This window comes from Rheinheimera salexigens, assembly GCF_001752395.1.
GTDB classification, from domain to species: Bacteria; Pseudomonadota; Gammaproteobacteria; order Enterobacterales; family Alteromonadaceae; genus Alishewanella; species Alishewanella salexigens.
In genome coordinates this window covers 1,198,707-1,256,377 of sequence record NZ_MKEK01000001.1, presented here as the reverse complement: position 1 = coordinate 1,256,377, position 57,671 = coordinate 1,198,707, and the positions used below count along the sequence as shown (strand labels likewise).

At 42.2% G+C, this 57,671-nt stretch carries 54 protein-coding genes and 4 tRNA genes (2 of these 58 cut by a window edge); 22 read left to right on the top strand and 36 right to left on the bottom strand.

Annotated elements, in window-relative coordinates; genetic code table 11:
- Positions 1–339 carry the end of a ribose-phosphate pyrophosphokinase gene (locus BI198_RS05810; RefSeq protein ID WP_070048708.1) on the top strand. It extends 597 nt beyond the left edge of the window, so only the last 339 of its 936 coding nucleotides appear in the window; the start codon falls outside the window, past its left edge; it ends in the stop codon at positions 337–339.
- Between the two features lie 175 nt (positions 340–514).
- On the opposite strand, the gene BI198_RS05805 is transcribed toward BI198_RS05810, so the two are convergent.
- A complete protein-coding gene (locus BI198_RS05805; protein WP_070048707.1) occupies positions 515–706 on the bottom strand; it encodes a CsbD family protein in 192 nt (63 codons plus the stop codon).
- A gap of 354 nt (positions 707–1,060) precedes the next feature.
- Here BI198_RS05805 and BI198_RS05800 point away from each other — a divergent pair, with 354 nt between their 5' ends.
- The 7 genes from BI198_RS05800 (at position 1,061) to BI198_RS05770 (ending at position 4,131) form a co-directional block, all read left to right on the top strand.
- Complete coding sequence (locus BI198_RS05800; RefSeq protein ID WP_070048706.1) at positions 1,061–1,690, top strand: 50S ribosomal protein L25/general stress protein Ctc; 630 nt, start codon at positions 1,061–1,063, stop codon at positions 1,688–1,690.
- The gene (pth, locus tag BI198_RS05795) at positions 1,690–2,292 is read left to right on the top strand and encodes an aminoacyl-tRNA hydrolase (RefSeq protein WP_070048705.1); all 603 of its coding nucleotides are present in this window, start codon (positions 1,690–1,692) and stop codon (positions 2,290–2,292) included. The genes BI198_RS05800 and pth overlap by 1 nt, the downstream gene beginning before the upstream one ends.
- Before the next feature lie 42 nt (positions 2,293–2,334).
- Complete coding sequence (ychF, locus tag BI198_RS05790) at positions 2,335–3,426, top strand: redox-regulated ATPase YchF (RefSeq protein WP_070048704.1); 1,092 nt, start codon at positions 2,335–2,337, stop codon at positions 3,424–3,426.
- 290 nt (positions 3,427–3,716) lie between these two features.
- A tRNA-Met gene (locus BI198_RS05785) sits at positions 3,717–3,793 on the top strand.
- A gap of 18 nt (positions 3,794–3,811) precedes the next feature.
- Positions 3,812–3,896 (top strand) — tRNA-Leu (locus BI198_RS05780).
- Between the two features lie 28 nt (positions 3,897–3,924).
- Positions 3,925–3,999 (top strand) — tRNA-Gln (locus tag BI198_RS05775).
- Between the two features lie 57 nt (positions 4,000–4,056).
- Positions 4,057–4,131, top strand: a tRNA-Gln gene (locus BI198_RS05770).
- A gap of 54 nt (positions 4,132–4,185) precedes the next feature.
- Here BI198_RS05770 and BI198_RS05765 read toward each other — a convergent pair.
- Complete coding sequence (locus BI198_RS05765) at positions 4,186–5,361, bottom strand: FAD-dependent oxidoreductase (RefSeq protein ID WP_070048703.1); 1,176 nt, start codon at positions 5,359–5,361, stop codon at positions 4,186–4,188.
- Positions 5,362–5,531: 170 nt separating this feature from the next.
- Between BI198_RS05765 and aguB the strand changes: the two genes are divergently transcribed.
- Together aguB and aguA are read left to right on the top strand one after the other, a co-directional pair.
- Positions 5,532–6,428 (top strand): N-carbamoylputrescine amidase, encoded by an 897-nt coding sequence (gene aguB, locus BI198_RS05760; RefSeq protein ID WP_070048702.1) that lies wholly within the window; start codon positions 5,532–5,534, stop codon positions 6,426–6,428.
- Positions 6,429–7,544: an agmatine deiminase gene (aguA, locus tag BI198_RS05755; protein WP_074467409.1), complete on the top strand. Its 1,116-nt coding sequence runs from the start codon at positions 6,429–6,431 to the stop codon at positions 7,542–7,544.
- A 106-nt stretch (positions 7,545–7,650) separates the two neighbouring features.
- Here aguA and BI198_RS05750 read toward each other — a convergent pair whose 3' ends face one another.
- Entirely contained in the window at positions 7,651–8,211 is a 561-nt protein-coding gene (locus BI198_RS05750) for an SEL1-like repeat protein (RefSeq protein WP_070048701.1), read from the bottom strand.
- Positions 8,212–8,399: 188 nt separating this feature from the next.
- On the opposite strand from BI198_RS05750, the gene ppiC reads away from it, so the two are divergent.
- Entirely contained in the window at positions 8,400–8,675 is a 276-nt protein-coding gene (gene ppiC / locus BI198_RS05745) for a peptidylprolyl isomerase PpiC (protein WP_394331523.1), read from the top strand.
- A gap of 308 nt (positions 8,676–8,983) precedes the next feature.
- On the opposite strand, the gene eno is transcribed toward ppiC, so the two are convergent.
- The 5 genes from eno to rlmD form a co-directional block, all read right to left on the bottom strand.
- On the bottom strand, positions 8,984–10,276 hold the full coding sequence (gene eno / locus BI198_RS05740) for a phosphopyruvate hydratase (RefSeq protein WP_070048699.1): 1,293 nt from the start codon (positions 10,274–10,276) through the stop codon (positions 8,984–8,986).
- A gap of 56 nt (positions 10,277–10,332) precedes the next feature.
- On the bottom strand, positions 10,333–11,970 hold the full coding sequence (locus BI198_RS05735) for a CTP synthase (RefSeq protein WP_070048698.1): 1,638 nt from the start codon (positions 11,968–11,970) through the stop codon (positions 10,333–10,335).
- Between the two features lie 172 nt (positions 11,971–12,142).
- Positions 12,143–12,922, bottom strand: coding sequence for a nucleoside triphosphate pyrophosphohydrolase (gene mazG / locus BI198_RS05730; protein ID WP_141728850.1), 780 nt, complete (start codon positions 12,920–12,922; stop codon positions 12,143–12,145).
- Between the two features lie 30 nt (positions 12,923–12,952).
- Complete coding sequence (gene relA, locus BI198_RS05725; protein ID WP_070048696.1) at positions 12,953–15,151, bottom strand: GTP diphosphokinase; 2,199 nt, start codon at positions 15,149–15,151, stop codon at positions 12,953–12,955.
- Positions 15,152–15,238: 87 nt separating this feature from the next.
- A complete protein-coding gene (gene rlmD, locus BI198_RS05720; RefSeq protein WP_070048695.1) occupies positions 15,239–16,570 on the bottom strand; it encodes a 23S rRNA (uracil(1939)-C(5))-methyltransferase RlmD in 1,332 nt (443 codons plus the stop codon).
- Between the two features lie 83 nt (positions 16,571–16,653).
- Between rlmD and barA the strand changes: the two genes are divergently transcribed.
- Positions 16,654–19,413: a two-component sensor histidine kinase BarA gene (barA, locus tag BI198_RS05715; protein WP_070048694.1), complete on the top strand. Its 2,760-nt coding sequence runs from the start codon at positions 16,654–16,656 to the stop codon at positions 19,411–19,413.
- Positions 19,414–19,535: 122 nt separating this feature from the next.
- Here barA and acpS read toward each other — a convergent pair whose 3' ends face one another.
- The 11 genes from acpS to rpoE form a co-directional block, all read right to left on the bottom strand.
- The gene (gene acpS, locus BI198_RS05710) at positions 19,536–19,928 is read right to left on the bottom strand and encodes a holo-ACP synthase (RefSeq protein ID WP_070048693.1); all 393 of its coding nucleotides are present in this window, start codon (positions 19,926–19,928) and stop codon (positions 19,536–19,538) included.
- Positions 19,929–20,663, bottom strand: a complete 735-nt coding sequence (pdxJ, locus tag BI198_RS05705; protein WP_070048692.1) for a pyridoxine 5'-phosphate synthase — start codon at positions 20,661–20,663, stop codon at positions 19,929–19,931. It lies immediately after the preceding gene.
- Positions 20,664–20,793: 130 nt separating this feature from the next.
- Positions 20,794–21,471, bottom strand: a complete 678-nt coding sequence (gene recO, locus BI198_RS05700; RefSeq protein ID WP_070048691.1) for a DNA repair protein RecO — start codon at positions 21,469–21,471, stop codon at positions 20,794–20,796.
- Positions 21,472–21,501: 30 nt separating this feature from the next.
- Positions 21,502–22,422, bottom strand: a complete 921-nt coding sequence (era, locus tag BI198_RS05695; protein WP_070048690.1) for a GTPase Era — start codon at positions 22,420–22,422, stop codon at positions 21,502–21,504.
- Complete coding sequence (gene rnc, locus BI198_RS05690) at positions 22,412–23,086, bottom strand: ribonuclease III (protein ID WP_070050685.1); 675 nt, start codon at positions 23,084–23,086, stop codon at positions 22,412–22,414. Before rnc ends, era begins: the two co-directional genes overlap by 11 nt.
- A 21-nt stretch (positions 23,087–23,107) precedes the next feature.
- On the bottom strand, positions 23,108–24,031 hold the full coding sequence (gene lepB / locus BI198_RS05685) for a signal peptidase I (RefSeq protein ID WP_070048689.1): 924 nt from the start codon (positions 24,029–24,031) through the stop codon (positions 23,108–23,110).
- 13 nt (positions 24,032–24,044) lie between these two features.
- Positions 24,045–25,844, bottom strand: a complete 1,800-nt coding sequence (lepA, locus tag BI198_RS05680; protein ID WP_070048688.1) for a translation elongation factor 4 — start codon at positions 25,842–25,844, stop codon at positions 24,045–24,047.
- A 243-nt stretch (positions 25,845–26,087) separates the two neighbouring features.
- A complete protein-coding gene (locus BI198_RS05675; RefSeq protein ID WP_070048687.1) occupies positions 26,088–26,543 on the bottom strand; it encodes a SoxR reducing system RseC family protein in 456 nt (151 codons plus the stop codon).
- Entirely contained in the window at positions 26,543–27,472 is a 930-nt protein-coding gene (locus tag BI198_RS05670; RefSeq protein ID WP_235605254.1) for a MucB/RseB C-terminal domain-containing protein, read from the bottom strand. Before BI198_RS05670 ends, BI198_RS05675 begins: the two co-directional genes overlap by 1 nt.
- On the bottom strand, positions 27,472–28,089 hold the full coding sequence (locus tag BI198_RS05665) for a sigma-E factor negative regulatory protein (protein WP_070048685.1): 618 nt from the start codon (positions 28,087–28,089) through the stop codon (positions 27,472–27,474). The genes BI198_RS05670 and BI198_RS05665 overlap by 1 nt, the downstream gene beginning before the upstream one ends.
- Before the next feature lie 63 nt (positions 28,090–28,152).
- Positions 28,153–28,728, bottom strand: a complete 576-nt coding sequence (rpoE, locus tag BI198_RS05660; protein ID WP_070048684.1) for an RNA polymerase sigma factor RpoE — start codon at positions 28,726–28,728, stop codon at positions 28,153–28,155.
- A 148-nt stretch (positions 28,729–28,876) separates the two neighbouring features.
- On the opposite strand from rpoE, the gene nadB reads away from it, so the two are divergent.
- A complete protein-coding gene (gene nadB, locus BI198_RS05655; RefSeq protein WP_070048683.1) occupies positions 28,877–30,478 on the top strand; it encodes an L-aspartate oxidase in 1,602 nt (533 codons plus the stop codon).
- Between the two features lie 42 nt (positions 30,479–30,520).
- Here the strand turns inward: nadB and BI198_RS05650 are convergent, their stop codons facing one another.
- The gene (locus BI198_RS05650; RefSeq protein WP_158007087.1) at positions 30,521–30,961 is read right to left on the bottom strand and encodes a protein YgfX; all 441 of its coding nucleotides are present in this window, start codon (positions 30,959–30,961) and stop codon (positions 30,521–30,523) included.
- Entirely contained in the window at positions 30,948–31,199 is a 252-nt protein-coding gene (locus tag BI198_RS05645; protein ID WP_070048681.1) for an FAD assembly factor SdhE, read from the bottom strand. Before BI198_RS05645 ends, BI198_RS05650 begins: the two co-directional genes overlap by 14 nt.
- A 149-nt stretch (positions 31,200–31,348) precedes the next feature.
- Here BI198_RS05645 and ygfZ point away from each other — a divergent pair, with 149 nt between their 5' ends.
- The 5 genes from ygfZ (at position 31,349) to BI198_RS15905 (ending at position 35,505) form a co-directional block, all read left to right on the top strand.
- Entirely contained in the window at positions 31,349–32,386 is a 1,038-nt protein-coding gene (gene ygfZ / locus BI198_RS05640) for a CAF17-like 4Fe-4S cluster assembly/insertion protein YgfZ (RefSeq protein ID WP_070048680.1), read from the top strand.
- A gap of 13 nt (positions 32,387–32,399) precedes the next feature.
- Positions 32,400–32,885 (top strand): FKBP-type peptidyl-prolyl cis-trans isomerase, encoded by a 486-nt coding sequence (locus BI198_RS05635; protein WP_070048679.1) that lies wholly within the window; start codon positions 32,400–32,402, stop codon positions 32,883–32,885.
- A gap of 145 nt (positions 32,886–33,030) precedes the next feature.
- Positions 33,031–34,044 (top strand): DUF2804 domain-containing protein, encoded by a 1,014-nt coding sequence (locus BI198_RS05630; protein WP_070048678.1) that lies wholly within the window; start codon positions 33,031–33,033, stop codon positions 34,042–34,044.
- A gap of 100 nt (positions 34,045–34,144) precedes the next feature.
- The gene (locus BI198_RS05625; protein ID WP_070048677.1) at positions 34,145–35,095 is read left to right on the top strand and encodes a M23 family metallopeptidase; all 951 of its coding nucleotides are present in this window, start codon (positions 34,145–34,147) and stop codon (positions 35,093–35,095) included.
- Positions 34,999–35,505, top strand: a complete 507-nt coding sequence (locus BI198_RS15905; RefSeq protein ID WP_083256563.1) for a bactofilin family protein — start codon at positions 34,999–35,001, stop codon at positions 35,503–35,505. Before BI198_RS05625 ends, BI198_RS15905 begins: the two co-directional genes overlap by 97 nt.
- 64 nt (positions 35,506–35,569) lie before the next feature.
- Here BI198_RS15905 and BI198_RS05615 read toward each other — a convergent pair whose 3' ends face one another.
- Both BI198_RS05615 and BI198_RS05610 read right to left on the bottom strand, forming a co-directional pair.
- The gene (locus tag BI198_RS05615; protein ID WP_070048676.1) at positions 35,570–36,559 is read right to left on the bottom strand and encodes a response regulator; all 990 of its coding nucleotides are present in this window, start codon (positions 36,557–36,559) and stop codon (positions 35,570–35,572) included.
- On the bottom strand, positions 36,543–39,887 hold the full coding sequence (locus BI198_RS05610) for an MHYT domain-containing protein (protein ID WP_158007086.1): 3,345 nt from the start codon (positions 39,885–39,887) through the stop codon (positions 36,543–36,545). The genes BI198_RS05615 and BI198_RS05610 overlap by 17 nt, the downstream gene beginning before the upstream one ends.
- 267 nt (positions 39,888–40,154) lie before the next feature.
- Between BI198_RS05610 and dbpA the strand changes: the two genes are divergently transcribed.
- A complete protein-coding gene (dbpA, locus tag BI198_RS05605) occupies positions 40,155–41,534 on the top strand; it encodes an ATP-dependent RNA helicase DbpA (protein WP_070050684.1) in 1,380 nt (459 codons plus the stop codon).
- 19 nt (positions 41,535–41,553) lie between these two features.
- Here the strand turns inward: dbpA and arfB are convergent, their stop codons facing one another.
- Positions 41,554–41,973 carry an alternative ribosome rescue aminoacyl-tRNA hydrolase ArfB gene (gene arfB / locus BI198_RS05600; protein ID WP_070048674.1) on the bottom strand — a complete coding sequence of 140 codons (420 nt, stop codon included), beginning with the start codon at positions 41,971–41,973 and terminating at the stop codon, positions 41,554–41,556.
- Between the two features lie 157 nt (positions 41,974–42,130).
- On the opposite strand from arfB, the gene BI198_RS05595 reads away from it, so the two are divergent.
- The gene (locus BI198_RS05595; RefSeq protein ID WP_083256562.1) at positions 42,131–44,083 is read left to right on the top strand and encodes a propionyl-CoA synthetase; all 1,953 of its coding nucleotides are present in this window, start codon (positions 42,131–42,133) and stop codon (positions 44,081–44,083) included.
- A 38-nt stretch (positions 44,084–44,121) separates the two neighbouring features.
- Here BI198_RS05595 and BI198_RS05590 read toward each other — a convergent pair whose 3' ends face one another.
- Together BI198_RS05590 and BI198_RS05585 are read right to left on the bottom strand one after the other, a co-directional pair.
- Entirely contained in the window at positions 44,122–45,906 is a 1,785-nt protein-coding gene (locus tag BI198_RS05590; RefSeq protein ID WP_070048673.1) for a cation:proton antiporter domain-containing protein, read from the bottom strand.
- 1 nt (position 45,907) lies between these two features.
- The gene (locus BI198_RS05585; protein WP_141728849.1) at positions 45,908–46,489 is read right to left on the bottom strand and encodes an NAD(P)H-dependent oxidoreductase; all 582 of its coding nucleotides are present in this window, start codon (positions 46,487–46,489) and stop codon (positions 45,908–45,910) included.
- 176 nt (positions 46,490–46,665) lie between these two features.
- Between BI198_RS05585 and BI198_RS05580 the strand changes: the two genes are divergently transcribed.
- Entirely contained in the window at positions 46,666–47,679 is a 1,014-nt protein-coding gene (locus tag BI198_RS05580) for a DUF5924 family protein (RefSeq protein WP_070048671.1), read from the top strand.
- A 41-nt stretch (positions 47,680–47,720) separates the two neighbouring features.
- On the opposite strand, the gene BI198_RS05575 is transcribed toward BI198_RS05580, so the two are convergent.
- The 10 genes from BI198_RS05575 to xerD form a co-directional block, all read right to left on the bottom strand.
- Entirely contained in the window at positions 47,721–47,927 is a 207-nt protein-coding gene (locus tag BI198_RS05575) for a hypothetical protein (RefSeq protein WP_070048670.1), read from the bottom strand.
- A gap of 101 nt (positions 47,928–48,028) precedes the next feature.
- Entirely contained in the window at positions 48,029–49,111 is a 1,083-nt protein-coding gene (locus BI198_RS05570; RefSeq protein ID WP_141728848.1) for an AI-2E family transporter, read from the bottom strand.
- A gap of 71 nt (positions 49,112–49,182) precedes the next feature.
- On the bottom strand, positions 49,183–49,434 hold the full coding sequence (locus BI198_RS05565; RefSeq protein WP_070048669.1) for a hypothetical protein: 252 nt from the start codon (positions 49,432–49,434) through the stop codon (positions 49,183–49,185).
- Positions 49,435–49,530: 96 nt separating this feature from the next.
- Complete coding sequence (locus tag BI198_RS05560; RefSeq protein WP_070048668.1) at positions 49,531–50,052, bottom strand: phage holin family protein; 522 nt, start codon at positions 50,050–50,052, stop codon at positions 49,531–49,533.
- Positions 50,053–50,055: 3 nt separating this feature from the next.
- Entirely contained in the window at positions 50,056–50,373 is a 318-nt protein-coding gene (locus tag BI198_RS05555; protein ID WP_070048667.1) for a DUF883 domain-containing protein, read from the bottom strand.
- A gap of 305 nt (positions 50,374–50,678) precedes the next feature.
- Positions 50,679–52,199: a lysine--tRNA ligase gene (gene lysS, locus BI198_RS05550; RefSeq protein WP_070048666.1), complete on the bottom strand. Its 1,521-nt coding sequence runs from the start codon at positions 52,197–52,199 to the stop codon at positions 50,679–50,681.
- A 49-nt stretch (positions 52,200–52,248) separates the two neighbouring features.
- Positions 52,249–53,347, bottom strand: a protein-coding gene (prfB, locus tag BI198_RS05545; protein ID WP_162423660.1) for a peptide chain release factor 2 whose coding sequence is annotated in 2 segments (ribosomal slippage) — positions 52,249–53,271 and positions 53,273–53,347 — 1,098 coding nt in all. Because the reading frame shifts where the segments join, the coding sequence is not laid out codon by codon here.
- Between the two features lie 151 nt (positions 53,348–53,498).
- Complete coding sequence (gene recJ, locus BI198_RS05540; RefSeq protein WP_070048664.1) at positions 53,499–55,241, bottom strand: single-stranded-DNA-specific exonuclease RecJ; 1,743 nt, start codon at positions 55,239–55,241, stop codon at positions 53,499–53,501.
- 50 nt (positions 55,242–55,291) lie between these two features.
- On the bottom strand, positions 55,292–56,014 hold the full coding sequence (gene dsbC, locus BI198_RS05535; RefSeq protein ID WP_070048663.1) for a bifunctional protein-disulfide isomerase/oxidoreductase DsbC: 723 nt from the start codon (positions 56,012–56,014) through the stop codon (positions 55,292–55,294).
- 94 nt (positions 56,015–56,108) lie between these two features.
- Positions 56,109–57,041: a site-specific tyrosine recombinase XerD gene (xerD, locus tag BI198_RS05530; protein WP_070048662.1), complete on the bottom strand. Its 933-nt coding sequence runs from the start codon at positions 57,039–57,041 to the stop codon at positions 56,109–56,111.
- A gap of 140 nt (positions 57,042–57,181) precedes the next feature.
- Here xerD and fldB point away from each other — a divergent pair, with 140 nt between their 5' ends.
- Positions 57,182–57,671, top strand: partial view of a flavodoxin FldB gene (gene fldB, locus BI198_RS05525; RefSeq protein ID WP_070048661.1) — the 5' portion only. It continues 29 nt past the right edge of the window; only the first 490 of its 519 coding nucleotides appear in the window; its start codon is at positions 57,182–57,184; the stop codon falls past the right edge of the window.

Here is a 57,671-nt window from a genome sequence, read left to right as displayed (position 1 = left end):
CAAGTAATGCATATTATTGGTGATGTTAAAGACCGTGACTGTATTATTGTCGACGATATGATTGATACTGGTGGTACCTTGTGTAAAGCCGCAGAAGCGTTAAAAGCACATGGTGCTAAGCGCGTATTCGCTTATGCCACTCACCCTGTTTTCTCTGGTGACGCCGCTAAAAACATTGAAGAATCAGTGATTGATGAGTTAATTGTTACCGATACTATCCCACTGACTGCAGAGATGAAGGCTGTGGCAAAAGTTCGTCAATTAACCTTAAGTGAAATGTTGGCAGAGTGTATTCGTCGTATTAGCAATGAAGAATCTATTTCTTCTATGTTTGATTAATACCTGAAATATTATTATAAATAATAATATTTCAGTTTTTTAAATCTGTTATAGCACTAACTAACAACTTTAGAAGTGTTAGTTAGTGCTTAATACAAAGCTATGATTACTTTAATGACCGGCACTGGCATTAAGTAGAGTTACCAGTAGAACTACGTTTCAAACTCACGTAAGCCTAGCTTTTAAAACGGTTGAACTCTTGTTCAGCCTGTTCGCGTGACATGCCGTAACGCTCTTGCATTTTACCGCAAAATTTCTCAGATTTACCGCTAACTTCTTGTAAGTCATCATCGGTTAATTTGCCCCATTTTTCTTTAATAGAGCCAGTCATTTGTTTCCACTTACCTTCTGCAATATCGCTATTCATACAATATCTCCTAATCAAGTAGTTAGAAAATACAATGTTAAGTGCAACATAACGTTAAGTTGTAGCTAACACTGTAAGTCAATTTAGATAAAGCAAAAGCCATTCCATGATTAAATATTTAATATAAAACAACTACTTAATCAAAAAACTGTCGAAATAAAACTTCAATATTCATAACAAAAAAGTAAAACTTACTGACAACATTGCAATAAGTTCTTAATTCTGCCTGCCGCTGTCAGTATTTTCATTTGCAGCTATGCTGGGCCAATGGTAATATGTCGCGCCCCTAAATAGGGGGCATCCAACCTGAGACTGGTCGCAAGTCTTGGGACACACTAATTATTGGAGTACATCATGTCTGATGCAACAATCACATTAAATGCAGAAGTCCGTACTGACTCGGGGAAAGGTGCGAGCCGCCGCCTACGTCATGCAGACAAAGTTCCAGCTATCATCTACGGTGGCAGTAAAGACGCGTTATCTATTACTTTAGAGCATTCTAAATTATTAAAAGCGCAAACCGATGAAGCTTTTTATTCTCAAATTATCACCCTTACTGTTGGTAAAGAGAAAATTAAAGCTATCGTTAAAGCAATGCAGCGTCACCCATTTAAACCAACCATCATGCACGTTGACTTCCAACGCGTTGAAGCTGGTCATGAATTAAAATCTATCATTGCTATTCATTTAATCAATGAAGAAGCGGCAGTGAAGAAAGGTGGTGTGGTTGTACGTGGTGCTAACGAAGTAGAAATTTCTTGTTTGCCTAAAGACTTACCAGACGCACTAGAAGTTGACATCAGCGAAATGGCTGTCGGTTCAACGATCCACTTGTCTGAGTTAAAAGCACCTAAAGGTGTTACTTTCCTTCAATTAACCAAAGGTGAAGGTCACGATATCGCTATCGTTTCTGTGAACAAGCCTGGCGGTAAAGCTGTTGATGACAGCGATGAAGCAGAAGAAGAAACTGCAACGCCTGAGTAATGTCTGTCAATACTCAGTCAGCAGTGCAGTTGATTGTGGGCCTGGGTAATCCAGGCCCTGAATACAGCCAGACCCGGCATAATGCTGGTGTCTGGTTTGTTTCTCAATTAGCACGTGCTTTTAATGTTAATTTGAAAAGTGAACCTAAATTTTTTGGTTATACCGGCAAATTTATTTGTGCGGGCCAAGAATATAAATTGCTGATCCCAGCAACTTACATGAATTTAAGCGGTAAAGCGGTGTTAGCAATGGCACAATTTTACAAGCTCACTCCTGAACAAATACTGGTAGCGCATGACGAATTGGCGCTTGATCCAGGTAGCGCAAAATTTAAATTAGGTGGCGGACACGCTGGCCATAATGGTTTGCGCGATATTATCGCTAGGCTAAGTAATAACGCTAATTTTTATCGATTACGATTAGGCATTGGCCATCCTGGACATAAAGATCGGGTAACCGGTTATGTGTTAGGTAAAGCGCCTCAGTCTGAACAACAACTAATTGAAAGCTGTATTGATGAAGCCGTCAGTTGTTTTGACTTATTAGCACGCGAAGGCCTAGTTAAGGCACAAAATCGCTTACATAGTTTTAAAGCCAGCTAAATTCAGCCGGCTCCATACCTACAGCACGCAAAGGAACATCTTATGGGTTTTAAATGTGGCATAGTTGGCTTACCCAATGTTGGTAAATCTACTCTCTTTAACGCGTTAACCAAGGCCGGTATTGAAGCTGCAAACTTCCCGTTCTGTACTATTGAGCCAAATACTGGCGTAGTACCGGTACCCGACTTACGTTTAGATCAGCTGGCAGCAATTGTTAAGCCGCAGCGTGTTTTACCTACCACGATGGAATTTGTTGATATCGCCGGTTTAGTAAAAGGCGCCTCTAGAGGTGAAGGCTTAGGTAATAAATTTTTAGCTAATATTCGTGAAACCGACGCAATTGGTCATGTGGTACGTTGTTTTGATGATGATAATATTATTCACGTAGCCAATAAAATTGATCCAGCAGACGATATTGATACCATTAATATGGAATTAGTATTATCTGATATGGATACTGCAGAGCGCGCTATTTTCCGTATTGCTAAAAGAGCTAAAGGCGGCGATAAAGATGCTAAAGCTGAAATAGCTGTACTGGAAAAAGTAAAACTGCATTTAGAACAAGGCGAGACCTTACGCAAGCTTGATTTAGATAAAGATGAAGTCGCGTTAATTGCTTACATGAACTTCTTAACGCTTAAGCCAACCATGTATATTGCTAACGTGACTGAAGACGGTTTTGAAAATAATCCTTATTTAGATATCGTCCAAGCCATTGCTGATAAAGAAGGCGCTATTGTTGTTCCGGTTTGTGCTGCCATTGAATCAGAAATTGCCGAGTTAGACGACGATGAACGTGCTGAGTTTATGGCTGACATGGGCTTAGAAGAGCCAGGTCTTAACCGCGTTATTCGTGGTGGTTATTCTTTACTCAGCTTACACACCTACTTTACAGCCGGCGTAAAAGAAGTTCGGGCATGGACTGTTACTATTGGTTCTACAGCTCCACAAGCTGCAGGCGTTATCCATACCGACTTTGAAAAAGGTTTTATTCGTGCTGAAGTAGTAGGCTATGAAGACTTTGTGCAATTCAAAGGTGAAGCCGGTGCTAAAGAAGCCGGTAAATGGCGCTTAGAAGGTAAAGAATATATTGTTAAAGATGGTGATGTTATGCATTTCCGCTTTAACGTCTAAATTTATTTCCGTTATTTTATAAGTACTTTTATAAGTACTTAATTTTAAAACCGGTGCTTGCACCGGTTTTATTGTTTCTGGCATAAATAAAGCCGAGTTAAATTTCATTAATTTTCAAATAACTTATGCGCCAACCTGTTCGCCTACCAGTAAATCTGGCTATCAATTCGCCGTTTTGCATATTAATTCGGCAAACGAACCAAGAAAAGAATTTAATCTTAAAAAAACGGTTGACGCTATGCGGTCAGTTCAGGATAATACGCGCCACTTGCTTAGGTGAAGTTTAGTAAGGCTACATAGCTCAGCTGGTTAGAGCACAGCACTCATAATGCTGGGGTCGCAGGTTCGATTCCCGCTGTAGCCACCACTTACTTTACCTGTGCATGCGGGAATGGCGGAATTGGTAGACGCACTGGATTTAGGTTCCAGCGCCGCAAGGTGTGAGAGTTCGAGTCTCTCTTTCCGCACCACTTTTTAAGTGGTGCACACAAGTACAGCAGGGGCGTAGCCAAGCGGTAAGGCAACGGGTTTTGATCCCGTCATGCGTTGGTTCGAATCCAGCCGCCCCTGCCATTAATTTTAGTGTTAATGGTTTAAAGTATTAAACGATTATGACACACCCCGTTTTGCAGGGGCGTAGCCAAGCGGTAAGGCAACGGGTTTTGATCCCGTCATGCGTTGGTTCGAATCCAGCCGCCCCTGCCATTAAATAAAAAACCCAGCTTTTGCTGGGTTTTCTATTTTCAGCTTATTGTTACCTTAGCTTAAGCCTACCGCATATCTAGCAACAATATTTTTTAACTCACCACTATTATTGGCAGCCTTCATAGCTAACTGGCGTAATTTGCGCACTAGCGGCATTTGCTGGCTAAAACCAACATAAAACGTATCCATAGCAGCCATCATCAAAGTATTGGCTAGGCGACGCTTACGTTGATAATTTTCTAGCATTCCTTTAGCAGCAAGATCTTCGCCGTTAGTATAAGCAGCAATAACCAGCTCGGTTAATAATTTGCTATCGGCAAAACCTAAATTAACCCCTTGGCCAGCTAAAGGGTTAATGGTATGTGCCGCATCGCCCACTACTACTACCCGATGTTGAAAGTAATTATTAACCTGCATTTTGGCTAACGGAAACCAGCCTGACTTAATGACTTCTACTTGACCTAATTGCTCAGGAAAAGCTTGCAACAATAATGGCTGTAGTTGCTCTGGGGTTAAAGCAGCTAATTGTTTAACTTTAACGGCATTGTCATACCAAACCAGAGAGGCTTGATTATTGGTTAAGGGTAAAAATGCTCTAGGGCCCTGCTCAGTAAATTGCTGCCAAGTAATATCTTGTTGCGGATAAGGCGTACGGACTAAAGCAATTAAACAAGCCTGCTGATATTGCCAACCATGAGTACCCATTGCTGCTAATTGGCGTAATTGTGAATTTGCGCCATCTGCTGCAACAACTAATTTTGCCTGTAAGACTTCACCACTATTTAAAGTCACGGTGGCGTGTTCAGCATCTTGCTGTAACGCAGTAATTTGCGCGGGGCAATATAAGGTTACATTGTTTGAAAGCTGCTTAAAGATAGCTAATTGTAATAATCTATTTTCGACAATATGGCCAAGATGAGTATGTTTAATATCTTGCGCAGAGAAGCTGACCACACTATGTTGATGTTCAAAAGCTTGTAAGCGTTGATACGGACATAACCGCATCTGTTGCAAATGCTGCCAAGCACCTAGCTTACTTAGCCAAGCCTCACTGGCTAAGTTTATTGACGATACCCGTAAATCGGCATCATTGTTGGTGTCTAAGCTATTGCTATAGGGCTCTGGTTGGTGCTGTTCAACTAACGCTACTTGCAATCCAGCCTCACCTAAAGCTAAAGCTGTTGCAGCCCCTACCATACCGCCGCCAACAACAATCACATCGTATTTCATTGGGTTAACTTCACTTGTCTCAATTGCTTTAGTACTTATTGTACCTAGCAGGTAGTAAAATTGACAATAGAGCTTGACGGCTGAGCAAAAATACGGCATTTTCGCGCCCTATTTGGCTTAGCCTACTTCTAGTGCTAGCCTATTGGTTTTATTTCTGCTGGAGATAGCTAATGCGTAATGTAACTGTTGCTGCAACACAAATGATTGGTGGCTGGGATGTTGAACAAAACATTCAGCGTGCTGAACGCTTAGTGCGTGATGCTGTGAGTCAAGGTGCACAAATTGTTCTACTTCAAGAATTATTTGAACGTAATTACTTTTGTCAGAAACAAAAGCCTGACTATTTAGATTTTGCTACCTCAGTAGAAGAAAACCCTGCTGTATTACACTTTAGTAAAATTGCTAAAGAGTTAAACGTGGTATTACCAATCAGTATCTATGAGCGTGCTGGTCACTGTTTATATAACACTGTAGTAATTATCGATGCAGATGGCAGTAACTTAGGTATTTATCGTAAAAGTCATATCCCTGATGGCCCAGGCTACAGCGAAAAATATTACTTCACGCCAGGTGATACCGGTTTCAAAGTCTTTGATACCCAATATGCCAAAATTGGTGTCGGTATTTGCTGGGATCAGTGGTTTCCAGAATGCGCCCGTTGCATGGCATTAATGGGTGCTGAGTTATTATTCTACCCAACCGCTATTGGTACTGAGCCGCATGATGCCACTATCGACTCAAGTGGTCATTGGCAACGCACCCAGCAAGGTCATGCCGCGGCAAACGTGACGCCATTAATAGCGTCTAACCGTATTGGTAAAGAAACTGAAGGTGATTCTGAAATAACCTTCTATGGCTGCTCATTTATCGCTGACGAGTCTGGCGCTATGGTACAAGAAGCGGGCCGCACTGAAGAAGCCGTGTTAGTCCATACTTTTGATTTAGATGCTATAGCCGCTACGCGCCGTGCTTGGGGTGTATTTCGCGATCGTCGCATCGACTTTTATGGCACCGTTGCAACTAAAGACGGCGTAACTAAACAACCTAAAACACAAGGGTCGAACTAAGTGGCTTACTGTAATTTATCCAACACCCCTCGCGCTGATGGCTTTAGTATGCCGGCCGAATGGGTGGCGCATAAACAAACTTGGATGATTTGGCCAGAGCGTACAGACAGCTGGCGTTTAGGCTCCAAGCCAGCGCAGCAAGCCTTTGTTGCTGTTATTAAAGCTATCGCTGAGTTTGAGCCTGTTAGTGTTGGCGTATCAGCAAAACAATATGCAAACGCAGTGGCACAGCTCACCGACACGGGCAGTAAATTTGCTATCCGTGTGGTAGAAATGGCTAATAACGATGCCTGGTGTCGCGACACTGGCCCTACTTTTGTGACTAATGCTGCAGGTGATGTCCGTGGTATCGATTGGGCATTTAATGCCTGGGGCGGCTTAAATGGCGGCTTATATTTCCCTTGGGATAAAGATGACCAAGTTGCCAGTAAAGTATTAGGTATTGAACAATTACCCCGCTACCGTACCGATGACTTTATTCTAGAAGGCGGTGCTATTCATGTTGATGGCGAAGGTACGTTGCTAACAACAGAAGAATGCTTATTAAATAGCAACCGTAACCCTGATTTAAGCCGTGAGCAAATTGAACAGCAAATGCGTGAGTATTTAGGTATTGATAAAGTACTGTGGCTCAAGCAAGGCATTTTTAATGACGAAACAGATGATCATATCGATAATATGGCCTGTTTTGTTAAACCTGGCGAAGTAGTATTAGCTTGGACTGATGACGAAACTGATCCGCAATATGCGCGTTCTAAAGCGGCATTAGACTACTTAGAAGCCAGTACCGATGCTAAAGGCCGTAAAATTATTGTGCATAAGCTACCACAACCAGCGCCTATTATTGCTACCGCTGATGAGTATGCCACGGTAGATGATTCTATGATGGCTAAGCCTCGTGAAGCCAATACCCGTTTGGCCGGCTCATACATTAACTTTTACTTGTGTAATGGCGGTTTAATAATGCCAAGTTTTGATGATCCAAACGATAAAGTGGCCGCAGATATATTACAGAAACTGTTCCCAGAGCATAAAGTGGTTATGGTGCCAGGTCGGGAAATTTTACTCGGTGGCGGTAATATACATTGTATTACCCAACAACAACCCGCTAAGTAAGCTTCACGTAATCACTAAATAAAAAACGGTTTGCCTTGGCAAACGTTTTTTATTGTTTAAAGCGCTAGTTTAATCTAACAGCTAAACTATTAGCTAAACTAATAGCTTAGTTAGTTGGTTTATCTTCTGCGTATTCAACCACTGAGTAAAACTCTTGGTTTAATAACGTTTTACGACACACATGAATGCGCATATTAGAACCACGGCGGGTTTCAGAAGCACAACGCATATTTTGGGCATCAGCGCCGTATTTACGTTTATATTCTTGATACATCGGCTCTAATGCAGCCATTTGCTCTTTAGTTAGGTTTTTAGTCACCGCTTCATAGCGCTTTTCCCAGTCACTGGTTTTTTGCTCTAAGGCTAAACGCATCCAGACTAAACCTTGTTCGATATCTAGGGGCACTCCCTCACCAGAGACCAATAACAACCCTAACGAATATTGCGCATACTTTTCACCATAGCGCGCAAATTGCAATAAGTTTGGATATGCTTCTGCAAACTCTCTCCGTTGTACTTGGCCTATAGCGTTGTCAAAGTCAGTTGTATAAAGAAAGCTACGAATGCGCTTTTCTTCGGCTCCCACGGCGTCATTAGCATACAAATTAGGACTAAAGACACCCGTTAATAGAGATGTCGCTAAGGCAACCATTGCAAGTTTTTTCATTTTTCTTTTACCATCATCCGCTGAATTCCTATTCAGTATAGCAAAGTAAATGTTTCATCAAACTTACAAATTGTAAATGTTTATGTCATAGCTATATACGCGCCAAACTAGTATGCAATGTAGATACCTAGGGGTTTAGCTGAATAATTGCTATTATATCCATTATTATTTTTTAGGATTAAATAGTGATGAAAGCCTGTGCTTTACATATTTTAGTGAAAACCCAAGCGGAAGCAGAAAAGTTAAAACAGCAATTAGCTAAAGGTGCAGATTTTGGCAAGCTTGCTAAGCAACACTCCACTTGTCCATCAGGTAAAAAAGGCGGTGATTTGGGCGAGTTTAGTAAAGGCCAAATGGTAAAAGCGTTTGACGATGTGGTATTTAAAAAGCCAGTTTTAGAAGTACATGGCCCGGTAAAAACCCAATTTGGTTTTCATTTAATTAAAACCCTTTATCGCAGTTAAATGTTTAGTGCTGAGTTTTGAGTGCTGAGTGTTTAGTTTGGACTGTGGACTAACTTAAGATAAATTATTGAGGTTCGGTTTTACCCTAAACTAACCATTGCAGCCCTGGACGGGCGTAAATGAGCCCCCAGGGATGGGTTTACGGCGTGTTAGTGTGGGTAAACCGAACCGTATATACACTTGAGTGTTAAGTTTTAAGTGTGGGCTGACTAACATAAATTATTGAGGAACGCTTTTAGCCTAAACTAACTATTGCAGCCCAGAATTAGCGGTAAGCTAATGCAGGGCTTTAAGTAGTAGTATTAGTATTACTGGCCTTTAATTTCGCTACGACCTTTATACGGGGCTTTGCTACCTAACTCTTGTTCAATACGTAGTAATTGGTTGTACTTAGCTACGCGGTCTGACCGGCATAACGAACCGGTCTTGATTTGACCTGCTGCGGTGCCTACGGCTAAATCAGCAATAAAGGCATCTTCAGTTTCACCGCTACGATGCGAAATAACCACGGTAAAACCAGCATCTTTAGCCATTTTAATCGCGGCTAAAGTTTCGGTTAATGTACCTATTTGATTAAATTTAATTAAAATCGAGTTAGCAATACCTTGCTCAATACCCCGAGTTAATATTTTGGTGTTGGTAACAAATAAATCGTCACCTACTAGCTGAACTTTATCACCAATTTTATCGGTTAAATCTTTCCAACCAGCCCAGTCGCTTTCATCTAAGCCATCTTCAATCGATACGATAGGGTATTTTTGAGTTAAACCGGCTAAATAATCATTAAAGCCAAACGAGTCAAAGCTCTTATCTTCGCCACTTAACACATATTTACCATCATGGTAAAACTCGGTAGCCGCGCAGTCTAAGGCTAAGGTAACGTCTTTATCCATAACATAGCCGGCAGCATTAACAGCCGCGACAATGACTGTCAGCGCTTCTTCGTTAGATTTTAAATCAGGGGCAAAGCCACCTTCATCGCCAACAGCAGTATTTAAGCCGCGCTGTTGTAACTCTGCTTTTAAACTATGAAAAATCTCAGCGCCCATACGTAGGGCTTCAGCGAAGGTTTTAGCTCCTACTGGTTGGATCATAAACTCTTGAATATCAACGTTGTTATCTGCATGCTCGCCACCGTTGATAATATTCATCATCGGAACTGGCATAGTGTATTGGCCTGCAGTGCCATTTAAATCGGCAATGTGTTGGTATAACGGAATATTTTTATCGGCGGCAGCAGCGCGAGCTACAGCCAGTGATACTGCTAATATAGCGTTGGCACCTAAGTTACTTTTAGTTTCAGTGCCGTCTAAATCAATCATTATCTGGTCAATATCTGCTTGGTTATAAGCATTTTTGCCTTGTAACGCTTGTAAGATAGGACCAGAAATATTGGCGACTGCTTTAGTCACACCTTTACCTAAGTAACGGCTTTTATCACCATCGCGTAATTCAAGCGCTTCCCGTGAACCGGTTGAGGCACCTGATGGCGCACAACCGCGGCCCATTGCACCGCTAGCTAAATATACATCAGCTTCTACAGTAGGATTGCCACGTGAATCCATAATTTCACGAGCGATAATGTTTACGATATCAGACATGGTTACATTCCTGTTAGAACTAAAAAAGCCGTGCTACTTAACACGGCTTATAAATATTATACTCGCTGCTGCTTTTGATATTTAAAGGCGGCGGCAATAAAACCTTGAAATAAAGGATGGCCATCCCGCGGTGTCGAATTAAACTCCGGGTGGAACTGACCGGCAACAAACCAAGGGTGAGTTGGAATTTCTATCATTTCGACTAATTGATTATCAGCCGATAAACCCGACACCACTAAACCAGCGGCTTCAAGCTGTGGCCGTAAGTTGTTGTTCACTTCATAGCGGTGACGGTGGCGTTCTAAAATGACATCTTTACCATAAATTTCACGAGCCTTAGTGTTAGCCACTAAGTTACAGTTTTGACTGCCTAAGCGCATAGTGCCGCCTAGGTCTGAGTTGTCTGTGCGTATTTCAACTGAACCGTCTGCATCACGCCATTCGGTAATTAAACCAACAACAGGATACGCTGTTTCAGGGTTAAATTCAGTGGAGTGAGCGTCTTGCATGCCAGCGACATTGCGCGCAAATTCAATCAGCGCCACTTGCATACCTAAACAGATACCAAAGTAAGGGATATTGTTTTCCCGGGCATATTGCGCAGCTAAAATTTTACCTTCCACGCCGCGAAGACCAAAACCACCAGGCACTAAAATACCGTCTAATCCAGTCAGCATGGCAACGCCTTTGCTTTCTAAATCTTGTGAGTCGATATATTTAATATTAACGCTAACCCGATTTTTTAAACCGGCATGGCCTAAGGCTTCATTAACAGATTTGTAGGCATCTGGTAACTCTACATATTTACCGACTAAACCAATATTCACTTCACCCGTAGGGTTAGACTCTTGGTACAGAACTTGTTCCCACTCGACTAAGTCAGCTTCAGGCGCTTCGATATGGAAACGACGACAAACTAAGTCATCTAAGCCTTGAGATTTTAATATTGCTGGAATTTGATAAATACTAGCTACGTCTTTTAAACCAATAACTGCTTTTTCTTCCACATTGGTGAATAACGCAATTTTAGCCCGTTCATTAATTGGAATTGGTCTATCTGAACGGCAAACTAATATATCTGGTTGAATACCAATAGAGCGCAGTTCTTTTACTGAATGCTGAGTTGGCTTAGTTTTAATCTCACCCGCAGTGCCTAAATATGGCACTAAGGTTAAGTGCATATATAAAGTGCGTTCACGGCCGACTTCGGTGCCAAGCTGACGGATAGCTTCTAAAAATGGTAGTGATTCAATATCACCCACAGTGCCGCCAATTTCAACAATTGCAATATCATAGCCTTCAGCGCCAGCTACAACCCGGGCTTTTATTTCATTGGTAATATGGGGAATAACCTGAATGGTCGCGCCTAGGTAGTCACCACGACGCTCTTTACGCAACACGTCAGCGTAAATCCGACCTTGAGTAAAGTTATTTAACCTAGACATTTTAGTGCGAATAAAACGCTCGTAATGACCTAAGTCTAAATCGGTTTCAGCACCGTCTTCGGTAACAAATACTTCACCGTGTTGAATAGGACTCATGGTCCCAGGGTCAACGTTTATATAGGGATCAAGCTTAAGGATAGTGACCTTTAGACCGCGCGCCTCTAAAATTGCCGCCAACGATGCAGCTGCAATGCCTTTACCGAGCGATGAAACTACGCCACCCGTCACAAAGATATATCTTGTAGTCATAAGACCCCTGAGACAATGTTGAACAATAAATAAACACCAGTTCTAAAAAATACTAAGCTCCCAGTGCGTAAACACAGGGAAGAAAAAGATAGTTCAAGAATTGGTATCAGGACGGGAGAAAATTATAGCAAAGCCAAGCTAAGCACTCAACGTAAAGCTGAGGCTTTCTGGATTAATTCTTTGTTTGGCGTTTAACTTTTTGCCAAATTGCTTCCATTTCATCCAATGTCGCCTGCTCTAGGCTGCGATTTTCTGCGCTTATATGTTGCTCTACAGCTCGAAAACGGCTTTCAAATTTATTATTCGCCGCCCGCAACACCGCTTCTGGATCTAATTTATGCTTGCGAACCACATTGACTAAGGCAAACATTAAGTCGCCTAGCTCTTCTGCCAGTTCAGGGCTACCGTCCGCGGTTTCCTCAACTTCCAATACTTCTTCTTTTACTTTAAGCCAGCAGCCTTCTACAGTAGGCCAATCAAAACCAACATTAGCACAGCGTTTTTGCAGTTTATTGGCCCGACTTAATGCGGGCATGGCCTGAGGGATATTGTCCAACACACTAGGTTGGCCATTATCTTTACGCTCAGCGCTTTTTAATGACTCCCAATTTTTTAGTACTGCATCAGCATCATCTAACGCCTGTTCACCAAATACATGCGGATGGCGGCGCTCTAACTTATCGCAGATAGCAGCAACGCAATCATCAAATTGAAAGCGGCCTTCTTCTTTGGCGATCTGGGCATAAAACACCACTTGGAATAGTAAATCACCCAGTTCATCTTTAAGCTCAACAAAATCTTCGCGGGCAATAGCATCAGCCACTTCGTAAGCTTCTTCTATGGTGTAGGGCACTATGCTGGCGTAATTTTGCTTAAGATCCCATGGACAACCGTTATTGGTATCGCGTAATTTCGCCATTATATTCAGTAAGCGTGGGATATTATCTGTCACTGTGCTTTCCATATTTTATTTGAGTTAAGCTTAATGAGTGAAACGTTTAGCTTCAATTATATCTTCTAACTGATTAATTTTACTCAGTAATTTATTTAGCGAGTCTAAATTATACAACTCTAAGGTCATATCCAACACTGCCGTTTGCGCTTTAGTATCTGAGCTGCTTGACAGTTTTGTAACGTTGGCTTTTTCATTAGCTAAAATATTGGTGATATCACGCAATAAGTTACTGCGATCATGGGCAATGATCCGGATATCAACCTCATAACCCGAAGCATATTTACCGCCCCAATTAGCCTCAACTGCCCGCTCTGGGTGGCTGTCTAATAAGGTTTTAAATTGCTCACAATCATCACGATGGATAGCTATGCCACGACCTTGGGTAATATAACCCACAATGGCGTCACCCGGTAACGGCTGACAACAACCTGCGGTATGAGTTAATAAATTACCCACACCTTGTACGATAACATCGCTTTTAGCTTTTAGCGCCGCCGGTAATGGCTTGGTAATTAAGCGCGGATCTATTTCCGGTGCTTGCGCCTTATCATGCTGGCTTTGAATAAAGTGCACCACTTGGGTTAACTTAATATCGCTGCCACCAATGCCAACAAATAATTCATCCATTGAATTAACATTAAAGCGTTTTAATAACTTTTGAGTTTGTTCTAATTGCAAGTTCAGCCGCATTAACTCAGTGTCGAGCAATTCTTTACCGGCGGCTAAGTTTTTATCTTTATCTTGTTGGCGAAACCAATACTGCACTTTAGACCGAGCACGACTGGATTTTATATAGCCAAGATGTGGGTTTAGCCAGTCGCGACTTGGGTTAGGCTCTCGGCCGGTTAATATATCAACTTGATCACCGGTTTTTAACTGATAGGTGAAAGGTACGATACGACCAGAGATTTTAGCCCCTATACATCTGTGTCCGACATTGGAATGAACATAATAGGCAAAGTCTAAGGGGGTCGAGCCTAAAGGTAAGTCGACAATATCGCCTTTGGGCGTAAACACATATACGCGGTCTTCAATAACCTGATTTCGTAATTCTTCGGCTAAATCGGCAGAATCAACCACTTCTTCTTGCCATTGTAATAGCTTACGCAGCCATTCTACTTTTTCATCATTTGCCGCAGATTTACTATTAGAGGCACCTTCTTTATACCGCCAGTGTGCGGCAACCCCTAACTCTGAGTCTTCATGCATTTGTCGGGTACGAATTTGCACTTCAATCACCCGACCTTGCGGACCAAATACCACGGTATGAATAGATTGATAGCCATTTTGCTTTGGCGTAGCAATATAATCATCAAACTCTTTAGGTAAATGGCGCCAGCTAGTATGCACTATGCCTAATGCGGCATAACAATCTTGCACTTTATCGGTGACAATACGCACAGCGCGAATATCATACAGCTGCTCAAACGGCAGCTGTTTTTTTTGCATTTTTTTCCAAATACTATAAATATGTTTCGGCCGGCCTTGGACATCAACGGTGAGCTGTTCATGAGCCATTTTTTGCTGCACCGAACATACGAAATCTTGCAGATACTGTTCTCGGTCTAAGCGGCGCTCTTCTAATAAGCCGGCTATCTGCTTATATAACACCGGATGTAAATAACGAAACGCTAAGTCTTCTAGCTCCCACTTTAATTGGCCGATACCTAGCCTATTGGCTAAGGGACCAAATATCGCATTGGTTTCTTTTGCGGCTAACACCCGGGTTTCTTCATCGGCATCTTTGACGTAGCGCAAATAACAAATTTGCCCGGCCAATTTAATTACGACTGCCCGCACATCTTCAACCATCGCTAAAAGCATGCGGCGTAAATTATCGGCTTGTTGTGGGCTAACGCTATGGTTAGGGTCGGTAGGAATGCTTCTAATCGCTTCCATTTGCTTAACTGAACTTAGCAAACGAATGACATGATTCGAGAACTGCTCGGCTAAGCTATCTTCATCTATTAATTTAGCTTCAATAATGGGGAATAGTAATGCCGCTAATAAAGAGTCGATATCCATTCTTAACTCAGCAAGAATTTCGACCATCTCCCAACCCGTTTTCACTTCAGGCTCTGATGCATCTAAATTACGCTGTTTTAGCCAAGTTTCTGCTGCCATTAAGTCACTGATTTTTTTCTCAGTTAACTCAAGTGAACCTAGCCAGGCTAGAGTGTCATCACTGTTGTAAGCGGTGCTATGTGATTGGCGAACTTTAACCATACATCAATCCCTCTTGTCGCTATTGGCTAAACTTTTTACTTGGCTACTTTAGCTTTTACTACGCTATCGACCTTGATTGTGATTAAGCTATTTGCTAAATAAGGCCATTAACTCTAAATGACGAGTATGTGGAAACATATCAATGCCACTGAGCTTTTCTAAACGGTAACCACTATCCAATAAAACTTTACTGTCGCGTGCTAATGTTGCTGCATTACAGGATACATATAAAATGGTTTTAGGTTTTAACTTCACCACTTGCTCAATCGCACCATGGGCACCTGCTCTAGCGGGGTCAAGTAGCACTTTATTATACTGAGCAGTATTCCAACTGGCTTTTGGCCAAGGTAAATGCAAGTCTGCTTGGCTAGCAGTGACATTGCTTAATTGATTCACTTTAGCATTATGTAATAATTGTTGCACCATCTTGTCGATACCTTCAACAGCATGTACAGCTTTTACCTGCTGGGCTAAAGCCAGGCTAAAATTACCTATGCCTGCATATAAATCTAAAATAGTGTCGGTTGCTGTTGGCGCTAACCATTGCAGCGCTTGGCTGACCATTTCTTGATTGACCGCAGCGTTAACCTGAATAAAATTATCAAGGCCAAACTGTAATCGTAGCCCTTGCTCTGGCAGTGAATATTCCGCTTGATATTGTGCATGCTCTGGTTGCCAAGGACTAAACTGGCCCGACTCAAACTCACCCAACCAAATAGCTGTTGGCCAAGCATCAATTAAGCGCTGCTTATCTTGCAAAGTTAATGGCTGAGTATGACGGACAATAATATAAGCTTGGCCTGCGGCGTCAATCACTTCAACATGGGTAACGGCACTGTTGGTCGACAGTAACGGTAATTGCGTAGCTAGCACGGTAAATACTGGCGCTAAAACTGGCGATAGCACTAAGCAGTGTTGAATATTAACAATTTGTTTGGCATTGGCTTGGCGAAAACCAATACTAAATTTGCGTTGTTTTTTATCATACCATACGCCTATTCTGGCACGGCGACGGTAGGCTATGTTGTCTGCAGCTAGCATCGGTTGCCAAGGTAGGTCAGTTAAGCCTAGCTGATGGCTTAATAAGTCATCAATTCCTAGTTGTTTTAAGCGTTGTTGGTCACTAACGGCGATATATTGTAACTGGCAACCACCACATTGTTTGGCATAACGACAGGGAGCGTTTACTCGCTCTGGCACAGCTTGTTTAACCGAGGTAACGCTTGCCTTAATAAAGCCAGCTTTGTCTTCCAACACTTTGGCCTGTACTTTCTCTCCCGCTAGCGCGCCAGTAACAAAGGCTATTTTATTATCTATTTTAGCAATACCTTGCACTTCATAGTCAGTACTATCAATGCTTAGATTAATGATATTGCCAATACGGCTAGGTTTTGTTTTTGCTTTGTAAATGCTGACCATAGGTTCTCTATCAGGTTATAGGCAAGTGCGGCGTGTTGTGTCATTATCTGCCTGGGTGCTTTAACAATATAAACTTGAGTTTAATGACAAAAATAAGATTACGTATTTGGTTGCTACTGTGTAGCTTATTACCCGCGCTGCTAATTAGTGTATTCTCTGGCGGCTATTTTAGCTATGTTCGTCACCATGAGTTACAGTTTTCTTTATCTGAGCAAGCACGACATATTGCCGTTCCGCTGGCTATTACCAGCGCTAGCTTATTGGCATCTGAACAACAGTTACCCTTACAACAGCTTATTGATACTAGCCACCGCTACAATTCACCTTTATTAACCAGCATAGCCATATTTAATCAGCAAAATCAGCTAGTGTATAATAGTAATCCCCAATTCACTGCCACTGCTTTAGCCAGTAAGCAGCAAACCGATCTAACTGAACATGGCTTTTATAGTGAAACTGCAACTAACTTAATATTCTACCACCCACTGACCCTAGCGCAAAACGGTCAACAGTTGCACTTAGGTTACTTAGTATTAGATTTGCATAAAGATACATTACATTTGCGTCAGCAAAGTAGTGCGTTAGAAATGATACTAATTTTAATCAGTTGTTTATTATTAAGCTGTGCCCCAGCATTTTATATTTTGCAGCGGTTATATCGGCCGGTTCGGCTTATGAACATCCAACTTAAACAATTAATTAATCATGATCATACTAATAACATCCCGTTAGTCACGCGTAAGCCCAAAGCTACTGCCAAAGAGCTGATTGAGATGCAGCAAGGGTTAAACAAATTAAGTGCCCAAATTGTTAGCCAAGAACATGAAATGCAACAGCAGATAGATCAAGCTAATAGTGACTTACAACAAACATTAGAGCAGTTAGAAGTACATAACGTGCAACTCGATTTTGCGCGGCGCAAAGCCCTGGAAGAAAACCGACAAAAATCAGAATTCTTAGCCAAAATGAGCCATGAATTACGTACGCCATTAAATGGGGTTATTGGCTTTACCCGACAAGTGCTTAAAACCAAATTAACCAGTAACCAACATGACTATTTAACCACTATTCAAAAGTCTGCTAATAGCCTTTTACACTTAGTAAATGATGTCCTAGATTTTTCTAAGTTAGAAGAAGGTCGACTGTCTATTAATCCTGAACCATTTTCACTGCGCGATATGTTAAACGACGCAACTGAATTGTTAGCTGCTAATGCGTTTGATAAATATTTAGAATTAGTGCTAATGATCGATCCTGAGTGTCCGGATGACATCATTGCTGATCCGAAGCGCTTTAGCCAAGTGCTGATGAATATTGCCGGTAATGCCATTAAATTTACTGACCATGGCAGTATCGTGATTCGAGTCAGCTGTAATTCTTTAAATGATGACCAAATAATTTTACATTGCTCAGTTCAAGATACCGGCCGTGGTATTAGCAGTGAACAACAACAACAATTATTCCATGGTTTTGGCTCTTCTGATCCCAGTAGCCATCAATCAGGTTCAGGCTTAGGTTTAATGATTTCGCAACGTTTAGTGGAAGCGATGGGCGGGAAAATTGGTTTTGAAAGTACTCAAGCTGAAGGCTCTACTTTTTGGTTTACGCTTAAATGTAAACGCCATCAATTAACCGTGGCAGAAAACTTACCTATCGCAGTATTAGAGCAGAAAACCGTGCTGTACTTTGAGCCACAACAACATTCACGTGAAGCCATGCTCCAGCTGTTACAAAGTTGGTATTTAAACGTGACCATTTGCAGTACCTTAAGCCAGTTACAGCACACGCTAGCCCAACAACAACATTATGATATTGCTATCATTGGTAAAACAGTAGCGATTAATCAAGTTAATCACATTATTAGCGTGATGCAAAAAATTAAACCGCAAACCGATTATCTGTACTTATTGGTTAATACTTTATCCCCCAGTATTCGCGAAACATTGCTTAATTCTGGTGCAGACGCTTGTTTATCCAAACCAGCTCATTTAACTAAATTGGCCATGGCATTAGCCCATCCTTATTTACAGCATCAAGCCAGTAGCGATGAAATACTATTGCCCAAAAAAGCGCAGTTAAAAGTGCTGACTGTGGATGATAATGAAGCTAATTTAAAATTAATAAATACCTTATTGGCTGAACAAGTTGAGCACATAGAATCGGCTTTTGATGGCGCCGAAGCTTGGCACAAAGCCACCCAGCATGTGTATGACATTATCTTTTTAGATATTAATATGCCGATTATGGATGGTATTAATGCCTGTCAGCGTATTAGACAAAGCTCACTAAATGAACATACGCCTATAATTGCCGTAACCGCACATACTGCCGATGGCGAGCGTGAGCGTTTAATGATGCTCGGCTTTGATGAGTTTTTAAGTAAGCCGCTAGATGAAAAGATGCTGCAGTGTATTTTACAAGAGTTCTGCCAGCATAAGCAGATTACAGCAACCGCTGCCATTAACCCTACCCCAGCTTGGCCAGAAAGCAAAATAGTCGACTGGGCACTAGCTTTACAGCAAGCTAACGGTAAAGTTAACCTAATGCAGGATATGCTAGCGATGTTAATTAGCAGCATAGAGCCGACCCAACTCGCTATACAGCAAGCCATTAAACAACACGACCGTGCTGCTTTATTACAGCATATTCATAAATTGCATGGCGGCTGTTGTTATACCGGCGTGCCAAGGTTAAAACAGTTAGCCGAGATTATTGAAACCAGCTTAAAGCAGCAAGTCCCGCTACAAACTTTAGAGCCTGAATTTTTTGAATTAGACGATTTACTGCAGACCTTGTTACAAGAACAGCAACAATGGCCAGAATGGCCAGATGTTGAAGGGTGAATGCTAAACTTCAGTGTATATAAGGGGCGGTTTACCCACACTAACACGCCGTAAAACCGCCCCTCAATAATGCAACTTAGATAGTCCATCCTAGTTAATTCAGGACTATTAAAAATTTGAGATTAACGTTCTAAGATAACGGTGGCGGCGGCATAGGCTTGCTCGTCAGTGATTGATAACCAAATATGGCTGACTGCCATGCTTTGCGCTAATTCAGCGGCAAAATCACTAAAACAAAGTAAAGGTGCACCCTGTTCATTATTGCTAATATGAATATGTTGAAACGACACACCTCTGCCAATGCCTGTGCCTAAGGCTTTAGCCGCCGCTTCTTTCGCCGCAAACCGCTTAGCAAAATAACGGCCTGCTTGTTCAGGATTAATGGCAAACCGCTGCTGATAAATTTCTTGTTCTGCAGCGGTTAAAACCCGTTTAACTAAGCCCGGGCTGCGCGCTAAACTAGTGGCTATTCGCGCAATTTCTACAATGTCTGTACCCAAGCCTACAATGGCCATTTAGCGACGCGCCTCAACCATTAAGCGTTTCATTTCTGACACCGCATTGGCTAAGCCTGAAAATACCGCACGCGCGACGATAGCATGACCAATATTTAACTCATACATTTCAGGAATTGCCGCTATCGGTTGTACGTTATGATAATGCAAACCATGGCCGGCATTGACGGTAATACCTAATGAAGCCGCATAAGCTGCCGCTTCTTGGATCCGTTTTAGTTCAGCTTGTTGCAACTTAGGGTCCGTTGCTTGTGCATATTGACCGGTATGGATTTCAATAAAAGGGGCGCCGGCTTTTGCTGCGGCATCTATTTGCTGTTTATCGGCATCAATAAATAATGACACTAAAGTATTGTGCTCAGCCATTTGCGCAATAGCATCGCTAATTTTACTGGCCTGACTGATAACATCTAAACCACCTTCTGTGGTGAGCTCTTGGCGCTTTTCTGGCACAAAACAGGCAAAATACGGTTTAACATCGCTGGCAATTTTTAGCATTTCATCGGTTATAGCCATTTCAAAATTTAACCGGGTAGCGATGGTTTGGCTAAGGACATAAACATCCCGATCTATAATGTGCCGACGATCTTCGCGTAAATGTATCGTAATACCATCAGCACCCGATTGCTCGGCAATTAAAGCAGCATGCACGGGCTCAGGGTAATAAGTTCCTCTGGCCTGACGTAACGTTGCAATATGATCAATATTCACACCAAGAAAAATAGGCTGTTGCATGCAATACTCCTTATTATTAAGGCAACTAAACGTAAAACATCGTTAGAGTTAACACTTTACTTAATTTTTTAAATTAAACACAAAAATGAGGGGTTTAAATTAAGCTCATAAATTAATTCGCAGTAAGTTTTCAATTAAAAAGAGCTTTACTCGCCAAAGGTTTAGCACCCAGTAAAGGCGCTAATAATACTCGGCTTAATTGTTTAGCGCTACGCCGTGTGTCGCTATCTGCCCAGTACTGATTACCTATATTAACTAAATGCTGGCCTAACCAACCGGTTTTTGCCGGTACAAAACCTTGCTCGGCTAGCCATTGATAATGTTGCTGCGCAATTATGGTTTGGCCACTATGATCACAGGTCCAATCGATGGCGATCCCTAGCTCAATTAGTAATTCAAACTCAAACTGACGTAGGCAAGGTTCTAAATCGACCACGGCATCAGTTACCTCTGCCAGTTGTTGTAAGCTCTGCTGATATAAGCCAAACAATTGATCAGTTGCCAAATCATTGGGCCAAATCCGACAGATTAACTCATTTATATACATAGCACTAAATAGCACTTTGCCCTGCAAATTAAATGCCGGTGCAAGCTCTTCAATTTTGGCAATGGTTTTTAATTCAGAACGGCCCGTTAGCTGTAAGCTATAGGCTTGAAATGGCTGTAATGCAACGCGTTGTTTACCGCTACGTTTACGAACTACCGCTGAAATTCGGCCTATTTCAGGCATCAGTAACTGCAAAATCAGCTTATCTTCACCTAAAGCCCTGCGGTGTAGAATATAACCAGCGATAAGCGGATTTTGCATCACGGTAATTTTTTCATCAGGCAGAAAGTGTTAATCTTCGCCGTAACCTAAGCTGCGCAGTGCACGTTCATCATCAGCCCAACCCGATTTTACTTTTACCCACACTTGTAAAAATACCGGTTGTTCTAACATTGCGGCCATATCAAGCCTAGCTTCAGTGGCAATAGTCTTAATGCGTTCACCTTTGTTACCAATTACCATCCGCTTTTGGCTTTCACGCTCAACTAACACTAAGGCGGCAATATGGTAATGCTTTTCTTCCCACTTAAAACGCTCAATTTCAACGGTAACAGAATACGGTAATTCATCACCTAAAAAGCGCATTAGCTTTTCACGGACCATTTCTGCTGCCATAAAACGCATAGAGCGATCAGTTACATAGTCGTCAGGGAAAAAGAATTCGCAAGGCGATAAGTTTTTTTGTACTAAGCGACGTAACGCTTCAACGTTATCACCGGTTTCAGCAGATAACGGCACCACACCAATAGAATTTAACTGTTGGCCTAACCATTGAATATGCGGTAATAACGTTTCTTTATCTCGATATAAATCGACTTTATTTACCACTAAGATAACCGGTTTATCAGCGGCAATTAAACGGTTTAATACCATTTGGTCATCATCAGTCCAACGGGTACCTTCAACCACAAACAGCACAAATTCAACATCTAAAATTGAACTAGCTGCCGCTTTATTCATTAACCGGTTAATAGCTCTTTTTTCTTCAATATGTAGGCCAGGCGTATCAACATAAACGGTTTGGTAATTCTCTTGAGTATCAATACCGACAATACGGTGCCGAGTTGTTTGCGGTTTTTTCGATGTGATACTGACTTTTTGGCCGATCAACTTATTTAATAAGGTTGATTTACCTACATTAGGCCGACCCACTATGGCAACTAAGCCAGCATAAGTGGTGCTATCAGTAACTGTTACAGGCTTATCTGTCATTAGATATTTTTTCCAGTGCCATATTGGCAGCATCTTGTTCAGCTTTACGCCGCGAGCTTCCGCTAGCCGTAAAAGGAGGCATACCAGCAATAGTACACCTTACCGTAAAGGTTTGTTTATGTGCCTCGCCTTGTGTGGCGATAACATCGTATTCAGGCAGCGCTAAACGCAGCCCTTGTAAATATTCTTGTAATAAGGTTTTAGAGTCTTTTTGCTGACCTGGTGCGATCTCCGCTAAACGCGAAGCAAACCAGAATAAAATTCGCTCTTTACAAGCTTCCATACCGTTATCTAAGTAAATTGCGCCTAAAATAGCTTCCACCGTATCGGCTAAAATAGATTCACGGCGAAAGCCGCCACTTTTTAACTCACCTGGGCCTAAGCGCAAAAACTCAGACAATTGTAACTCTTGAGCAATTTCAGCCAAGGTCACACCTTTGACTAACATAGCGCGCATCCGGGTTAAATCGCCTTCACGTGCTTTTGGAAAATGGCTATATAAAGTTTCAGCTATAACTAAGCTTAATACCGCATCACCTAAATATTCAAGGCGCTCATTGTGTTGCCCTTTGCAACTGCGGTGAGTCAGTGCCTGCTCTAATAGAGCGGCATCTGTAAATTGATAGCCTAGTTTTGCCTGCAAGGGCGTTAAGCTTTTTTGCATCATTGTCTCTTATCTGCTTTGTTAGTGAATTGCACCTAACCGTTCAAAACGAACCCCTACTGGTACCCAACCAGGTAACCAGCTATCGGCATCGTCACTGAATTCAAAGCTCATCCAGATAAATACCGCTTTACCCACTAAATTATCCGCAGGTACAAAGCCCCAGAATCGGCCATCACGGCTATTATCACGGTTATCACCTAGCGCAAAGTAATGGCCTTCAGGCACAACAAATTCATCGATATCGGTATTCGCCTGTTTATAAAACATATGCGTCGGTTCGCGGCGCATTGGCGTTTGTAAAATATCATGGCTAACTTCGCCTAACTGCTCTGTATAACGGCGCTGCGGATATTGCTCTTGAAAAAACTCACCTTCATTTTTCAATTGTAAGTCAACAATCTCTAACTTACCGCAGCCAGATGTTTGTTCAGTAGCACAGGCTTTTTGAATAAATAACTGTTTATTACGATAAATAACTCTATCGCCCGGTAAACCTACTATGCGCTTAATAAAGTCGACGGTAGGCTGCTCAGGATACTTAAATACTGCAACATCACCACGTGAAGGCGTTTTATTGCTGTATAAGGTTTTGCGCCATACCGGATCTTTGACATCATAGGAAAACTTTTCCACCAGGATAAAATCACCCACCAATAAGGTTGGCATCATCGAACCTGATGGAATTTGAAACGGCTCGTACATAAAAGAACGAAATAACGTTATTAAGGCGATAACAGGAAAAATCGACTTTGCTGTTTCAACAATATAGGGCTCTTTTACTAACTCTTGGCTTGCCGACTCTGGCAACTCGCCCGCTATTGCTGATTGCGCTAACACTAACCGTTGCTGCCGTTTAGGCGCTAAAACCCAAGCATCTAACAACCAAATTAAACCGCTAGCTAATGTCAGTAACACCAAAAAAATTGCAAAGTAACCTGCCATGTATATCCCTTAATTATTTACCGACTTTCAAAATAGCCAGGAAAGCTTCTTGTGGTACTTCAACGTTACCCACATGCTTCATCCGTTTTTTACCGTCTTTTTGTTTCTGTAATAATTTTTTCTTCCGGCTAATATCACCACCATAACATTTCGCTAATACGTTTTTACGCATCTGCTTAATGGTGGTTCGGGCGATAACATGGTTACCAATAGCCGCTTGAATAGCGATATCAAACATCTGGCGTGGGATCAGCTCTTTTAACTTTTCAGCTAATTGACGGCCACGACCTTGAGCAAAATCGACATGACTAATAATAGCCAATGCATCAACTCGCTCACCATTAATTAAAATATCAACTCGTTGCATATTGGAAGATTGGAAGCGTTTAAACGAATAGTCTAACGAAGCATAGCCACGGCTGGTCGATTTTAAACGGTCAAAGAAATCCATAACCACTTCAGCCATGGGTAGTTCATATACCACCGCAACTTGACGACCGTGATAGCTCATATTTTTTTGCACACCACGTTTTTCAATACATAAGGTAATTACATTACCTAAATATTCTTGTGGCACTAATATATGCGCTTCAACGATTGGCTCGCGAATCTCTTCAATATCATTTACGGAAGGTAACGCACTTGGGTTATCTACCAGCACCACTGAGCCGTCTTTGGTCACCACCTCGTACACTACGGTTGGCGCTGTGGTAATTAAATCTAAATCATATTCGCGCTCTAAGCGCTCTTGAATAATTTCCATGTGTAACATGCCTAGGAAACCAATGCGGAATCCAAAGCCTAATGCACCTGAGCTTTCTGGCTCATAAAATAACGAAGAATCGTTTAAGCTCAACTTAGCTAAGGCATCACGGAAGTCTTCATAATCATCTGACGAAACAGGGAATATACCAGCATAAACCTGTGGTTTAATGCGCTTAAAGCCTGGTAGAGGTTTTTCAGCACTATTACGCGATAAGGTTAAGGTATCACCTACTGGTGCACCTTTAATTTCTTTGATACCGGCAATAATATAGCCTACTTCGCCTGGGTGTAATTGCCCCGTATTGGTTGCTTTAGGGCTAAAAATACCCACTTCATCAACTTCATATACTTGGCCAGTAGACATGATTTTAATTTTGTCTTTGGTTTTAATACTGCCGTGTTTAATTCGAACTAATGACACTACACCTTGATAAGCATCAAACCAAGAATCGATGATCAATGCTTGGGTTGGCAAATCTACATCGCCATCTGGTGCGGGTATTTTTTTCACGATGGTTTCTAACACATCTTTAATACCCAGACCGGTTTTAGCCGAGCACTGCACTGCCCCTAAGGCTTCAATACCGATAATATCTTCAACTTCTTCGGCAACGCGATCGGGATCGGCTTGCGGCAAGTCTATTTTATTTAATACTGGAATAACTTCTAAATTCATATCTAACGCGGTGTAACAGTTAGCTACGGTTTGCGCTTCCACACCTTGACCAGCATCGACAACAAGCAATGCACCTTCACAGGCGGCTAAAGAGCGACTAACTTCATAGCTAAAGTCTACGTGACCTGGCGTATCGATAAAGTTTAACTGATAAGTTTCGCCATCATCAGCTTTATAATTTAGGGTAACGCTTTGCGCTTTAATAGTAATACCGCGCTCGCGCTCTAAATCCATCGAGTCTAATACCTGTTTTTGCATTTCGCGATCAGATAAGCCACCACAATACTGGATAAGGCGATCTGATAAGGTAGATTTACCGTGGTCAATATGAGCAATGATAGAAAAATTTCTGATGTGATTAAGTTTAGGCATGTTGTCCGCAAAGCTTTAGGCGACTTAGGGTGGGTGCAGCATTTTGCTTAGCACAACCAGCCACTAAAACGCAGGTTATTCTGAAAAATTAGCCCGAATTGTACTCTATCCCGCAGCGCCTTGCTATGTGTTATTAAATACTTGCTAGGTGTTATTTAATACTTGCTATGCTTTATTTAATACTTTCTATGTTTTATTTAATAAAGGCTACTGTCTATTTGCTTAAAACTAATGATAAATAGTTTATTCAGCGAGATGAATGGCAAGTTGTGGCAATACTTGCATTATATGGATTTGCTCAGTTTGACTTTGCTGCCATAAGCTATAGCGCCGTGCTATCAAGAAACCAACACTCGCGCCCAATAGCGCCGCTAACATAACCCAGCCTTCAGCTAACATTAGGCTATGGCTAGCAAATAAAGCAGCTAGCAACATTAATACTAAAGGCAGTAAATAGACAATAAAGGCGGCTTGTAATAAATTTTGCTCAGAAACGGCTATTTTAACTTGCTCACCTGGTAATAAGCTTAAATCGGTACTGACAAAAAAGCGGTGCTGTCGAGGTGTCAGGGTTTTAGCCACGATGCCGGTGCCGCAATCGTCACTGACATTACAAGCATTACAGCTACTGACAGGCGTAGTGGTTAACCAAACGCCATTGTTTTCTGCTGCCACTACACTAGCGAGTTGTTCTACCATTACTTAACTCCTGCTGCTAGCTGGCGGGCAATATCAATACTCACAGGGCCAATTACCGTGACTTCAAGCACTGGCGAGCTTTGCACAAAAATAGTGGTGGCTCCATCACGATAAGCTTGGGTGGGTAAGCCTTGACTGGGTTGAACAAATACCGACACTTGATGCAATCCATCGGTTAATAACCAATAGCTTTGTAAATTAGATTCTAATTGTGGGATAGATGCCGGCTGAGTAATAATATGATAAGCATCAGGCAACCAAGTTAATTGCTGCTTGGCATTAGGCATAGATTTAATCTCAGCTGCAGCCGGTTGCGGTAAATCTGCAACCAGTAAAGCTTGCAGGTTCTCTGGAAACTCTGGGGTAATTTGCATATGGGTGACTAACCATCGCTCTAGCGGGGCTTGTTGTTCTGACAAGGTATCGATACGCAATGGGAAGCCTGTCTCATCATCTAGCCACAACCAATAATGATAACGACCCGGCTGCTTAGCAGTCAGGCGCAATAACTGCGCGCTTCGCCCCGACATTACAGAGCTACTGCCAGGAACTGCATTATACAGCTGCTTTAGTTTGGTGTCAGATTCAAACAGTATTGCAGGCAATTCAGCAATACTGTGACCCGAGACTACAAACGCAGGTCTGTCACTCAGCAAGTAATAAACTAGCTCATTTCGCCTCAGTATATCGACACCGTTAGTGTCTAAAGGGATTAAATGCTCTATTTCTTGCTGCTCTGACTTACCATGCAGCCAACGGTAAGTGTCAACTTGACTACCTTTTAATACCACAAAAGAGGTATCAAAATTATACTCTTTCACCGCATGCTGTACTTTATTAAATATCGCCCAGCCTGCTTGTTCGGCTTGCGCCATAGTAGAGATTAACATCAGAACTATGGCACAACAAAAGCCTTGGAATCGCATCATTATTGCTCGTTTTCAACCACTTTAGTCGGTTTTTGATTACTAGCCTGCTGTTGTTGTTCCATGCTTCGCACTTGTTGGCGGTGAGCATTTAGCAAAGCCTGTAACCGTTTTTGCTGTTCTAGCATCGCTTGCTGCTCTTGCTGTTCAAAGCGAGAGCTGACGGTTGTTTGACTTAAACTCACCGGCGTAGCAAAACCCGCTACAGGTAGAGTTTGTAATACCGGCAACGGTAATAATGCATCTTGCGTAGGCGACTGCTGATACTGTTGCACACCAAATACCGCCATTAATGCCACACCGGCCGCAATTGCACCTTGGGCCACTGCTTGAAACCAACCGCTATTTGCTGCTTTAGCCTTTGGATCCACTTTTGTGACCAAATTGCTAGTTTGCTGCAATTTATATACCGGCTCATCGGCTAGCTTAGCGACAATATCATCAGCAAAGCTTGCTGGAAGCTCGATGCTTTTTTCTTGGCGTAATACCGCACCTACAGTATGGAAGCGCTGCAGTTTATGCTGTAACTCTGCCTGCTCCAACAATACATCAAGCTGTTGCTCATCAATGTACTGATTATCACTGGCAGCAGAGAGCCATTCTTGATTTTCTGACGACATATTGGTTCCTGTCATATTTACTAGCTATGCATAGTTAGCTTGCTAGTGTTGTGCCACTGATACTTAACTTATTAACGGCTTAAGTTGAGCATCAATTGCTTCTCTTGCTCTAAAAATACGGCTGCGAACGGTGCCAATTGGACATGCCATCACTTCCGCAATTTCTTCGTAACTTAACCCTTCTAACTCGCGCAAAGTAATTGCAGTACGCAGCTCGTCAGGTAATTTATCAATTGTGTTAAACACAACTGAACGGATCTCTTCAGATAACAATAGCCTTTCCGGTGAATCTTGCTCTTTTAAGGCATCACTGCCATCAAAGAATTCAGCGTCATCGGCATCCACATCTGTTGCTGGTGGCTTACGATTTCTAGCCACTAAATAATTTTTGGCGCTATTAACTGCAATACGATAAAGCCATGTATAAAAAGCACTTTCACCGCGAAAACCGGGTATTGCACGATAAGCTTTTATAAAAGCTTCTTGTGCCACATCGGCCACGTCTCCATGGTTAGAGACATATCGAGATATTAAGTTCGCTATTCTATGTTGATATTTTTTTACCAACAAATTAAAGGCGGCTTTATCACCCTGTTGTACACGCTGGACAATTTGCCAGTCCAATTCTTGCTCGCTCATGTTCGAGCTTATCCCCTGTAATACTGACTATAATGCTTACTGGCGCTGTTCTTGCGTACCATTATGACCATCGATGAAAGAAATAGTTCTGATAAGTTTGACAAAAAAGCTACAATAGCCCGACTTTGACTGCAAACAAGTGTATCGCATGAAGCAAGCAAAAGAATATCTTTGTGATGTATTAATTATCGGTAGCGGTGCTGCCGGTTTATCATTAGCACTACAACTAGCTGATAACGCACAAGTTTTAGTGTTAAGCAAAGGCCCTTTACGCGAAGGTTCTACCTTGTATGCACAAGGCGGGATTGCCGCAGTATTTGATGAAAATGATAGTATTGACTCCCATGTTAAAGACACCTTGGTGGCAGGCGCCGGCTTATGTGATGAAGCAGCGGTACAATTTACCGCTAGCAATGCTAAAACGGCAATGCAATGGCTGATAGCCCAAGGCGTACCCTTTGATCAGTACCAAGATAATGATGGCAAGCTTAAATATCATTTAACGCGTGAAGGCGGTCATAGCCATCGCCGGATTTTGCATGCGGCAGACGCCACTGGTCAAGCAGTACAACTGACCTTAGTTGAACAAGTTAAAGCCCATAAAAATATTACATTACTGGAAAACTATAATGCCATTGATTTAATTAATGGCAAAAAAATAGGCTTAGATGCTAAACGTTGCTATGGCGCTTATGTCTTAAACACATCAACTGGCAAAGTGGAACTGATCCGAGCGCGCTTTGTGGCGTTAGCTACCGGTGGTGCCAGTAAAGTATACCTTTATACCAGTAACCCCGATGTAGCGAGTGGCGATGGTATTGCTATGGCCTGGCGAGCCGGCTGCCGAGTTGCCAATATGGAGTTTAACCAATTCCACCCTACCAGCTTATATCACCCAGATGCGCCCAACTTTTTAATTACGGAAGCTATGCGTGGCGAAGGCGCGTATTTATTGCGCCCTGATGGCAGCCGCTTTATGCCTGAGTTTGACGAGCGCGCTGAACTGGCCCCGCGGGATATAGTCGCCCGTGCTATCGACTTTGAAATGAAGCGTCTTGGCGCTGATTGCGTGTATTTAGATATCAGCCATAAACCAAAAGATTTTGTTATTGAGCACTTCCCGACTATTTATGCCAAATGTTTAAGTATCGGTATTGATATTAGCCAACAACCAATCCCAGTGGTGCCGGCAGCACATTATACTTGTGGCGGTGTTGTCACGTCTTTAGATGGCCAAACTGATATAACCAACTTATATGCTGTGGGTGAAGTCGCTTATACCGGCTTACATGGCGCTAACCGCATGGCCAGTAATTCATTATTAGAATGTGTGGTGTTTGCCCAAGCTGCGGCAAAACATATTTTGCAGCAACTGGACACCACAACCGCTCTGGAAAATGTTCCGGCCTGGGACGATAGCCGTGTTAGCGACTCAGATGAAGAAATCGTTATTAGCCATAACTGGCATGAGTTGCGACTTTTTATGTGGGATTATGTGGGTATAGTGCGCACTAATAAGCGCTTAGCTCGGGCGTTACATCGGGTAGAGTTATTACAGCGAGAAATTAATGAATACTACAGTAACTTTCATATTAGCCATCACTTATTAGAATTAAGAAATTTAGTTCAGGTGGCTGAGCTTATTATCCATAGCGCTATGCAGCGCAAAGAAAGCCGTGGTTTGCATTACAATCTAGATTACCCTAAATTATTAGCCGATAGTAAACCGACCATACTTGAACCTAAATAACGCCGTTGATTCGCGAGTGACTATACCCTAAGTCAGCCAACGTCACTCGCTAAGCTTATTATGTTTAGTCACGGACCAATTAGTTTGGCTTATTACCCTAGCAATAGCTCGAAAGTCGGTGGGCTGACACTGATCGAAAAAAATCCACTGTTGCAATAACCGCTGTTGATTATCGCTATACCAATCTAAACGCAGCACATACTGACTGACTAAGCCGCCTACTTTAACCTGACCGGTATCATTTATGGGTGCAAACCAATGTAATTGCCCGTCGGCCGTTATTGTAGCGAGCTGCTTATTTTGGCGCCGTTGAATTAAGGCCAACCACGTTAAATAATAGCCTAACAACAACGGAATAATGATTAGCCAACCGCTGGTGGGTACCGGATTAGCCATTAATACCAATAAGGGAGAAGGTAACACTAGCCAAAGTAAGCACTGGGCTAGTGTCGATGATTGCAAACAAAGATTAAACTCGGACACGATCCAAGATCACAGCGACTAAAGCTTGTAAAGCCGGGTCCTTCGCCTTGCCATGGCCCATAAACCAACTAAATAAATCAGGATCATCCGCTGCTAACAAACGCTCAAAGTCGTGTTTTTGCGTTAAGCTAAGCGCGTCATAGCCCTCTTCAACAAAAGGAGCCAAAAGCACATCTAGCTCAAGCATGCCGCGGCGACATGCCCAGCGCAATCTTGGTTTAATCATCAATTCTGTCATACTTCACCTTATGCGTGGCTCAGATTTAAATGAGCATGATATTAAACATCGATTCTAACAAATTTTCCGTCTTGGGGTTGAGCTTTTAGCTGCATTCCCCAATGATTATACTATCACCACTTAATTGAGTTAAATTAGCTGACGTTATTATGCATACATCATGGTTAACCGCTGAACATTACGCTGGGCTATCTACAGAGCCAGAGCAAGCATTTATTGCGCCTTTACCGGCTTTTGACACCCTAAGCATTAGTGGGGCTGACACGATTAAATATATGCAAAGCCAAACTACCTGCGATATAGCAGCGCTGACTAACACGGCTTTTCTACGTGGCGCCCATTGTGACGCTAAGGGCAAAATGTGGTCGCAATTCCATATTTGCACTGCGACTAAAGAGGATAGCGCTGATAGTTCTGATAGTTCTGATAGTTCTGATAGTTCTGATAGTGAAATAGCACCATTAATCGTTATCGCTTTTAGAGATGAATTAACCGCCTCTACCGAGCAATGGAAAAAATTCGGTGTTTTCTCTAAAGTCTCCTTTAGCTCAGGCCAAGACCAATATGCCGTATTTGGTATTGGTGGTACAGAGCAAGCTAAGGTCAGTGCCTTAATTGCAGAGTTAGGCTTTAGCCTGCCTGACATTGGCCAATTAAGTCGGCACAATAATGCCCTATTGCTGCGTTTAGGCCAAAGCCACTTTATTATGTTGCAGTCAATTAGTGCGGCACAACAATTGATGAGCCAAGCACTGCCTTTTGCGGCGCCAAATTTATGGTTAGCAGAGCATATTCGTTGCGGTTTTAGTTATCTTGAACACGGATTAATTGGCCAGTTAGTGCCACAAATGTTAAACCTGCAAGCTATTGATGCCATTAGTTTTACTAAAGGCTGTTATATCGGCCAAGAAACAGTCGCCCGCTTAAAGTACCGTGGTGGCAATAAACGCGCTGCCTTTATTCTTACTGCTGAAACCGATGAATTGCCTGCTGCAGGTACAGACATTGAACTGCAATTAAACGAAAACTGGCGCCGGACTGGCCAGGTTGTTAATGCAGCTAATATCAACAATACATTATGGTTGATTGCCGTGCTGCCCAATGACATAACACCGGCAGATTCTCTGCGGTTGAACAGCGACAGTGCGCCGTCGTTGCAAATAGTACCGTTACCTTACTCCTTATAAAACAGAGGTTTTCATGACCATTTCTCAAGACAAAGTTGTCGCCATTCACTATACCGTTACTAACCAAACTGGTGACGAATTAGACTCTTCTAAAGGTGGCGAGCCTTTAGTCTTTCTATTTGGCCACGGTTCATTAATCCCCGGCTTAGAGCAAGCATTAATTGGTAAAACTAGCGGAGAGACTTTTAAAGCCGATATTCCAGCTGCAGAAGCTTATGGCGAACGTCATGATGCCCTAACTCAAGCTGTGCCTAAAACCATGTTCGAAGGTATGGATGTTGCACCAGGTATGCGCTTTCGTGCTGCAGGGCCTGAAGGCCAAGAGCAGTCCGTTATTATCTTAGAAGTCACCGATACCGATGTAATAGTTGATGGTAATCATCCATTAGCCGGTATTGATTTAATCTTTGATGTTGAAATTACGCTAGTGCGTGACGCCACTGAAGAAGAGCTAGCACATGGCCATGTTCACGGTATTGATGGTCAGGCTGATCACTAATTCCTGTAAATTAACTGCCATAAATTCAATGGTGTAACTTAGCTACTTTAGGTTATCACCTTGGCTGCTTCAACTTATCCTTACACTTGCTAGTTATGATTAAAGTATGCTTTGATGGCTTATCGCCATTTAAGTGTGCTTTGTCATGACTAATCAAGTACCCCCCAACAAACTTATCAATACACAAGGCCAACCGCGCTTTGGTTATTTTGATAGCCCCATTACAGATTTGGCTTTGGCAGAATTTGCCTATCATACGGTTATGGATAAACCTGCCTCTAAACTAGCCAAATATTTACATTATAAGCAGTTTCAATTTATCAGTATTTGTCATCCTGATTGGCAAATTGGTATCGCCATTGCCGACATTCGTTATGCCGCTAATGGCTTTTGTTATTTTTATCAGCGCCAGCAGCAACATTTAGATGAAATCAGCATAATCAAACCTTTTAGCTTAGGTGTTCAAATGAGTCCTTCCCCAGTATCTGGCAGTGCTCACATTAAGGCTAAACAGCAGATAAGTATTGATTTGGATAACTACAATTGGCACATTGAACTTAGCGGCGAAATGTTTAATGGCAAATTCAGCCTAAATGGTGCCAGCAGCGCACAGCCTATAGCCATGTGTAGCCCTACTGGCTATAACGGCTGGACTTACACCCAAAAACATAACGCTTTAGCTATTACGGGTCAGTTGGATTATAAAGGCCAACGCTTAGATTTAAGCTCAGCATTAGGGGGTTATGATTTTTCAGCGGGCTATATGCGGCGAGAAACTAATTGGCGCTGGGGCAGTATTAGTGCGGTATTAGCACAAGGACACTTTGGTTTAAATGTCGCTGCGGGTGTTAATGAAACTGGCTTTAATGAAAATGCGTTTTGGCTAAATGGCCAGATGCATCGTATAGCGAATGTTGATATTCAATTTGATAAACAGCATGCCAATTCTATCTGGACATTTAACAGTAGCGATCAAAGACTGCAACTCACATTTACCCCGCATCAAGCGCGTCAAGAACAACTCAACCTTGGTCTGGTGATAAGTAATTTCCGTCAATATTGTGGTGTTTTTAGTGGCATAATTGTAACGGAAAAGGGTGATAAAATAGTGTTAAATCAAGTACCCGGCTTGGCTGAAAACCACTTTGCGCGGTGGTAATGGGTAAATATCAAACTGTCAAAAAACTTGACACTACTTATAAAGCACCCTATTTTGGCGGTCTAACTATTTTTTAACCATTGAGTCAGAACCAATCTGAATGAAAGATCGCATTATCATTTCTGTTTCTACCATCAGTGGTACACGCCATTTCAACATTAGTGCGTTGTTTAAACGTAATGCTATTATTGGCCTCTGGTTGCTGCTATTTGGTCTTATAATCACTGCTGGCGTTATTGATTATTTGCTACGTACCGTCGATCACACTCGAATACAGCGCAAAGAGCTGGCTGTACAAGCCAATACTCTTAAAGATGAAATTGCTAATTTACAACACAGTAAGCAGCAATTAGCCCAAGAGCTTGGCCAGAAAAAAGACGAAATGCTGCAAGTCATTAACCGCGTAGGTGAAATTGAACTGGCGCTTGGTCTTGAGCAGCAATACCCACAAAACTTAGAGAACCGCTTAGATACCGCTTCGGTAAACTCCACAGCACGCCAAGCGATGTTGCAATTAGTCCCTAATGGCTCACCGTTAGATTTTCGTCGTCGTACATCCCGTTTTGGCGCACGGCAGCACCCTATTATTGGCAAACAACAACATCATAAAGGCGTCGATTTATCGGCAAAACGCGGTACCGCAATTTATGCGCCAGCCGACGGTGTAGTTGATGTCGTCAGAACCAGTAAATCCGGTTATGGCAACCTGCTTAAAATTCGCCATGCCTTTGGTTTTTCATCTTTATATGCCCACTTAGACGAGTTTAAAGTCAAAAGTGGCACTTTTGTCCATAAAGGCCAGCTTATTGCTATGTCTGGCAACACCGGTTTATCAACCGCACCGCATTTACATTATGAAATACACTTTCTTGATCGAGCGCTTAATCCACAAAGTTTTATGGATTGGGATGCGACTAATTTCGATCTAGTGTTTGAACAAGAACGGAGCATTAAATGGGATTCTTTAGTAAGCATGCTACAAACAAAAGCCAGCAATCAACTACAACTATTATCGGTCAAGGATGCACAATTAACGGCAATATCCGATTAACTTGTGATGTACATATTGATGGCTTTGTTGAAGGTAAAATTGTTAGTGACAAAACCTTGATCATTAGTGCTAGTGGTCGAGTAAAAGGCGAGATTACTGCAGATAAGGTAGTGATTAATGGGTTATTTGAAGGCGATTGTTACGCTAACACCGTTGAGATATTACCTAATGGTAAAGCGCATGGTTCAATTCATTCTGATGATTTATGCATTGAACGTGGCGGCAGCTTCTTAGGTAAAACCCGCCCTACCACTGATGAAAAAGTTATTAGCTTAACCACTGCCGCTAAAACTAGTGTTAGCTTTGCTGAGACTGATGCAAAAACTGAAGCCAGCGATACCAGTGATAGAAGTGATATTAGTGCCGATAGTGTAAATAGCCCAGCAGCCAAAACTGCCGCAAAAGCTTAAGTGGTTAAAAGCTTAAGCCTAGCTTTAACCGCGTGTACCGCTCAAATAAAGCTCACCCGCGCGCTTAGCTTTCTTGCCAGCGCGCTTTTATTAATAAAATTTCAGTTAATTGCTGCTCTAGCAATGGCACTAAGCCCGGATCAAAGTGTAAACCGCTCTGGCTTTTAATATGCGCCATTGCTTGCTCAACCGACCAAGCTTCTTTATACGGCCTTTTACTGGTTAAGGCATCAAACACATCGGCTAGCGCCACAATACGCGCCTCTAAGGGTATATCGGCACCGCTAATACCACTAGGATAGCCAGTGCCATCCCATTTTTCATGGTGATTTAATGCCACTGATTTTGCTAGGGTCATTAATGTTGAATCATCATCGCCTAAAATAGTCGCACCTATTTGCGCATGCTGGCGCATAATGGCCATTTCGGCATCATCTAACCGACCCGGTTTTAGTAAAATATTATCGGGTATCCCTATCTTGCCAATATCATGCATAGGCGCAGCATGAAGTAATTCTTCCGACCAATGCGGACAACAACCTGCCGCTAACGCGATAAGCTGCGAGTAATGACTCATCCGCTTTACATGCAAGCCAGTTTCATTATCTTTATATTCAGCCGCTCGGCCTAAACGCTCAACAACTTGCAATCGAGTGCGCTTTAGTTCATCTGCCCGCACTAACGATAACTGGTTTTTTACCCTTGCTTGAACCACAATGGGCGTAATAGGCTTAGTAATATAATCAACCGCTCCGACTTCAAAGCCATGTGCTTCATCACGCTCTTGCTGCAAGGCAGTCACAAAAATGATAGGGATAGCCAGTGTCGTCGAGTGCGCTTTAAGCGTTCGACACACTTCGTAGCCGGTCATCCCCGGCATCATAATATCCAATAAAATTAAGTCCGGTTGTTCGCGCTGTGCTAACTCTATGGCCTCTTGACCACTGCGGGCATAAATTAACTTGTAGTCCTGTTGTAATACTTGTTTTAAAACCCGTAAATTGGTCGGCTCATCGTCAACCAATAAAATACTTGCTTTAGACGCTAGTGGCATTATCTATTTCCTCTGCCGCACATTGCTGTTGCAAACTGATTAATAACTCAGTGGCTAAACTAAATTCAAAGTCGTTAAATGCAGCGATTAACTGCACTACTGTGCTATTACTGTGCAGGAACTTGCACTGTTGCAATTGGTTGATTGCCACATCATCTAACTGATTTTGCTTGGCGGCATGCAGTAAGTTGCTAATAATTAAGCTAACATTTTGTGGCGGTTCAGTAGATATTTGCTGTTGTTGTGTGGTGTTTACCTGTTCAGTTAACAGCAGATATTCTTGTTGGATAAGGCCAAATAAGGCGGTAATAGCATCGATACTGGCCTGACACTCAATAATATTGGCTTGCTGAATTTGTTGTTCAAGTTGACTAGATAAACGATAAATTTGGCTTAACGCCAAATTACCACTTAAGCCTTTAACGGCGTGACAGCTGTGCTTAATTACATCGAAGTTCTGATGTTGTAATGCCTCACTTAGCTGAGCCGGCCATGGCTGATATTGCTGTAAAAAACGGCCAACTTCAGCTAAATAAGCACCTACTGAGCCCCACATAGCAATGCCTTTAGTGACATTTATATTGTTGCTATTTTGACTAATTGCAGCGGTTTTTGCTTGGGTTGCTTTAACATCTAATTTTAATACCCGCGCTATCTCTAACTGCAAGCCATCAATATTAACCGGTTTACTAGCAAAACCTTCAATGCCAGCGTTGCGAGCAGCCAGCTTGTCTTCTGGCAATACACTGGCCGTTAATACTATCATCGGTACTGCAGGTAACGAGCGTTGTTTTTCATAAGCACGGCGCTGTTTGGCGGCGGTAATACCATCCATAACAGGCATTTGGCTATCTAATATAACCAAGTCATAATTATGCAGCTGTAACTGCTGTAATATTTGCTCACCATTAACAACCGCATCTACCGTATGACCCGCTCGTTGCAATAAAATGGTCAGCAACTCAATATTTTGTGCGATGTCATCCGCGATTAAAATATGCAGCGGATTGAGTTTAACATTGGCTATAACCGTAATATCGCTTTTAGCAGCTGTCTTTAGCGGCAAGTTAAAGCTAAAGCAACTGCCTTGACCTGCAGTACTGGTGGCATTAATGTCGCCACCCATAAGCTCAACCAATTGCTTGCTAATGGTGGTGCCTAGTCCTGTACCACCAAATCGACGACTCATTGACGCATCAGCCTGAGTAAAAGGCTCAAAAATTTGCTTTAATCGCTCGGCAGGAATACCTATACCGGTATCCAGCACTTCGAATTGAATCATGTCAGCTTGTTTGAATACGTTTACCGTCACGCTACCTTGTTCGGTAAACTTAATGGCATTGCCAATAATGTTTAATAATATTTGTCGTAACCTGTCGCGAGCACCATAAACATACTCGCTAATATCGGCACTAACATGTAAGTTTAACTGCAGACTTTTTTGCCGCGCTTGCAGCCACAGCGTTGAAATAACACTGTCTAACAACTCGCGTAAAGAAAATGCCATTAGCTCCAGATCTAATTTGCCTTTTTCTAACTTAGCACTATCTAATACATCATTTAGTAGATGTAATAACGAGCGCGACGCACCGCTAACGGTTGATAAATATTTTTGCTGTTCACTGTCTAATTTAGTCTCTAATAAAATATCGGTGAAACCTAAAATCGCATTCATCGGCGTGCGAATTTCGTGGCTCATATTAGCCATAAAACTTGCCCTTGCCGCCGCCGCTTGTTCGGCTTGTTGCCGTGCACTAATCAAGCCTTGCTCTAAAGCTTTACGGCCGCTGATGTCCATCATAAAGCCATCTAGCCACAAGATTGCTCCTGACTCATCCCGAACGCAATAACCATGATCAAACACCCAGCGCTCACTGCCATCGCTGTGGAGAATACGATATTCAAACTCAAACGATTGGCTATGTTCTAACTGTTTAAACTGTTTAAACTGCTCTTGGTCATCTGGATGAATTAAATCGGAGAAATGCCGGATTGGATTAGGTAATAAAAAATCTGTAACCGGATAGCCAGTAAGCTCTTTTACTGCTTGGCTAATAAACAACATACTCCAATGGGCGTCTAGTTGACAGCGATAGGCCGTTCCGGGAATATTACTTAACAATGAGCTTAGCTGCTGCTCTCTATCTCTAAGCACCCGCTCCATTTCTACCCGTTTAGAAATATCACTAATATAAACCACCATAATATTAGTATCGGGTAAATTAATATGGCCAATAGATAAGCGTACCGGTATCAAATGACCTTGTTTATGTTTTAATTGAATTTCTTTTGCAACACCAGACAACTTAGGCTGATTAGTCTGCTGAAACATGGTCAAGTATTGCTTATATTCGCTTAAATAAGGCTCTGGAAACAGTTCACCAATATTAAGTTTTATAAAGTCAGTCAGGTGCCAACCAAATATCGCTTCCGAAGCTTTATTAGTATTTAAAATATTGCCGTCGGTATCAATACTGATGATGGCATCTAAGGAAGTTTGCATAATAGCTTCTAGCCGTGCAGCGCTAGCTTGCTTTATTTTACTTAGTTTTTGAAACTTAATTAATAAATTAAGTACCAGCACTAAGCCGCCAATTAATATCGTGACAAAGGCTACAGACAGCGCTAATACCACTGATTGTGACTGGACGTCAGTTTGGCTAACAAAATCAGTAGGTGCCACAAAACGTGCAGCGGCCATGCCGGTATAATGCATAGCTGTAATGGCCAAGCCCATCACCACACCCGCTAATATATTTAAATGCCAAGCGGCTAATTTAAACTGTAATTTAGCCACGCCAAATCGGACATAAAGCGCTAAAATAGACAGTGCTACCGCGACTACAATCGATAGTGCAAAGATACTAGGTGAGTAACGTAACTGAGCTGACATGGTCATCGCTGCCATGCCAGAATAATGCATAGCACCAATACCGGCGCCCATCAGCACACCGCCAAGTAATAACGGTAAAGCTGTAATTTTGTGCCGAGAAATTAAGGTGAGCGCAACCCATGAAGCAAACAAGCTAGGCAGCATGGATAATAAAGTGGTATTGGTAAGATAACTCACTGGCGTGCAGAGCATAAAGGCTAGCATGCCAATAAAGTGCATCGCCCATATCCCGGTTCCTAACGCAATACTGCCAGTAAATAATACAATTCGGCGCTGTGTACCCGCCAGATGCCTAGCTTCATCGGCTAACGCCAAGGCTAAGGTTGAGGCGGATACCGCAATAAAAATCGACAGTGCTACTAGCACATAATTATAATCACCGCTTAATAATAAACTGTCTGCTGGATAACTAAACAACTGTAGTAGGGCCGACACTATTGCTTCCTGATCAAGAGATTTTATACGCCGCATGTTACGGCATGATGATCTGAGCGCAACTTAATTGTGCTGTATTGCGTTCTATCTGAGTCAAAAAATGTCAATTGCTGAAAAAATAGGCTAGCGTGTTATATTAAAATTCAATGCACTTAGAGCAATGCTGAAAAAACCAGCATCTAGCTAATGCAAACCACACTAGTTCTGCTACAATGCCGCCCCTTTTGCTGGCAGCTGCCTGCAGTACTTTCTTTTGCGGAGCCACGCATGACGCGCCAATCTTTTTCGACTTTAAATATACCAACGGCCTTATTAACTAATTTAACCGATCTTGGTTATACCGAAATGACCGAGATCCAAGCGGAAGCCTTACCTGCCGTATTAGCAGGTAAAGACGTTATTGCCAAAGCCAAAACTGGCTCGGGTAAAACCGCCACTTTTGGTTTAGGCATTTTAGCCAAGCTAGATGTGAAATATTTTCGGGTGCAAAGCTTAGTGCTGTGTCCCACCCGTGAGTTAGCGGATCAAGTTGCTGCTGAACTGCGCAAATTAGCCCGTAATATTCATAATATTAAAATTCTCACCCTGTGTGGCGGCGTACCATTAGGGCCACAAATTGGCTCGTTAGAGCACGGCGCCCATATTATTGTTGGTACGCCGGGGCGGATAATTGACCATTTAGATAAAGGCCGACTAAAACTAGACGATTTAACCACCCTAGTATTAGATGAAGCCGATCGTATGTTAGAAATGGGCTTTCAGGCCGATTTAGATACCATAATGAGTAAAGCGCCAAGCCAACGCCAAACCTTATTATTTAGCGCCACTTATCCAGCAGCAATTGCTAAACTTAGCCAACGCTTATTAAAAGATCCGGTTGAAGTGACTATTGCACATCAACATGACAACAGCATTATTGATCAGCAATTTTTTCAAGTTAACGATCAACGCAGCCGGTTAACCGCACTGTATAATTTATTGCTCCATTACCAAGGCCAAAGCAGTATCGTGTTTTGTAATACTAAGCGCGAAACCCAAGATGTGGCCGATGCCCTGCATCAATATGGTTTTAGTGTATTAGCCTTGCATGGTGATATGGAACAAAAAGATCGCGATCAAACTTTAGTGCAATTTGCTAACGGCAGTGCCTGTGTATTAGTCGCCACTGATGTCGCTGCGCGTGGTTTAGATATTAGTAGCGTTGATGCTATCTTTAATTACCAACTTGCCCATGATGCCGATACCCATATTCACCGCATTGGTCGTACCGGCCGTGCTGGTGAAACCGGTATGGCATTAAGCTTATTTACCGCCAGTGATGCCGGTAAGTTACCGCCAATTGAAGACGGCTTAGGTATTACTATCGTTGCTAGCGAATTACCCGCACTTAATAACCAATTACAACCGGCTAAGCCTGTAATGGTAACCTTACAACTTGATGCCGGTAAAAAGCATAAAATTCGAGCGGGCGATATTGTTGGTGCGCTTACTGCAAGTAAACAATTAACTAATGATGATTTAGGTAAAATTCAGCTGCATGATATTTGGAGCTTTGTTGCGGTTAAACGTTCTGCCGTTAAGTTAGCCTTACAATTAATTCAGCAAGGTAAAATTAAAGCGAAATCTGTTCGGGCTAGAATGCTATAAGCAGTTAATAACCACCGATTTAAAAATCAGGTTTAGATTGGCGTAGCGCTTTAGTTGCGCCTTTTTGTTTCTTAGTTGCCAAACGGCGCTGCTTGCTGCCATAACTGGCTTTAGTAGCAATGCGCTTCTTTGCCACCACAGTAGAGGCATTAATTAATTCAATAAATTGTGCTAAAGCCATCTCACGGTTCATTTCTTGGCTGCGAGTCTGCTGACTTTTAATAATCACCTTACCGCTTTTGCTAATACGATGATCAGTAAATTCTAATAAGCGTTGTTTAAAAAATTCTGGTAATGACGACGCATTAATATCAAACATTAACACCACAGCAGTCGACACTTTATTGACATGCTGCCCCCCTGCACCAGATGCTCGCACAAACTGCCAATCAATTTCGCTATCCGCTATCTGTACATCTTTAGTTATCTCTATTGCCATTTTTATCCTTACTTAGCTAAAACTAGATCTGAACATATTCACCGCTCAGTAACAAGTTTATGCCGCAACTTATGCCAGAACTAAGGCTAAGGTCTAAGTTTATCTCAGCAAAAAATTCGCTACAGTAGGCTAACGATTAAGTTATGAGGGACTTATTATGCTTAACAATGGAAATGACATAAATGCTGCAGTTAGCCCTGTCAGCCAGCAAAAACAGTATCAGCAACAATTTCAGCAAGCACTGAATACACCGGAGTTATTTTGGGCTGAACAAGCTAAACAACTGCCATGGTATAAAGCTCCTAATAGCATTTTGCAGCAACTTACTTCCGGCCATTATCAATGGTTTGGCGATGCGGTATTAAATATCGCTTACATGGCATTGGATTATCATATTGAGCAAGGCAGAGGGGAGCAAACTGCGCTTATTTTTGACTCTCCGGTGACAAATACTAAGCAGCAATTTAGCTATAACCAATTACAGCACCAAGTGGCTTGCTTTGCGGGTGTGCTGCAACAACAAGGTGTTAGTAAAGGCGATCGGGTCGTTATTTATATGCCGATGATCCCAGAAGCTGCGATAGCCATGCTAGCAGTTGCCCGTTTAGGCGCCATTCACTCTGTAGTATTTGGTGGCTTTTCAGCACAAGAATTGGCAGTTCGTATTGATGATGCCAAACCTAAACTGGTGGTTAGCGCATCATGTGGTATTGAAGTCAGCCGTATTATCGCCTATAAGCCCTTATTAGATAAAGCCTTGCAACTCAGTAAACATCAGCCGACAAACTGCATTATCTATCAACGCGAACAACTAATTGCGCCGATGCAGCCACCGCGTGATATCGACTGGCAACATGCCATGCAACATGCTTTACCCGCGCCTTGTACACCGGTAAAAGCTACTGATCCGTTATATATTTTATATACCTCGGGCACCACGGGTAAACCTAAAGGTGTGGTGCGCGATAATGGCGGCTACGCGGTCGCGTTAAATTACAGTATGCGCCATGTTTATAATTGCCAAATCGGTGATGTGTTTTGGGCTGCATCTGATGTCGGTTGGGTGGTTGGCCATTCTTATATTGTGTATGGCCCCCTTATCGCTGGCTGTACAACGGTCATGTACGAAGGAAAGCCCGTAATGACACCCGATGCTGGAGCATTTTGGCGAGTTTGTGCGGAATATAAGGTCAATACTTTATTTGCCGCCCCCACCGCCTTTAGAGCTATTCGCAAAGAAGATCCTGAAGCAAGCTTACAGCAATATGATTTATCTGCATTGCGCTATATTTTTATGGCCGGAGAACGCTTAGATCCAGCTACGCTGCACTGGGCATGTGAAAAGCTACATAAACCGGTGATTGATCATTGGTGGCAAACTGAAACCGGCTGGCCAATTGCAGCCAATCCAATTGGCATAGCCCATTTTGCCGTTAAACCGGGTTCGTCTTCATTGCCTATCCCAGGTTACAACGTGCAGATCCTATCTGATCAAGGCCGCAGGCTTCGCCCTAATGAGCAAGGCTTTATCGCGCTTAAGCTGCCCTTGCCACCAGGTTGTCTCACCACTATTTGGCAGGATGAACAGCGCTTTCATGATAGTTATCTAAGTACTTTTGCTGGCTACTATGACAGTGGTGATGGTGGCTATATTGATGAAGACGGTTACTTATTTGTGATGGGCCGTACTGATGATGTCATAAACGTAGCAGGACATCGCTTATCTACCGGAGAAATGGAGCAAATTGTCGCCAATCATCCAGCAATAGCAGAGTGTTGTGTTATCGGTATCCACGATGCGATTAAAGGCCAACAACCGCTAGCCATGGTGCTACTGAAAAATGGCCAGCAAATAGACGATACCATTTTACAAGCCGAATTAGTGGCCATGGTAAGAGAGGAAATTGGGGCGGTGGCGAGCTTTAAGCAAGTGATAGTGGTGCCGCGCTTACCCAAAACCCGCTCGGGTAAAATTTTACGTAAGCTTTTACGCGGTATTACTAATGGCGAACCACTTTCTATTCCGTCGACCATAGATGACCCTGATAGCGTGCCGGAAATTGCCGCTATTTTAAATCAGAAAGGCTTAGTTATGAGCAGCCCACAATAATTTCGGCCAATATTAGCCGAATTGCCGGCCAGTGTTCGTTACTTATAACGCTCACTGGCACTGCGTATTTCTTGCTCTAATTGTTGTTGTAACTCCTCTCGACTTTGCTGCAGCAATTGAAAATAACCTTTCTCATCTGTTTGCTCTCTGCTTTGCTCCATTTTAGCTAACAACTCGATATTTTTAGCCCGAAACCTATCGGTTAACTCTTTAGCTTCATAGGCACCTAAGCCTAGCTGGGCTAAAACATCACGCCCTTGTAGTATTGAACTTTCAAATAATTCCCGTTGAATAAACTGGATACCTAGCTTGCGTAATTGATACAGATGATTAACATCTACTGCACGACTCATAATACATAATTGAGGATAATGCTGCTGTGCTAAGCGGGCAATTGCTAAACTGGTTTCAGCATCATGCATGGCAATCACTAATACTTTTGCTTTGGCTGCACCAGCGGCCTCTAATAAGTCCATGCGCCGCGCATCACCATAGTAGACTTTAAAGCCGTACTTACGCATGTGCTGAATCGTTGCCGAATCGTGATCCATAATGGTCGGCGTAATACCGTTAGCTAATAATAACCGACCAATGATTTGGCCATAGCGACCAAAGCCCGCAATAATAACGTCTCTGTGGATAATATCTGTATCCATATTGGCACTATCATCTAGCTTAGGCGCAGTGTGCTTGTGCTGATAACGCTCTTGTAATGCTAATAACAACGGTGACAATGCCATAGATAACGCGATAATCAGATTAAGCATGGCACTTTGTTCTGTATCTACTAAGACACCCGCTATTAGGGCAATGATGACAAACGCAAACTCACCGCCTTGGCCTAATAATACGGCATAGCGTATGCGCTCTGCCGCAGCAATATTCTGCAGCCATGCCAATAAATATAAAATTGATAATTTTAGCGCTAAATAACACGCCAATAGACCTAAAATTGTTGGCCACTGGGCAATTAATAAACTTAAATTAATATCAGCGCCAATAGTGATAAAAAACAGGCCTAAAAACAGGCCTTTAAACGGCTCTAAATCAGCTTCTAATTGATGTTTAAAGGCCGAGCTAGCTAATAATACACCGGCAATAAATGCACCTAAACCTGCAGAAATACCTACCGCGAGCATTAACTGCATTACTCCAATAACTAATAATAAGGCTAAGCCAACAAACAGTTCTCGGGCACCATATTTTGCCACCCAATTTAGTAAGTAATTCATTACGTAGCGACCAATTAAAATAATGGCCGCAATGGCTGCCAATGCCGCAAGCCAATTAAACTCAATATCATTACTGCTGGGTACTACAAAGCTTAAGCCTATTAATAAAGGAATGGCGGCTAAATCTTGAAACAACAGCACAGCAAATACCGACTGGCCAGTTTCTGTTGCTAATAAATTACGATCTTTCATTAGCTGTACTGCAACTGCGGTTGAGGACAGGGCTAAGGTCACGCCTAACAATGCTGATATCGGTAAAGAAAACCCGAATAAATACAAACCTATCGCTACACCTAAGCCACAACCCAACATTTGCAGCAAGCCATAAATAAATACCCGATGGCGCATCGACCAGAGTTTTTTGGCATCCAACTCTAAACCGATAGTAAATAACATTAACACCACGCCTAACTCAGCCAATAAGCTGATATCGGCATTATCCTTAGTGATGGCAAAACCTGAAGGCCCAATCAATAATCCTGCTAATAAATACCCCAAGACCACGCCTAAACCAAATCGTTTGACTAATGGCACCACTAGGACCATAGCTGCCAGATAAATCATCAAATAGCCCAATATGGTTAACTGCATGCTACGCCTCGCTATCTTGTTGCACTGATTGTTGTTGCAGAATATGTTGTTGCAGTAATTGCTGGACGTTTTGTTGATACTGGGTCGCTATTTTTGCCAGTTCTTGATCAAACAACAAATGACGTAAAGGGAGCAATATCGGCGCAGCAAACTGCATGCCGCACTGCTGGGCTAAATGTTGCAGCGGTTGCAATACCAGCTGGAGCTTTTGCTTAGCATTATCCACACCATCACAGTCATCGCGTTCTAAGCCGCTGAGTACGACTAATAAGATTTTATTCGCTAACATTTGCGTGGGTTGTTGCTGCTCATTAACGCCCCAAGCCCAACCTTGGCAAAATACTTTATTGATATACTGCACCAGTAAAGAAGGTGGATAAGCATTTTGCACCGGAAACTGCATAATAATAAGTGCACTTTCCTGCAAGGCCAACTGCTCTTGTTTAACGTTAATGTAAAAATCAGGGTAGGCTTGATATAAATCACGCAGATCAAAACTATCTAGTGCATTAACAGCTTTAATTAAGTGCTGATTGACATAAGAATGACGGCCATAGGGATGCGCGTAGAGCAAACTAAACATAGCTATTTCACAAAATAAAAACACAGTGCTTAGTGTCGAACACTGCAGCCTTAGTCACAAGGTTTATACGCAAAAAATCTAACTTTTTAAGCCGATAAAATATCGCCCTACTCCTTTCTACTATACAATTATTCAATTGCTAGCCATGGCCAACAACCTAGTGGATCTATTCCCAGATGAATTTTCTTAAAAGCCTGATAAACCAATTTGCCCATTTAATGCAAAACCGACCGGGATTAATGGCAGTGCTGGCTTTTAGCTCTGGCGTGGCCAGTTATGTGTTAGTTGATCGGAAGGAGTCACTGGCGCAATTTATTGCTTTATTCTTATTATTTAGCTGGTTATGGTTATTGATTGATAATTGGCTGCGAGAACGTGTAGAACAGCATTTTGGTGTCGCCATGTCGCCGAATATTATGCGTTTTGTATTACAAATGGTGCAACAAGAAAGCTTGTTTTTTGCCCTACCGTTTTTTCTTGCCGTAACCAGTTGGGATCATCCACAAGCCATTTTCACCGCGTTAATTATATTCTGCGCATTTATCTCACTAATAGATCCACTGTATTATAAAAAGCTGGCCCCTAACCGCACTCTTTTTGTGGTATTTCATGCTTTTGCTTTATTTGTGGTATTACTGGTAATTCTACCTATTTTATTAAATCTAACCACCAGCCAAAGTTTAGCCGCCGCTTTAATTGCCGCTATTGTGCTAACGATCCCTAGCTTAGGTAACTTAATGCAAAATGGCCGGTGGTGGCGCTTACCCGTATCAATATTATTACTTTGTGTATTAAGTGCCGGATTGTGGCAATTACGCAGCTGGGTGCCGCCTGCCGCATTACGGTTAACCGGTATTACATTATCGCACGAGGTTGATTTAGAACAACGACAACCTGGCGCCAGCATTAAGCAGTTAGATGCCTACACTTTGCATCATCAAGGTTTATACACTTGGACAGCCGTTAAAGCACCTCGTGGTTTAAACGAAAAGATTTTCCATGTTTGGCTGCTGAATAATAAAGAAGTAGACCGCATCACGTTAGATATTAAAGGTGGACGTGACCAAGGCTATCGCGCTTGGACCCACAAGCTAAACTTCCCAAGTAATCCGGTCGGCAAATGGCAAGTTAAAGTGGTTACAGAGTCAGAGCAGCTTATTGGCTTAACTAGATTTACAGTTTCACCTTAATTTTCAATAAGTTAAATTTCAAGTACTCTGACCCCTTGAAACTATTTAGGTTGGGGATTTTTGCAGTGAAGTTGCAATAGACGCATTAAGGCTTTATGTTCGGCTTGTAATTGCTGGCCCTGCTCTGCGGTATAGGGTTGGCGTAATTGCTGTCGAATATCCTTACGTTGCTGATTTAACTGCTGACACTGCTCACGGCTAAATTGCACAGTCGCATAGCTACTAAAGGTTACAAGCATTAATAACATTAAAAGACTGCAGCGTATTATCAACATAACTACTTTTTATTCCAATTTAAAACCGCAATCCACCTTAAATTCGTTACGCAAAACCTAAACGCTAGGTTAATTTAAGCTTCCAGTAACGCCAACCATTTTGGTGGAATTTCAAGATGACTAAGAAATATTTTTAAACATACTAATAATGGAATAGCAATTAATACTCCAACTGCACCCCAGATCCAACCCCAAATAAACATCCACACCACAACCAATAATGGATTCATATTAAAACGCTGGCCTAAGACTAATGGTGTTATAAGTTGTGATTCAATAATATTGAGGATTAAAAAGGCTCCGGGTACTAATAAAATATCACCTAGTTGCTGATACTCGGTATAACCGACCGCAGCTAATAAAACCATCAACATTAACGGTCCTATATAAGGAGCAAAGTTTAATACCGTCGCCAACGCTCCCCATAGCAGAGGATCAGCAACACCTATTATAGATAAGACGATGGTGGTGGCGACACCTAAAGAAATATTAATCACTGATACTAATAATACATACCGAGAAATGTCGTCTCGAATAGTTTGAAACATCTGTACCAAATTCTTTTTTTCATGCAGTGAGCTTTTTAGTCGCACTAATTTGCGCATCAAGGTGTCACCAAAGACTAAAAAGAAATAGGCTAGCATTACCACTGCGGCCAGTTGAACTAATGCCATTACTGTAGCTTGGGCTATAAAAGATAATAACGGCACGATACCTGAGCCAACAGCAGTACTAACTGAATCAGCGTCACTGCCGCTAGTGTCTTGGGAAGGCAGTACTACATCTTTAATGGAATTAATAGAATCAGTAACATCATCGACATGGTCGGCCAATTTATGGCTAATTAACGGTAAGCGCTCGACCCATTGTGAGGCTGGCTCGTATAACAAACTAATGCCATATCCGGAACCAAACACCAAAAAGCTCAGTACCAACGCTGCTGCTAAAGGTTTTGGAATCTTGATCCGAGTCATTAAACGCACTGCTGGGCTACTAAATAGTGCTACCAAGCCAGCTAATAATAATGGCAGCAATAAACTGCGACAAAAGTAAAAGGTATAACCAATGGCTAAAACAACCAAAATCTTCATTGCCATGGTCGAGGCTAAATGTAGCGAGTAGCGCTTTTGCGCGGAGGTGACCTTATCGCTAGTCATTGTTGATTGTCATAATTGATTATCACCATTGCTTGCCACCTTTAAGGTCATTAACTCGGTTAGAAGTCTAGCTACAAAATATAACGTAACCAGCTAAAGCCCAAAGTACGCCGTACGGTTTTAACCAGCGTATGATGGCGCATCTGCATTAATACCCCTAAGCCAAAGCTAATAGTTAAACCAGGGACTGAACCGATAAATTGTTTACTACGCTGCTTAAGTAACCAAGTTTCAGCTTGTAATAGCTTCTGCTGTTGCTGCCATTGCTCGGTATTATGATCAACTCGATGTTGCTGTTTTTTTATTAAGCCTGCAATTAACATAAGGGTCTCCAGCGACAATTTTTTGCTCACATTTTTTGCTAACAACAGCATAAGCCTGTAAATCAGCCTGTAACGACTGCTTAATAATAACGCTACCTATTTAGCTGCTTGCCTTTGATTAGAACTTTCTGGCTGTTCAGCCGATTTAGTAAAGCGACTAGGGCTAAAAAACTGACTTATTTGTAATAGTGTACGCTTCAGCCCAACTTGCTTTAATAAGTAGCGCATACTGCGCCAGCACCATATTAAAGCTAAAATTTGTAACACTAACAAAATAACAACAGAAGCGATTAAAGAATTAAATAGTTGAAATAACACTACACCAATCAGGGTTAACACACTGCCCCATAGCATGACTACTCCGGCTCCAAAGCAGACTAATATTGCCGCGGCTATCGTTAAACTACGCACCGAAAGTGCCCACTCCGCTTTAGCTTGTTGTTTAACTAAATCGGTTTGCACTTTGTATTGCTGCGCTACCGAACTGGCTAACGCAGCAATTTCAGCAATATCATCTAGCGTATTATCCAGCAAGCCGGCCGCTTTAGTGTTACTGGCAGTATTTTCCGTTTCAGAACAATGCTGCTCTGGCGTTTGCTGAATATGTGGATCTTGCATCAATTATCTACCGCGACGCAATAATGCAGTGATTAATACACCCGCGGCAAAAGCAATACCCGCTGCAGCAAGTGGGTTTTCAGCCGCTAGTGAGCGAGTACGTGCATAACCGCTTTCCAGCTGATGCTTTATCTGTTCTTGACGCTGATGTAAGGCTTCGCTGGACTCAGCTGCTGTTTTACGAATGGTTTCTTCTGCGCTGGCGGCTTTTGTTGACATTGAATCTACGGCTTGATGTGCTGCAGCAGCCGCTTTTTCAGTCATTGGCGAACCTGACTCGTTTACTGATGTGCTAGCTTTATTAGTAGTTGAATTGGCCATAATGTGCCTCCTAGGTAATTAATAATAGCAGTGCTGAATCGATAACCTAGCCCTGCCTCTGATACAAACTATTCATACAAATTCTTTATAGCTACTTATAACTCTTACAAACAATAGCTGCAAACAATAGGCCAATATAGCAAGCTATTAAGAATCAACAACTTAATTATAAACGTGATGACTATTTTAGATCTATATTAATAATATCAGAAGATGTTACCGGCAAACGGTAATCTTTACAGCGTTGGCAAATAATAAAAAACCAGACACTAGGTCTGGCTTTTGTATTGTAGCTAGTATTAAGCTTACTTATCGTTTTGTAACCGCATATGTGGGAATAAAATAACATCACGGATAGAGGCTACATCGGCCAATAACATAACTAGGCGGTCAATACCAATACCTTGGCCAGCTGTTGGCGGTAAACCATGCTCTAATGCCGTTACAAAGTCTTCATCGTAGTACATGGCTTCATCATCGCCGGCGTCTTTTTGTGCCACTTGCTCTAAGAAACGCGCGGCTTGATCTTCAGCATCGTTAAGCTCGCTAAAACCATTGCCTAATTCACGGCCGCCTATGAAAAATTCAAATCGATCGGTAATTTCTGGATTATCATCGCTACGACGTGCTAATGGTGATACTTCTGCTGGATATTCAGTAATAAAAGTTGGATGACGTAATTTTGTTTCGACTAACTCGTCAAACACTTCCATTAAAATCCGGCCATGACCATAGTTAGCTTTTACTTCAATATTAAGCGTTTTAGCTAAAGCAGCTACTGCTTCACGGCTATTTAACTGTTCAATAGTTAGCTCTGGATTATAATGTAAAATAGATTCCGTCACCGACATCCGAGCAAAAGGCTTACCAAAATCAAACACTTCACCTTGATAAGGTACTTCTGTACTGCCTAATACATCTAAGGCTAAACCACGGAATAACGTTTCAGTTAAATCCATTAAGTCGTTGTAATCTGCATAAGCCCAATAAAACTCTAACATGGTAAATTCAGGATTATGTCGAGTTGATACGCCTTCGTTACGGAAGTTACGGTTTAATTCAAATACTTTTTCAAAACCGCCTACTACTAAGCGTTTTAAATAAAGCTCTGGCGCGATACGTAAAAACATCTGCATATCTAGCGCATTATGATGAGTTTCAAACGGACGCGCTGATGCCCCTCCAGGAATGGCTTGCAACATTGGCGTTTCTACTTCTAAAAAGCCAGCGTCATTAAAGAAGCGACGGATATAAGCTACCGTTTTACTGCGAATTAAAAAGGTTTTACGTGATTGATCATTGGAAATTAAATCTAAATAACGTTGACGATAGCGTGCTTCGTTATCAGTTAAACCATGAAACTTATCTGGAAGAGGACGTAGTGCTTTGGTTAATAGCCGTATTTCACTTAACCAAACCGTAAGCTCGCCAGTTTTAGTTTTAAATAAATGGCCAGTCGCGCCGATAATGTCGCCTAAGTCCCATTTTTTGAACTGATCGTTATATACACCTTCTGCCAGACTATCACGGGCAACGTAAAGCTGAATTTTACCGCCCATATCAGCAATAGTGGTAAAGCTAGCTTTACCCATAATACGGCGGGTCATAATGCGGCCACCAAGGCTAACCGTAACTTTTTCTTCTTCGAGTTGCTCTTTGCTTAAGTGTTCGTATTTTGCAATAAGATCACTCGAGATGCTGTCGCGACGAAAGTCATTTGGAAACATAAAGCCATCTTCGCGCAGTCCAGCAAGCTTCTGTTTTCGCTCAGCAATCAGTTTATTTACGTCTTGGATTTCTGGTTGCGGTTGTACTGGTTCAGACATAGCATTTTCCTGATTTAAAGTGCACTGATTGCATGGTCAATAATGACGGTTAAAAGCCCGCTTTTAAGCTAGCTTGAATAAATTTATCTAAGTCGCCGTCTAGAACGGCTTGGGTATTTCGGGTTTCGATACCGGTACGTAAGTCTTTAATACGCGAGTCGTCTAATACATAAGAGCGAATTTGACTGCCCCAACCAATATCAGATTTAGTATCTTCTAATGCTTGTTTTTCAGCATTTTGTTTTTGCATTTCGTACTCATATAACTTGGCACGTAGCTGTTTATAAGCATTATCACGGTTTTTATGCTGCGACCGGTCATTCTGACATTGCACCACTATATTAGTAGGCAAGTGCGTTATACGCACCGCAGAATCAGTTCGGTTTACGTGCTGACCACCAGCACCAGAAGCGCGATAGGTGTCGATACGTAAATCAGCCGGATTAATATCTATTTCAATATCATCGTCAATTTCTGGCGAAACAAATACTGAGGCAAATGAAGTATGGCGACGATTTCCGGAATCAAAAGGGCTTTTTCTGACTAAGCGATGCACGCCCGTTTCTGTACGCAGCCAGCCATAAGCATATTCGCCGGTAAATTTAATGGTGCAGCCTTTCACTCCCGCCACATCACCATCTGTGACTTCATAAATTTCTGGTTTGAAGCCTTTCTCATCACCCCAGCGTAAATACATCCGCATAATAATACTGGCCCAATCTTGCGCTTCAGTACCACCAGAGCCTGACTGAATATCTAAATAGCAGTTGTTTACGTCATGCTCACCTGAAAACATTCTACGAAATTCAAGCGCCGCTAATTGTTGTTCTAGATCGGCTAATTCTGCTTTAGCTTCTACAAAAGTGTCTTCATCTTGCTCTTCTATTGCCAGTTCTAGCAAACCAGCAACGTCTTCTAAACCTGAATCTAACTTATCAATGGTCTCAACTATTTGGGCTAAGGTTGAACGCTCTTTACCTAAAGCTTGGGCTTTATCGGGAGTATTCCATACTGCAGGATCTTCTAATTCCCGGGTAACTTCTTCTAAGCGTTCTTTTCTGCCGTCATAGTCAAAGATACCCCCGAAGGACATGGGTACGTTCTGTAAGATCTTTGATGCTGTTATTTACCGGATTCACTTCAAACATGCGCTAATTGTAACCTTGTAAGCAAGACTAAAAAATAAGCAGCAATTGTAGCAAAATTATTGCCGGCAGTGCAGCCATCTATTCAGCTATTTTCACTTGGTATTAGCCAGATATTCGCTATTTTTGCGCCAACTGCAGTTTTATTAGCCGCTTAATCCGTTACCGCGTCCATATGCCGAACAATTAACTGTAAATTTTGCCGGTCGCGAAATTCATTAATATCTAACTGATAAGCTAATTTCACTTTGTTGATATTAATATTTGGCCAAGCTTTATTGTCAGCATTAAACCAAATAGCATCTACTAGCTTGCCATCAGCGGTTTGTAGCATCATTTTTAAATGCCGATCGGCTAACATTTTTTGCGACATTAAATTAAATTCACCATCAAATACCGGCTCAGGAAAGCTTTGTCCCCAAGGTCCTGCATCTTGCAGCATTTGGGCAAAGTTAAGCTCAAAACAATTTGCGCTTAATTCTCCATCGCTATAAATCACTGCAGTTAATTGCTCAGCGGTTAATAGCTGTTTTGCGGTTAAGTTTAGCGCCAGCTTAAAAGTATCTAATCGATCTGCGTCTATGGTTAAGCCGGCCGCCATAGCATGACCACCAAACTTTTTAATTAAACCTGGGTACTGACTGGAAATTTGCTCCAGTAAATCACGAATATGTAAGCCGGCAATGGACCGCGCCGAGCCTTTTAACTCGCCGTCATCGCCTTGCGCAAAAGCGATAGTTGGCCGGTGAAACTGCTCTTTTATTCGCCCGGCTAAAATACCAATCACGCCTTGATGCCAGTCATGTTGATATAAGCATAAACATTCTGGTAGCTCTGCACCGTCAAAAGATAATTGGGATAAAAAAGCTTGGGCTTCGACTTGCATGCTTTGTTCAATCGCCCGCCGCTCGACATTTAAGCTATCTAATTCAGCTGCATATTGCCGTGCTAACCCGATATCTTGTGTTAGCAAGCAGCTAATACCTATCGACATATCATCTAATCGGCCAGCAGCATTTAACCTGGGTGCTAAAGCAAAGCCAAAATCAGCAGCTGTAAGCTTAGCGGTAGTACGATTAGCCACATCAATTAAGGCTTGAATACCCGGGCGGCATTTACCACTACGAATACGCATTAAACCTTGATGGACTAAAATACGATTATTACTGTCTAATGGCACTACATCGGCTACGGTGCCAAGTGCAACCAAATCAAGTAACTCGGCTAAATTAGGTTCAGCAATATTGTGTTGGCTAAAATACTGTTGCTGACGTAAATGGCTTCGCAGCGCCATTAATACATAAAATGCCACGCCAACACCGGCTAACGCCTTACTGGGAAATTCACAACCTGGCTGGTTAGGATTAACAATGGCATCAGCATCAGGTAATTCAGCGCCAGCAAGGTGGTGATCTGTTACTAACACCTTAACCCCAGCTTTTTTGGCCAACGCTACGCCTTCTAATGCTGAGATACCGTTATCAACAGTAATAATTAGCTCTGCACCTTGGCCAACGGCTAATTCGGCCATTTCTGGAGTTAAACCATAGCCATATTCAAACCGGTTGGGGACTAAATATTCAACAAAGCGAAAACCTAGCGCTTTAAGTCCGGTTAATAATACTGCCGTACTAGTAGCACCGTCGGCATCAAAATCTCCGACAATAACAATTTGTTGCTGAGAAGTTAAAGCTTGCTCAAGTAATTTAACCGCCGCCTCAATGCCTTTTAACGACTGAAAAGGCAACAAACCCGCAGCACTGCGTTGCAGTTCATCTAAGGTTTTGACACCTCGGCTGGCATAAATTCGTTGCAGCACTGGATGCATATTCGCAGCCAACTGCGGCAAGATTGTTGGCAGTTGGCGTTGCATGATCTGACGTTTTACAGCGGTCATTTAGCCTACTCTTGAGTTAGTTATACTGGTATTAGATTTACTAGTGCTCGTTATTCTTGAGCCAATTGCGCCAATAACTGTGGCAAAGGCTGATAACCCGGAATTAAACGGCCACTGGGTAACACTATTGCTGGCGTGCCGGTAATACCAAATGATTCACCCAACTTATATTGCTGCTGAACTGAGTTGGTGCACATTGTGGCGGCTACTTTATCGCCTTTTTTTGCTGCATTCATTGCCGCTTTGCTGTCTTTGCTACACCAGATATGCTGCATTTGTAAAAAGGTTGCTGAGTTCTCGCCACCACGTGGAAAGGCTAAATAACGCACACTAATACCCGCATCGTTATAAGCTTGCATATCGTTATGTAATTTACGGCAATAGCCACAGGTAGGATCGGTAAACACATCTATAACGTATTTTTCGTTTTTAGCTTTATACAAGATACCTTGATCCGTCATAGCCACTAATTGCTGTTTAATAAACGGCTGCATTACGCTGTCATTTACCAACTGACGGTTATTTAAATCATATATTTTGCCGTCAATAAAAAAGTTACCATCCTTCGAGCTGAAAAATAGCCCCCTATCGGTAAATACCTGTAATAAACCGCTTACGGGCGACTCAGAAATCGCTTTAATATTCAGATTCAACAATTTAAATTGCTGCTGTACCTGCTGATACTGTTTTGTTTCAGTTTGAATATTGTCACTACTGGCTGCCGCTGCACTGATAAAACCAAAACCGATTAACGCTAACAATAATTTATGCATGTCTTTTCCTGTACTACTGTTCTGTCGCAGTATTGATACTGCTGCTTTAAATTGCTTTCTAGTCGCAATGCTGTCTAGTGGCAAAGAATGAGAGTTAACCTCGCGGATGATGCTGCTGATGCAAGCTTTGTAACCTTGCTTGAGCCACATGGGTATATATCTGCGTGGTAGATAAATCGCTATGGCCTAACAACATTTGCACAACACGCAAGTCTGCACCATGGTTTAATAAATGGGTCGCAAAAGCATGCCGTAACGTATGGGGCGATAACTCAGTATTAATACCCGCTACCTTTGCATAAAACTTGATACGATGCCAGAACGTTTGCCGTGTCATTTGCTGTGCTCGACTACTGGGGAAAACTACATCCAGTACTTTACCTGCCATTAAAACGGGTCTAATTTCAACTAAGTAGCGACTAAGCCAATGCAAGGCCTCTTCACCCATAGGCACTAAACGTTCTTTATTACCTTTACCGCGCACTCTTATTAAGCCATGTTGTAAATTAAGCTGCTGCATACTTAGCGTCGTAAGCTCTGATACCCGTAAACCACTGGCATATAAAATTTCTAGCATGGCTTTATCACGAAACTGAATTGTATCGCTAATATCTGGCGTATTCAGCAATCGCTCAACATCTTGCTCAGATAAACTTTTCGGTAAGCTGCGACCAATTTTCGGGTTGAGCATTTGCGCCAGCGGATTATCGGCTATGCGCTGCTGTTGATGCAAAAAAGCATAAAACTGGCGCAGGCTACTGAGTGCTCTTGACGTACTGCGAGGACTAAACTGTAAATCGACCCGCTGGGCTAAATATTGATTTAATAATGAGCTATCAACCTGGTTTAATAACACCTGTTGCGGCCTTAAAAAAATAGCAAACTTGGTTAAGTCGGTACCGTACGCACTTAGCGTATGCTGACTTAGGCCTTTTTCTAAAAATAGATGCTGTAAAAATTCGGCAATAACGGCGGAATCTTCTGGCTGTGGCTTCAGTTGTTTGCTTTTCGCGGGGGCTGTTTTCATTACACTATGTTACCTCAAGCGGTGCACGGCGCAAAGTCGGGATTTTGCCTGGTCTCGGCTTCTGCTACACTAGCCCCAATTTATGCTTTTTAGCTATCTTTAACTTATTTTAATTAATTATGCCCGTTGGTGAAAACAGAATGAAAATCGGTTTGTTTTATGGCTCAACCACCTGCTATACCGAAATAGTAGCAGAGAAAATTCAGGCGCTAATTGGTGCAGACCATGTTGAGCTGTGCAATATAAAGCATGTACCTTTTACTAAAATGGCCGAGTATGACATTTTAATTTTAGGTTTATCGACTTGGGATTTCGGTGAAATTCAAGAAGATTGGGAAGCGCATTGGCCAGAGATTAAAGATATTGATCTTACTGATAAAATTATTGCCATTTATGGCATGGGCGATCAAGTCGGTTATGCTGAATGGTTTATAGATGCAGTAGGCATGCTGCATGATGAAATAGCACCGCAAACCACCAAGCGGATTGGCTTTTGGCCTACAGCTGACTATGACTTTATTGCGTCTAAAGCAGTAACCGATGACGGCGAATGGTTTTATGGTTTAGCGCTAGATGAAGACAATCAATATGATCTTACTGATCAGAGGCTAAATGATTGGATAAATCAAA

Coding starts and splice junctions, on each gene's coding strand:
- BI198_RS05570 (WP_141728848.1), bottom strand. CDS start 49,111: ATGACTAGCGATAAGGTCACCTCCGCGCAAAAGCGCTACTCGCTACAT.
- pdxJ (WP_070048692.1), bottom strand. CDS start 20,663: ATGCAACAGCCTATTTTTCTTGGTGTGAATATTGATCATATTGCAACG.
- arfB (WP_070048674.1), bottom strand. CDS start 41,973: ATGGCAATAGAGATAACTAAAGATGTACAGATAGCGGATAGCGAAATT.
- lepB (WP_070048689.1), bottom strand. CDS start 24,031: ATGGCAGGTTACTTTGCAATTTTTTTGGTGTTACTGACATTAGCTAGC.
- BI198_RS05585 (WP_141728849.1), bottom strand. CDS start 46,489: ATGTTTAGTTTGCTCTACGCGCATCCCTATGGCCGTCATTCTTATGTC.
- ppiC (WP_394331523.1), top strand. CDS start 8,400: ATGAAAGCCTGTGCTTTACATATTTTAGTGAAAACCCAAGCGGAAGCA.
- BI198_RS05665 (WP_070048685.1), bottom strand. CDS start 28,089: ATGTCGTCAGAAAATCAAGAATGGCTCTCTGCTGCCAGTGATAATCAG.
- BI198_RS05675 (WP_070048687.1), bottom strand. CDS start 26,543: ATGGTAGAACAACTCGCTAGTGTAGTGGCAGCAGAAAACAATGGCGTT.
- barA (WP_070048694.1), top strand. CDS start 16,654: ATGACAAAAATAAGATTACGTATTTGGTTGCTACTGTGTAGCTTATTA.
- BI198_RS05590 (WP_070048673.1), bottom strand. CDS start 45,906: ATGCAGTTAACCATATTGGGCTATTTGATGATTTATCTGGCAGCTATG.
- eno (WP_070048699.1), bottom strand. CDS start 10,276: ATGTCTGATATCGTAAACATTATCGCTCGTGAAATTATGGATTCACGT.
- dsbC (WP_070048663.1), bottom strand. CDS start 56,014: ATGCATAAATTATTGTTAGCGTTAATCGGTTTTGGTTTTATCAGTGCA.
- BI198_RS05625 (WP_070048677.1), top strand. CDS start 34,145: ATGAAAGATCGCATTATCATTTCTGTTTCTACCATCAGTGGTACACGC.
- ygfZ (WP_070048680.1), top strand. CDS start 31,349: ATGCATACATCATGGTTAACCGCTGAACATTACGCTGGGCTATCTACA.
- BI198_RS05565 (WP_070048669.1), bottom strand. CDS start 49,434: ATGTTAATTGCAGGCTTAATAAAAAAACAGCAACATCGAGTTGATCAT.
- BI198_RS05750 (WP_070048701.1), bottom strand. CDS start 8,211: ATGAAAAAACTTGCAATGGTTGCCTTAGCGACATCTCTATTAACGGGT.
- xerD (WP_070048662.1), bottom strand. CDS start 57,041: ATGAAAACAGCCCCCGCGAAAAGCAAACAACTGAAGCCACAGCCAGAA.
- BI198_RS05615 (WP_070048676.1), bottom strand. CDS start 36,559: ATGCCACTAGCGTCTAAAGCAAGTATTTTATTGGTTGACGATGAGCCG.
- ychF (WP_070048704.1), top strand. CDS start 2,335: ATGGGTTTTAAATGTGGCATAGTTGGCTTACCCAATGTTGGTAAATCT.
- dbpA (WP_070050684.1), top strand. CDS start 40,155: ATGACGCGCCAATCTTTTTCGACTTTAAATATACCAACGGCCTTATTA.
- recO (WP_070048691.1), bottom strand. CDS start 21,471: ATGCAAAATCCGCTTATCGCTGGTTATATTCTACACCGCAGGGCTTTA.
- BI198_RS05805 (WP_070048707.1), bottom strand. CDS start 706: ATGAATAGCGATATTGCAGAAGGTAAGTGGAAACAAATGACTGGCTCT.
- BI198_RS05635 (WP_070048679.1), top strand. CDS start 32,400: ATGACCATTTCTCAAGACAAAGTTGTCGCCATTCACTATACCGTTACT.
- BI198_RS05670 (WP_235605254.1), bottom strand. CDS start 27,472: ATGATGCGATTCCAAGGCTTTTGTTGTGCCATAGTTCTGATGTTAATC.
- pth (WP_070048705.1), top strand. CDS start 1,690: ATGTCTGTCAATACTCAGTCAGCAGTGCAGTTGATTGTGGGCCTGGGT.
- BI198_RS05575 (WP_070048670.1), bottom strand. CDS start 47,927: ATGTTATTAATGCTTGTAACCTTTAGTAGCTATGCGACTGTGCAATTT.
- BI198_RS05595 (WP_083256562.1), top strand. CDS start 42,131: ATGCTTAACAATGGAAATGACATAAATGCTGCAGTTAGCCCTGTCAGC.
- rpoE (WP_070048684.1), bottom strand. CDS start 28,728: ATGAGCGAGCAAGAATTGGACTGGCAAATTGTCCAGCGTGTACAACAG.
- BI198_RS05765 (WP_070048703.1), bottom strand. CDS start 5,361: ATGAAATACGATGTGATTGTTGTTGGCGGCGGTATGGTAGGGGCTGCA.
- era (WP_070048690.1), bottom strand. CDS start 22,422: ATGACAGATAAGCCTGTAACAGTTACTGATAGCACCACTTATGCTGGC.
- BI198_RS05555 (WP_070048667.1), bottom strand. CDS start 50,373: ATGGCCAATTCAACTACTAATAAAGCTAGCACATCAGTAAACGAGTCA.
- BI198_RS05580 (WP_070048671.1), top strand. CDS start 46,666: ATGAATTTTCTTAAAAGCCTGATAAACCAATTTGCCCATTTAATGCAA.
- rnc (WP_070050685.1), bottom strand. CDS start 23,086: ATGCAAAAAAGCTTAACGCCCTTGCAGGCAAAACTAGGCTATCAATTT.
- aguB (WP_070048702.1), top strand. CDS start 5,532: ATGCGTAATGTAACTGTTGCTGCAACACAAATGATTGGTGGCTGGGAT.
- BI198_RS05645 (WP_070048681.1), bottom strand. CDS start 31,199: ATGACAGAATTGATGATTAAACCAAGATTGCGCTGGGCATGTCGCCGC.
- BI198_RS15905 (WP_083256563.1), top strand. CDS start 34,999: ATGGGATTCTTTAGTAAGCATGCTACAAACAAAAGCCAGCAATCAACT.
- rlmD (WP_070048695.1), bottom strand. CDS start 16,570: ATGGTCAGCATTTACAAAGCAAAAACAAAACCTAGCCGTATTGGCAAT.
- BI198_RS05735 (WP_070048698.1), bottom strand. CDS start 11,970: ATGACTACAAGATATATCTTTGTGACGGGTGGCGTAGTTTCATCGCTC.
- BI198_RS05560 (WP_070048668.1), bottom strand. CDS start 50,052: ATGCAAGATCCACATATTCAGCAAACGCCAGAGCAGCATTGTTCTGAA.
- relA (WP_070048696.1), bottom strand. CDS start 15,151: ATGGTTAAAGTTCGCCAATCACATAGCACCGCTTACAACAGTGATGAC.
- nadB (WP_070048683.1), top strand. CDS start 28,877: ATGAAGCAAGCAAAAGAATATCTTTGTGATGTATTAATTATCGGTAGC.
- lysS (WP_070048666.1), bottom strand. CDS start 52,199: ATGTCTGAACCAGTACAACCGCAACCAGAAATCCAAGACGTAAATAAA.
- acpS (WP_070048693.1), bottom strand. CDS start 19,928: ATGGCCATTGTAGGCTTGGGTACAGACATTGTAGAAATTGCGCGAATA.
- BI198_RS05800 (WP_070048706.1), top strand. CDS start 1,061: ATGTCTGATGCAACAATCACATTAAATGCAGAAGTCCGTACTGACTCG.
- BI198_RS05630 (WP_070048678.1), top strand. CDS start 33,031: ATGACTAATCAAGTACCCCCCAACAAACTTATCAATACACAAGGCCAA.
- lepA (WP_070048688.1), bottom strand. CDS start 25,844: ATGCCTAAACTTAATCACATCAGAAATTTTTCTATCATTGCTCATATT.
- recJ (WP_070048664.1), bottom strand. CDS start 55,241: ATGACCGCTGTAAAACGTCAGATCATGCAACGCCAACTGCCAACAATC.